At 63.6% G+C, this 57,081-nt stretch carries 49 protein-coding genes and 1 pseudogene (1 of these 50 only partly in view); 29 read left to right on the top strand and 21 right to left on the bottom strand.

Annotated elements, in window-relative coordinates; all coding sequences use genetic code 11:
* Both glgA and glgC read right to left on the bottom strand, forming a co-directional pair.
* Positions 1-1,153 carry the 5' portion of a glycogen synthase GlgA gene (glgA, locus tag SO139_RS25920; protein WP_449384642.1) on the bottom strand. 302 nt of this gene lie to the left of the window's left edge, so 1,153 of the gene's 1,455 nt are visible here — the first part of the coding sequence; the start codon lies at positions 1,151-1,153; its stop codon lies beyond the left edge, outside the window.
* A complete protein-coding gene (glgC, locus tag SO139_RS25915) occupies positions 1,144-2,412 on the bottom strand; it encodes a glucose-1-phosphate adenylyltransferase (protein WP_449384643.1) in 1,269 nt (422 codons plus the stop codon). The genes glgA and glgC overlap by 10 nt, the downstream gene beginning before the upstream one ends.
* Positions 2,413-2,657: 245 nt before the next feature.
* On the opposite strand from glgC, the gene SO139_RS25910 reads away from it, so the two are divergent.
* Both SO139_RS25910 and SO139_RS25905 read left to right on the top strand, forming a co-directional pair.
* Entirely contained in the window at positions 2,658-3,104 is a 447-nt protein-coding gene (locus tag SO139_RS25910; RefSeq protein WP_449384644.1) for a hypothetical protein, read from the top strand.
* A gap of 228 nt (positions 3,105-3,332) precedes the next feature.
* Entirely contained in the window at positions 3,333-3,788 is a 456-nt protein-coding gene (locus SO139_RS25905) for a hypothetical protein (protein WP_498540807.1), read from the top strand.
* 95 nt (positions 3,789-3,883) lie between these two features.
* Here the strand turns inward: SO139_RS25905 and SO139_RS25900 are convergent, their stop codons facing one another.
* A complete protein-coding gene (locus tag SO139_RS25900) occupies positions 3,884-4,045 on the bottom strand; it encodes a hypothetical protein (protein WP_449379004.1) in 162 nt (53 codons plus the stop codon).
* 193 nt (positions 4,046-4,238) lie between these two features.
* On the opposite strand from SO139_RS25900, the gene SO139_RS25895 reads away from it, so the two are divergent.
* On the top strand, positions 4,239-7,322 hold the full coding sequence (locus tag SO139_RS25895; RefSeq protein ID WP_449379003.1) for an ATP-binding protein: 3,084 nt from the start codon (positions 4,239-4,241) through the stop codon (positions 7,320-7,322).
* Here SO139_RS25895 and SO139_RS25890 read toward each other — a convergent pair.
* The 3 genes from SO139_RS25890 to SO139_RS25880 all read right to left on the bottom strand — a co-directional run bounded on the left by SO139_RS25890 (position 7,303) and on the right by SO139_RS25880 (position 10,186).
* Entirely contained in the window at positions 7,303-8,394 is a 1,092-nt protein-coding gene (locus SO139_RS25890; protein WP_449379002.1) for a catalase family protein, read from the bottom strand. The two genes, SO139_RS25895 and SO139_RS25890, sit on opposite strands and share 20 nt — an antisense overlap.
* 154 nt (positions 8,395-8,548) lie before the next feature.
* Positions 8,549-8,935 (bottom strand): hypothetical protein, encoded by a 387-nt coding sequence (locus SO139_RS25885; RefSeq protein WP_449379001.1) that lies wholly within the window; start codon positions 8,933-8,935, stop codon positions 8,549-8,551.
* A 264-nt stretch (positions 8,936-9,199) separates the two neighbouring features.
* On the bottom strand, positions 9,200-10,186 hold the full coding sequence (locus SO139_RS25880; protein WP_449379000.1) for an ABC transporter substrate-binding protein: 987 nt from the start codon (positions 10,184-10,186) through the stop codon (positions 9,200-9,202).
* 488 nt (positions 10,187-10,674) lie between these two features.
* Between SO139_RS25880 and SO139_RS25875 the strand changes: the two genes are divergently transcribed.
* The 9 genes from SO139_RS25875 to SO139_RS25835 all read left to right on the top strand — a co-directional run bounded on the left by SO139_RS25875 (position 10,675) and on the right by SO139_RS25835 (position 19,599).
* A complete protein-coding gene (locus SO139_RS25875; RefSeq protein WP_449378999.1) occupies positions 10,675-11,778 on the top strand; it encodes an ABC transporter substrate-binding protein in 1,104 nt (367 codons plus the stop codon).
* Positions 11,756-12,769 carry an ABC transporter permease gene (locus SO139_RS25870; RefSeq protein WP_449378998.1) on the top strand — a complete coding sequence of 338 codons (1,014 nt, stop codon included), beginning with the start codon at positions 11,756-11,758 and terminating at the stop codon, positions 12,767-12,769. Before SO139_RS25875 ends, SO139_RS25870 begins: the two co-directional genes overlap by 23 nt.
* Entirely contained in the window at positions 12,763-13,554 is a 792-nt protein-coding gene (locus tag SO139_RS25865) for an ABC transporter ATP-binding protein (RefSeq protein WP_449378997.1), read from the top strand. The genes SO139_RS25870 and SO139_RS25865 overlap by 7 nt, the downstream gene beginning before the upstream one ends.
* On the top strand, positions 13,548-14,732 hold the full coding sequence (locus tag SO139_RS25860; protein WP_449378996.1) for an acyl-CoA dehydrogenase family protein: 1,185 nt from the start codon (positions 13,548-13,550) through the stop codon (positions 14,730-14,732). Before SO139_RS25865 ends, SO139_RS25860 begins: the two co-directional genes overlap by 7 nt.
* Before the next feature lie 23 nt (positions 14,733-14,755).
* Positions 14,756-15,856 carry an LLM class flavin-dependent oxidoreductase gene (locus SO139_RS25855; RefSeq protein WP_449378995.1) on the top strand — a complete coding sequence of 367 codons (1,101 nt, stop codon included), beginning with the start codon at positions 14,756-14,758 and terminating at the stop codon, positions 15,854-15,856.
* The gene (locus tag SO139_RS25850; protein WP_449378994.1) at positions 15,853-16,791 is read left to right on the top strand and encodes an ABC transporter substrate-binding protein; all 939 of its coding nucleotides are present in this window, start codon (positions 15,853-15,855) and stop codon (positions 16,789-16,791) included. Before SO139_RS25855 ends, SO139_RS25850 begins: the two co-directional genes overlap by 4 nt.
* Positions 16,792-17,118: 327 nt before the next feature.
* A complete protein-coding gene (locus SO139_RS25845) occupies positions 17,119-17,964 on the top strand; it encodes a CmcJ/NvfI family oxidoreductase (protein ID WP_449378993.1) in 846 nt (281 codons plus the stop codon).
* A 104-nt stretch (positions 17,965-18,068) separates the two neighbouring features.
* Positions 18,069-18,368: a septal ring lytic transglycosylase RlpA family protein gene (locus SO139_RS25840; protein ID WP_449378992.1), complete on the top strand. Its 300-nt coding sequence runs from the start codon at positions 18,069-18,071 to the stop codon at positions 18,366-18,368.
* Positions 18,369-18,429: 61 nt separating this feature from the next.
* A complete protein-coding gene (locus SO139_RS25835) occupies positions 18,430-19,599 on the top strand; it encodes a Gfo/Idh/MocA family protein (RefSeq protein ID WP_449378991.1) in 1,170 nt (389 codons plus the stop codon).
* 175 nt (positions 19,600-19,774) lie between these two features.
* On the opposite strand, the gene SO139_RS25830 is transcribed toward SO139_RS25835, so the two are convergent.
* Positions 19,775-21,088, bottom strand: coding sequence for an ABC transporter substrate-binding protein (locus SO139_RS25830; protein WP_449378990.1), 1,314 nt, complete (start codon positions 21,086-21,088; stop codon positions 19,775-19,777).
* Positions 21,089-21,255: 167 nt separating this feature from the next.
* Between SO139_RS25830 and SO139_RS25825 the strand changes: the two genes are divergently transcribed.
* The 5 genes from SO139_RS25825 (at position 21,256) to SO139_RS25805 (ending at position 26,987) form a co-directional block, all read left to right on the top strand.
* Entirely contained in the window at positions 21,256-21,840 is a 585-nt protein-coding gene (locus SO139_RS25825) for a LysE family translocator (RefSeq protein ID WP_449378989.1), read from the top strand.
* Between the two features lie 342 nt (positions 21,841-22,182).
* A complete protein-coding gene (locus SO139_RS25820; protein WP_474799159.1) occupies positions 22,183-23,313 on the top strand; it encodes a sugar ABC transporter substrate-binding protein in 1,131 nt (376 codons plus the stop codon).
* 65 nt (positions 23,314-23,378) lie between these two features.
* Positions 23,379-24,926, top strand: coding sequence for a sugar ABC transporter ATP-binding protein (locus tag SO139_RS25815; RefSeq protein WP_449378987.1), 1,548 nt, complete (start codon positions 23,379-23,381; stop codon positions 24,924-24,926).
* Entirely contained in the window at positions 24,919-26,031 is a 1,113-nt protein-coding gene (locus SO139_RS25810; protein ID WP_449378986.1) for an ABC transporter permease, read from the top strand. Before SO139_RS25815 ends, SO139_RS25810 begins: the two co-directional genes overlap by 8 nt.
* Positions 26,028-26,987 (top strand): ABC transporter permease, encoded by a 960-nt coding sequence (locus SO139_RS25805; protein WP_449378985.1) that lies wholly within the window; start codon positions 26,028-26,030, stop codon positions 26,985-26,987. Before SO139_RS25810 ends, SO139_RS25805 begins: the two co-directional genes overlap by 4 nt.
* A 7-nt stretch (positions 26,988-26,994) precedes the next feature.
* Here the strand turns inward: SO139_RS25805 and SO139_RS25800 are convergent, their stop codons facing one another.
* Positions 26,995-28,386 (bottom strand): aminotransferase-like domain-containing protein, encoded by a 1,392-nt coding sequence (locus SO139_RS25800; protein WP_449378984.1) that lies wholly within the window; start codon positions 28,384-28,386, stop codon positions 26,995-26,997.
* 333 nt (positions 28,387-28,719) lie between these two features.
* On the opposite strand from SO139_RS25800, the gene SO139_RS25795 reads away from it, so the two are divergent.
* The 8 genes and pseudogenes from SO139_RS25795 to SO139_RS25760 all read left to right on the top strand — a co-directional run bounded on the left by SO139_RS25795 (position 28,720) and on the right by SO139_RS25760 (position 35,644).
* Complete coding sequence (locus SO139_RS25795) at positions 28,720-29,202, top strand: MSMEG_0572/Sll0783 family nitrogen starvation response protein (protein ID WP_449378983.1); 483 nt, start codon at positions 28,720-28,722, stop codon at positions 29,200-29,202.
* Between the two features lie 39 nt (positions 29,203-29,241).
* Complete coding sequence (locus SO139_RS25790; RefSeq protein ID WP_449378982.1) at positions 29,242-30,297, top strand: Nit6803 family nitrilase; 1,056 nt, start codon at positions 29,242-29,244, stop codon at positions 30,295-30,297.
* The gene (locus SO139_RS25785) at positions 30,224-31,342 is read left to right on the top strand and encodes an MSMEG_0568 family radical SAM protein (RefSeq protein ID WP_474799155.1); all 1,119 of its coding nucleotides are present in this window, start codon (positions 30,224-30,226) and stop codon (positions 31,340-31,342) included. Before SO139_RS25790 ends, SO139_RS25785 begins: the two co-directional genes overlap by 74 nt.
* On the top strand, positions 31,339-31,887 hold the full coding sequence (locus tag SO139_RS25780) for an MSMEG_0567/Sll0786 family nitrogen starvation N-acetyltransferase (protein ID WP_449378980.1): 549 nt from the start codon (positions 31,339-31,341) through the stop codon (positions 31,885-31,887). Before SO139_RS25785 ends, SO139_RS25780 begins: the two co-directional genes overlap by 4 nt.
* Positions 31,888-31,889: 2 nt before the next feature.
* Positions 31,890-32,885: a sll0787 family AIR synthase-like protein gene (locus SO139_RS25775; protein WP_449378979.1), complete on the top strand. Its 996-nt coding sequence runs from the start codon at positions 31,890-31,892 to the stop codon at positions 32,883-32,885.
* Positions 32,882-34,048 (top strand): MSMEG_0565 family glycosyltransferase, encoded by a 1,167-nt coding sequence (locus tag SO139_RS25770; RefSeq protein ID WP_449378978.1) that lies wholly within the window; start codon positions 32,882-32,884, stop codon positions 34,046-34,048. The genes SO139_RS25775 and SO139_RS25770 overlap by 4 nt, the downstream gene beginning before the upstream one ends.
* A pseudogene (locus SO139_RS25765) lies at positions 34,041-34,327 on the top strand (MSMEG_0570 family nitrogen starvation response protein). The gene SO139_RS25770 and the pseudogene SO139_RS25765 overlap by 8 nt, the downstream one beginning before the upstream one ends.
* Positions 34,328-34,339: 12 nt before the next feature.
* Positions 34,340-35,644 (top strand): MSMEG_0569 family flavin-dependent oxidoreductase, encoded by a 1,305-nt coding sequence (locus tag SO139_RS25760; protein WP_449378976.1) that lies wholly within the window; start codon positions 34,340-34,342, stop codon positions 35,642-35,644.
* 250 nt (positions 35,645-35,894) lie between these two features.
* On the opposite strand, the gene SO139_RS25755 is transcribed toward SO139_RS25760, so the two are convergent.
* The 6 genes from SO139_RS25755 to SO139_RS25730 form a co-directional block, all read right to left on the bottom strand.
* A complete protein-coding gene (locus tag SO139_RS25755) occupies positions 35,895-36,797 on the bottom strand; it encodes an SMP-30/gluconolactonase/LRE family protein (protein WP_449378975.1) in 903 nt (300 codons plus the stop codon).
* Positions 36,798-37,022: 225 nt separating this feature from the next.
* Entirely contained in the window at positions 37,023-38,264 is a 1,242-nt protein-coding gene (locus SO139_RS25750; RefSeq protein WP_449378974.1) for an ABC transporter substrate-binding protein, read from the bottom strand.
* Positions 38,265-38,301: 37 nt separating this feature from the next.
* Entirely contained in the window at positions 38,302-39,783 is a 1,482-nt protein-coding gene (locus SO139_RS25745) for an ATP-binding cassette domain-containing protein (RefSeq protein ID WP_449378973.1), read from the bottom strand.
* Positions 39,783-40,709 (bottom strand): branched-chain amino acid ABC transporter permease, encoded by a 927-nt coding sequence (locus SO139_RS25740; protein ID WP_449378972.1) that lies wholly within the window; start codon positions 40,707-40,709, stop codon positions 39,783-39,785. The genes SO139_RS25745 and SO139_RS25740 overlap by 1 nt, the downstream gene beginning before the upstream one ends.
* Position 40,710: 1 nt before the next feature.
* Positions 40,711-41,586 carry a branched-chain amino acid ABC transporter permease gene (locus SO139_RS25735; RefSeq protein ID WP_449378971.1) on the bottom strand — a complete coding sequence of 292 codons (876 nt, stop codon included), beginning with the start codon at positions 41,584-41,586 and terminating at the stop codon, positions 40,711-40,713.
* Between the two features lie 112 nt (positions 41,587-41,698).
* The gene (locus SO139_RS25730) at positions 41,699-42,883 is read right to left on the bottom strand and encodes an ABC transporter substrate-binding protein (RefSeq protein WP_449379010.1); all 1,185 of its coding nucleotides are present in this window, start codon (positions 42,881-42,883) and stop codon (positions 41,699-41,701) included.
* A gap of 360 nt (positions 42,884-43,243) precedes the next feature.
* Here SO139_RS25730 and SO139_RS25725 point away from each other — a divergent pair, with 360 nt between their 5' ends.
* Positions 43,244-44,245, top strand: a complete 1,002-nt coding sequence (locus SO139_RS25725) for a ribonuclease Z (RefSeq protein ID WP_449378970.1) — start codon at positions 43,244-43,246, stop codon at positions 44,243-44,245.
* An 11-nt stretch (positions 44,246-44,256) separates the two neighbouring features.
* Here the strand turns inward: SO139_RS25725 and SO139_RS25720 are convergent, their stop codons facing one another.
* The gene (locus tag SO139_RS25720; RefSeq protein ID WP_449378969.1) at positions 44,257-45,357 is read right to left on the bottom strand and encodes an NAD(P)/FAD-dependent oxidoreductase; all 1,101 of its coding nucleotides are present in this window, start codon (positions 45,355-45,357) and stop codon (positions 44,257-44,259) included.
* 104 nt (positions 45,358-45,461) lie between these two features.
* Positions 45,462-46,697, bottom strand: a complete 1,236-nt coding sequence (locus SO139_RS25715; RefSeq protein ID WP_449378968.1) for an SMP-30/gluconolactonase/LRE family protein — start codon at positions 46,695-46,697, stop codon at positions 45,462-45,464.
* Positions 46,698-47,124: 427 nt separating this feature from the next.
* Between SO139_RS25715 and SO139_RS25710 the strand changes: the two genes are divergently transcribed.
* The 3 genes from SO139_RS25710 (at position 47,125) to SO139_RS25700 (ending at position 51,260) form a co-directional block, all read left to right on the top strand.
* Positions 47,125-48,150, top strand: a complete 1,026-nt coding sequence (locus tag SO139_RS25710) for an ABC transporter substrate-binding protein (protein WP_474799144.1) — start codon at positions 47,125-47,127, stop codon at positions 48,148-48,150.
* A gap of 7 nt (positions 48,151-48,157) precedes the next feature.
* Entirely contained in the window at positions 48,158-49,963 is a 1,806-nt protein-coding gene (locus tag SO139_RS25705) for an adenylate/guanylate cyclase domain-containing protein (RefSeq protein WP_449378966.1), read from the top strand.
* A gap of 271 nt (positions 49,964-50,234) precedes the next feature.
* Positions 50,235-51,260: an aldo/keto reductase gene (locus tag SO139_RS25700; protein WP_449378965.1), complete on the top strand. Its 1,026-nt coding sequence runs from the start codon at positions 50,235-50,237 to the stop codon at positions 51,258-51,260.
* Positions 51,261-51,275: 15 nt separating this feature from the next.
* On the opposite strand, the gene SO139_RS25695 is transcribed toward SO139_RS25700, so the two are convergent.
* The 5 genes from SO139_RS25695 to SO139_RS25675 all read right to left on the bottom strand — a co-directional run bounded on the left by SO139_RS25695 (position 51,276) and on the right by SO139_RS25675 (position 57,015).
* Positions 51,276-52,136, bottom strand: a complete 861-nt coding sequence (locus SO139_RS25695; RefSeq protein WP_449379009.1) for a carbohydrate ABC transporter permease — start codon at positions 52,134-52,136, stop codon at positions 51,276-51,278.
* Positions 52,137-52,322: 186 nt separating this feature from the next.
* The gene (locus SO139_RS25690; protein ID WP_449379008.1) at positions 52,323-53,438 is read right to left on the bottom strand and encodes a carbohydrate ABC transporter permease; all 1,116 of its coding nucleotides are present in this window, start codon (positions 53,436-53,438) and stop codon (positions 52,323-52,325) included.
* A gap of 98 nt (positions 53,439-53,536) precedes the next feature.
* Positions 53,537-55,195 carry a type 2 periplasmic-binding domain-containing protein gene (locus SO139_RS25685; protein WP_474799141.1) on the bottom strand — a complete coding sequence of 553 codons (1,659 nt, stop codon included), beginning with the start codon at positions 55,193-55,195 and terminating at the stop codon, positions 53,537-53,539.
* 297 nt (positions 55,196-55,492) lie between these two features.
* Entirely contained in the window at positions 55,493-55,945 is a 453-nt protein-coding gene (locus tag SO139_RS25680; protein ID WP_449378963.1) for an RbsD/FucU family protein, read from the bottom strand.
* Between the two features lie 146 nt (positions 55,946-56,091).
* The gene (locus SO139_RS25675) at positions 56,092-57,015 is read right to left on the bottom strand and encodes a substrate-binding domain-containing protein (RefSeq protein WP_449379007.1); all 924 of its coding nucleotides are present in this window, start codon (positions 57,013-57,015) and stop codon (positions 56,092-56,094) included.
* Positions 57,016-57,081 lie beyond the last annotated feature (66 nt).

Genomic DNA, 57,081 nt, shown 5'->3' with positions numbered 1-57,081 from the left:
TGAGACCGCACGGCTCGAACCGCGACGGCACGAGGAGCGCGTCGGAGCCCGCCTGGATGAGGTGGGCAAGGATCTCATCATAGCCGATCACGACGCCGATGCGCCCGGGATGGGCGCGTGCCGCGGCCAGATAGCGGTCCTGGAGGTCCGCATCGCCGCTGCCGAGCAGCGCGAGCTGCATGCCTTCGCCAAGAATCGTCGGAATGATTTCGAGCAGGAGATCGAGACCCTTCTGCCAGGACAGCCGGCTGATCACGCCGAGCAGAAGCGCATTCGCCGACGGCGTGAGATTGAACTGCTTCTGCAGCGCTGCCTTGTTGGCGGTCCGAACTTGCAGCTCCTTGGCGCCAAAGCGATGGGCGATGTGCGGGTCGGTCTCGGGATTCCAGACGTCGATATCGATGCCGTTCAAGATCCCGCTGAGCACGCCGGAGCGTTCGCGCAAGAGGCCGCCGAGTCCCATGCCGCCCTCGTCACCCTGAATCTCCCGTGCGTAGGTCGGCGACACCGTTGTGATGCGGTCAGCGAACTGCAAGCCGGCCTTCAGGAAGCTGATCCCGCCAAAATATTCGACGCCGCTGAGGCTGAAGGAGTCCGGCGGCAGGCCGAACGAAGCAAGCATCTCGTAGGCGAACTTGCCTTGATAGGCCATGTTGTGAATGGTCATCACGGTCCCCGGGCGGGGACCGCCGGCATAGTGCAGATAGGCTGGTAGCAATCCCGCCTGCCAGTCGTGCGCATGCACGACGTCAGGTACGAACGAAGGGACGAGGCCGAGGCCGATATCGGCGGCGACGCGCGACAGCGCCGCAAAGCGCACGCCGTTGTCGGGCCAGTCGGTCCCCTCCGCGGTGACGTAAGGGTTGCCCGGCCGCTCGTAGAGATGTGGTGCGTCGAGCACGAAGAGGTCGAGCTCGTCATGTGTACCCGCGAGCAGGCGCGCAGGCCCACCGAAATAATCCGGCCAGCGCCGGATTTCCTCCGTCTTCGGCAAGGCCCGCAAGACGGCCGGATAACCCGGCAGCAGCGTCCGCATCTCGACGTCATGGGCTTTCAATGCGACCGGCAGCGCGCCGGCGACATCGGCAAGGCCGCCGGTCTTGATGATCGGATAGATTTCCGATGCGACCGCGAGAACGCGCGTCAACGCCATGCGTTCAGCCTGTCGATCATCGGCTGGGTAATGAGCGAGACGCCCTGTTCGGTGGTGCGGAACCGTTTTTCGTCGAGCTCCGGATCCTCACCGACGATGAGTCCTTCCGGAATCTCGACGCCACGGTCGATCACGACGTTGCGCAGCTGCGCACCGCGGCCGACATTCACGTAAGGCATGATCACGGCATTCTCGACATTGGCATAGGAGTTGATGCGCACGCCCGTGAACAGCAGCGACCGCCGCAGCGAGGCGCCGGAGATGATGCATCCGCCCGATACGAGCGAGCTCACCGCCTGTCCGCGCCGGCTCTCCTCGTCGTGCACGAACTTGGCGGGAGGCGTGATCTCCGCATAGGACCAGATCGGCCATGAGCGGTCGAACAGATCGAGCTCCGGCACCACGTCGGTGAGATCGATGTTGGCGGCCCAGTAGGCGTCGACGGTGCCGACGTCTCGCCAATAGGCGCGCGGGTCGTCGCCGGACCGGACGCACGAGCTCGAGAACTGGTGCGCCACCGCGCGGCCGTTCTTGACGATATAGGGAATGATGTCCTTGCCGAAATCATGGTTCGAGTTCGGGTCGGCGGCGTCACGCTTCAGCTCCTCGTACAGGAACTTGGCGTCGAAGACGTAGATGCCCATGCTGGCGAGCGACATGTCGGGCTTGCCGGGCATCGGCGGCGGGTCTTTCGGCTTCTCGAGGAAGGACTGGATGATGCCGTTTTCGTCGATATGCATGATGCCGAAGCCGCTGGATTCCGCGCGTGGCATTTCGAGGCAGCCGACGGTGACGTCGGCGCGACTGTCGACGTGCTGCCGCAGCATCACCTCGTAATCCATCTTGTAGATGTGATCGCCGGCGAGCACCACGATGAAGCGTGCGCCGTGCGACTCGATGATGTCGATGTTCTGGTAGACGGCATCGGCCGTGCCGACATACCACATCGTCTCCGAGACGCGCTGGCTCGCCGGCAGGATGTCGAAGCTCTCGTTGCGCTCGGGCCGGAAGAAGTTCCAGCCCATCTGAAGATGCCGGATCAGGCTGTGGGCCTTGTATTGGGTGGCGACCGCGATGCGGCGGATGCCGGAGTTCACGGCGTTCGACAGCGCGAAGTCGATGATGCGGGATTTGCCGCCGAAATAGACCGCCGGCTTGGCACGCCGGTCGGTCAGTTCGAGAAGACGGCTTCCTCGTCCGCCGGCGAGAACGAAGGCCAGGGCCTGGCGCGCGAGTGGCTCATTTCCAACACGGTTCATTCTGTCCTCCCGGGGGCCCCGTTTTTATCGCCCCGAAATTTCCCTCGCGGGAAGCCGGTGGCGCCTGCATCGAAGCAGAATTCTAGCGGCACGGATAACAATTCGGAAAGTGCCCTGTTGGTTGCCATAGGTCGTGGCCGCCCTGCGGCTCGGCTTTTTCGCTTGCCAAGTCTTCCCGATCGACCCGAAAGGGTGGTAGGTTGCGGGGTATTTCAGATCGCTTTCATATTTTTTGGATTTATACGATGCCCTGCGCCAACGAGATGTTTGGCCTGCTGCGACTGCTTTCAGTTGGGCTGGCTTACCTGACCGGCACCCCGGATCACCCCGTACAGCAACGCGATCTCGCCGAGGCCTGGCAGGTCCTCTCGCCCTGCGCGGAGACCGCCTCCTTCGACGGGGCGTGGGCCCTGTCATTGAAGGAGAACGGCACCGCCATCGCCAGGAGCGATCGCCATGCGCAGCTGCTGCAGGGCCGCTGGGAGATCGTCGATGCGGGGACGCACAGCTATCGCATCGACGTGCTCGCCTTCGGCAATGATTTCGTCGTGGTCCCGACGGCGGCTGGCTGCCTGCTCGGCTCGGGCACGCTCAGAAACGTCGATCTGCACCAGAGCTGGTTTACGCATGGCAGCCGCGAGGCGGGCGATCTCGTGGCATCGGCGACCGATCCGGGCGTGAGGACGAAGTAGCCGCTTCGAGCGCGCTTGCCGGCGTTGGTCCTGCGGCATTTCAGCGCTCGATGCAGAGCTGGGACGATCCGTGCCGGCTTTCTGGGATTTGAGGCGGTCGGGATCGACGACGCGCCGGGATGCCTTGTGCGGTGCACGCAAACGGATGCTTTGATTCAGCGCAAAGATGCCGGATCATGCGGCGTGCGACCCTTTTGCCAAACGAAATGTCAGACAGGGAGCAAGGTGATGAGTATCTGGAAAACGGCAATAGCCTGTTCGCTCGCCGGTGCTGTCATGGCCGGCCAGGTGCAGCAGGCCACGGCAGCGCCAATGCCAACCAATGTGGCGACGATGAAGGCCATGGTCTCCGACGACGTCACGCAAGTGTACTGGCGCGGCGGATGGGGCTGGCGCGGCGGCGGCGGATGGGGCTGGGGCTTGGGAGGGCTTGCTGCCGGCGCAATCATCGGCGGCGCCATCGCAAGCAGCGCGCCTTACGGCTACTATGGCGATCCGTATTACGGCAGCCCCTATGGCTACGGCGGTGGCTACGCGCCAGCCTATTACGGTGGCTACGCCTATTCGCCCTACTATTCCTATCCCCGCTACTACCGCCCGTATCGACCGTATTACGGCAACAGCTATGGCTACTACCGGCCCTACCGCGCCTGGCACCGCCCCTACTATCGCGGATATTGGTGATCGCGAGAGGGCAGCTCCGACGGGGCGGCCCGACCGAGGCTCGGCGCTCGGGCTGTCTCGCGCGAGCGGGTAACGGCGGCGCTATCCGTCGCTGATCATGGCAGACGCGCGATGATCGCAAGGCCGGCGTCGATGACGATCGGCTCCGACGACGAGAAATAGACGGCGGCAAGCACGCAGACGATCGCGTAGACGAATACGAACCAGCCTTCGCAATTGCGGGTTGAAAAAATACCTCTGCGGTATGGAAGTGGCATGGTCAACTCCCTGCCAAAATATGGGCATCGACTGCCCTGATCGAAAAAGACAGCGTGATGAAATGCTTTCTGGTGATGTCCACGACATCGCCAGGCGCGACGCTAAGGCGAAGAACCGCCTGGAGTCCTTAAGCTGTCCTTACATTTGACTGAGCTTTCTCTTAAGCTCGGACAACATCCGGAGGTCGCGGCCGTGCGGACAGACGAGCTCGCCTTTGGTCAGTTTCGGCTCGACCGCGCCAATGCGCTGCTGTGGCGCGGACCGGAGCGCGTCGTGCTGGCGCCGAAGCCCTTCGAGGTCCTGTGCTGCCTCATCGACCGTCCGGGCGAGCTCGTCACGAAGGAAGAGCTGCTCGACGCGGTCTGGTCGGATCTGCATGTCAGCGAGTCGAGTCTCGCGGTCGCCATGAATGCGCTGCGTGCGGCTCTTGGTGACGACAGGCAGTCGCCCAGCTACATCGAGACGGTCACGCGACGCGGCTACCGCTTCATCGCCCCCGTCACCACCACGGCATCGTCGGCCGCCGAGCCGGAGGAGCCGTCCGAGGACGTCATCGACCGCAGGCGGCAATGGCGTGTCGGACGCACGACGGCGCTCGAGACACTCGACACCGCGCTACAGAAGGTTCGCGCCGGGCAGCGTCAGGTCGTATTCATCACCGGCGAAGCCGGAATAGGCAAGACGACGCTCGTTCAGATGGCTCTCGATCGCATGGCGGGCGAGAGACCCGGTGTGCTGCATTGCGGTTGCAACGAATTGTTCGGCACCCATGAGGCTTTCCTGCCGCTGATTGAAGCCCTCAACGAGCGATGCCGCGGCGAGGGAGACGCCGCAATGCTCGCCGCCATTCGCGAGCACGCGCCGACGTGGCTCGCCCAGATGCCGGGTTTCTTGGGTGAAGGCGATCGCGTCGCCTTCCAGCAGGAGGTTTTTGGCGCGACGCGGGAACGCATGCTGCGCGAGTTCGCCGATCTTTTGGAGAGCATCGCCGCGAAGCGGCCCTGGATCATCATCCTGGAAGACCTGCACTGGAGCGACTTTGCCACCGTGGATGTTCTGTCGCGCCTGGCGCGGCGGGACCGGAAGGCTGCGATCCTCGTTCTCGCCACCTACCGGCCAATGGAAGTCGCCGTCGGCGGACATCCGGTCAAGACCGTCCACCAGGATCTCCAGATCCACGGACATGCAACCGAGCTCGCGCTCGATCGGCTGACGGGCAGCGACGTCGAGCGCTACCTCGCCCTGCGCTTCAACTCGGCCGAACTCGCCGGCGAGCTGGTTGAGCGCATCTTCGCGCGGACCGAGGGGCAGCCCTTGTTCGTGACATCGCTCCTCGATCATCTCGTTGCCCAGGGCGTGCTCGTCGAGAATAGCGACGGATGGCGACTGGAGCGTGAGGAGGCGGCCTCGCATGACAGCATGCCGCGCGATTTGCAGGGCATGATCGCGCGGCAGATCGACCATCTCACGGCCGAGGAGCGCAGCCTGCTCGAGGTCGCGAGCGCGGCAGGGGCCGAGTTCTCGGCGCTGCACATTGCGGGCGCGCTCGATCGAAGCGTGCTGGACGTGGAGCAGATGTGCGAAGAGCTGGCGCGTGCCGGCCGCATCATCCTCGTGGCCGGCTCGATTGAATGGCCGAGCGGAGAGGTCTCGGGCCGCTACGCGTTCCAGCACGCATTGTACCAGGAGATGCTGTACCAGCGGCTGGCGCCGGCCCGACGCGTGAATACCCACGTGCGGCTCGGTGTCAGTCTCGAGCGCGGCTATGGATCGCAAGTGGCGGAGGTCGCCTCGGTGCTCGCGCGTCACTTCGAGCTCGGGCGCGATTTTCCGAAGGCGACGCGCTATCTCGCCATGGCGGCCGAGGGTTCGGCGCGACGCTTCAGCACGCGCGAGGCTGCGAACTACCTCACGCGTGCCCTGGATCTCGTGCCGCATCTGCCGACGGACGTGCAGGTGCCGACGCGCCTGAAGCTGCTGCTGCAGCGCGCCTGGGCCTGGCGAGCCGGCGGCGACTTCCTGAACTCGCTGCAGGATCTCAGCGCGATCGTGGCCCATGCAGCTGAGAACGGCCTCGTTCGGGAGGAGGTGAACGCGCTAGTCGATCTCAGCAGGTTCTGCCTCTACATCGATCGGCGACGATGTCTGCCCTTCGCCGAGCAGGCACTGGCGAAGAGCCGGGCGATCGATGACGCTGCATTCGCTGCCCTGGTTAGGGGCAACGTCGCCAATCTGAAGTTGATGCTGAGCGGCTGGAGCCGCGAAGACGCCGAGTTCTCGGAGCAGGCGTCGGCACTGATCTCGGAAACGCAGGACCTCAGCATGCGGCTGCGGCGCTGCTCCATGGAAATGGTGCTCGAGTTCCTGAGGTCGAACTATCCGGCCTGCATTGATGCGACGAGCAGGGGCAAGCGGCTCGCGCGCATGCTCGGCGACGTCTACCTCTTCGTGCTCTATGAGTCCGTCGAAGCGTTCGCCTCGCTTTATATGGGCGAATGGGGGACGCTGCGGCAGAGCGTTCGCTCTGCGCTTGCCATCGCGGAGCGGAACGCGAATCCGCAGGCGCGCGCCTTGTGTCAGCTCACGATCGGGTGGCTCCACGCCGCGGCGCAGGACCATGAGACCGCGGCGCGGAATGCGGAGGAAGTCACCGGCCCGATGCTCGAGGCAAACCCGTTCACCTTCTTCCTGGGCAGGAATTTATTGGTGCGTGCCCATCTCGGGATGCGCAACCTCACCTTGGCGCGGCAGCATCTCGATGCCGTCGAGCGGCGGATGGCGGTCGACGGCGTGCCGATCGAGTCGCTGGTCATGCCGCAGTACCTGCTGAACTGCTGCGAGTACTGGATCGAGGCAGACGACCTCGACCAGGCAAGGGCGGCAGCCAGCCGGTTTCACGAGGTGACGAGCGCGGCGCCCGATCGGCCGTTCCTCGCGCTGTGTCAGGAGGTGATGGGGAGAATTGCCCTGCTGAGTGGCGATGCGGAGATCGCCAGACGGCACTTGTCCGAGGCCGTCTCGACCGTTCGCCATGCCGGGCTGCCCTACGCGGCTTGGCGAGTCTACGCCTCGCTCGCGGAGTTTTACGCAAGCCGTGGAGAGGCACGGAAGGCAGCGAACTGGAGAGGTCGCTCGACCAAGGTCGTGAATTCGCTTGCGTGCTCGCTCGCGCCAGACGAACCGCTGCGCTCGCTGTCATTCTTCGCCCGCGCCGAGATTGCCAGTACGGCGGACAGTTGCCGCCGCCAGGCTGACGTCAATCGGGAAACTCGCTGATATCTTGCGGTTCTCTGGGCGGCGGGATCGGTCCGTTCTGCTTATGCCGGCGCTCGCGAGACGCGCGATAGGCATCCCTGCGTAGCCGCATGATCGAGCCGAGCGGCTGATGATCGGCCAGGCAACGCCAGGGATCGAACGACAGGACGTCGTTGGCGTAGTCGCGGCGAGTAGCGCTGTTGGTGGCCTGCGAAGGGAGGGTGATCTTGCCCAGCGGTTGCGGTACCGCGACACCCTCTGGCCAGTCGATCGAAGAATCCTCGACCGGCGTGCGTGTCAGGTCGGTGCAGAGCTGCGCACGCAGCTCATATTCCGCGAAGTTCTCCCGAAAGAACTCCGTGACCGAGTCCCGCACGATTTCGTCGCCGTCATGGCAGGGCTGACCGGCGAGCTTGCGCACGGCATCCGAGACCGGCACCGCCCGGATCCTCGCGATATAGTCGCCGAAGCGGAGCGTGCCCTCGGTGTGAAAGGTTTCGCCGAGAATGTTGTTGCCGGGGTCGCCAAGCGCCTTCGCAAGCAGTGGAATCGAGACGCCAGTCGCGTTCGAAACCGTGATGGCGATGCGGGAGAAGAAACCCACGATCCTGAATCCGATGTCGGGAGTGTTCAGGTTGCGCTCGACGTTGCGCTGGGCTGCCAAATAAGCCTTGGCATCGGCCATGTAGCTCGGGTGATTGACGAGAAGGAAATCCTGGTTGGTCGAAGTGTCATCCACCAGCGCCTTGTCGCCGGACACGCCAAGCACCTTGATCGCCATGCCGCGGGGCGCGCGAACGCGATCGCTCTTGAGCCCGAAAGCGGTGGAGAGGCGTACGATGATCGGATAACGGGCGGGCTTTGCGAACAGGCCCTGGCGCAAATGCGCTGGCAGATTGTCGTACACGGTCAATTCGCCGCGCAGGAAGCCGACGCCTTTGGCATGCTGCTGGCGAATGCCGTGGTGAAATCGCTTGAAGGTGGCGTCGCTGGTCCGCTCGATCGAGGCGACGATGTCCCGGACGGCGTCGGCCTCTTCGGGACTCGGTTGCTCGACAGAGGGGTCGTAGCGAAGATATTGATCGGCTGCCATGGCGCTGATCTCCAGCCCGCGGGGTCTCCTGCCTCTTGCGAACGTGGCGACCGCCGGGCGAATTCCATTGTAAGCGCGTGCCTGCCGCGCGAGCAACCGGAACACGAATTCCGGTTGCTCTGACGCCCCCTTCCGTCGCGGCTTGCAGTCGCGGCTATTGCGCGACGCGCTGCGATGCGACGCGGTTCTCCTGGTGAACCTCGCTGCGGCGCTCAGGCGTCGTGCACACCTTGTCGCCGTAATACGCCTCGCGCCAGACATATCCCGACTGGCATGTGTCGCTGCCGGGTAGATGCCGGCTGGCGGCCCTTGCGTTCTCGCTTGCGACGACGCTCCTTGACTCCGGCGTGACGCAGACGAGGTCGCTCGGAACGGCGACCCGCCATACATAGCCCGAGGCGCATTCCATCGCCGCCATGGCAGGGCTGGTCGAGGAGATGCAGGTCGTCAGGAAAGCATAGAGGGCGGCGATCCGGTAGCGGTTCCAGACAGTGTTGTTGTCCGAATGCGAGGGAGAAGGTGTGGGTGATGAAATGGTCATGGATCAAATCCTCCTGAAATACGGCGCCACGCGGCCTCCGATTGATGCGGAGGAGGCATGGACGTCACCGGAGGTGATGCTAGGGCCGAGGCAGCCCGCGAGTCCTTAAGCGGGCCTTATCTTCTTCTCATCTTTTTCTTAAGCGTAGCCGCTCTCACAGTGAGAACCAGACCATCGCCGCCATGCAGGCGAGGTGCGCCAGCACGATCGCCGCGAGGTGAAGCGGTCCGGCCTTGAAGAACGGACCGCTCATCTCCGGGCTCCTCAGTTCGATCCTGCCGCGGCCGCCGTGAAGCTGCGGTCGACGGCCTGGCTGACGTCGAGCTTCTTCGGCAGGATGCCGTAACGGGTGGCGCGGTCGGAGGCCTCCTGCACCTCCTTGACCACGTTCTCGTCAATCACGATCGGGCTGGTGCGCTGCGCGGTGTAGGCGCTGAGCAGCACGTCCTCCGGCAATTTGGTCAGCTCGGCAGTGTTCTTCGCATACTCACTGATGTGATCGAGCGACCATAGTCGCGCCTTGCTGAGGCGCTGCAAGAAATCCTGCACGGCGGCGCGCTTGCTGGCGATGGCACTGTCGGAGGCGACGATGAAGGTGATGGTCGGTGTCAATCCTTCGCCGTCGGCGATCACGCGCGCCTTGTCCTTCAGTGTCGCGAACGAGATGTACGGCTCCCATACCGCCCACGCATCCACCGAGCCTGCGACGAGCGCGATCTTGGCGTCGACCGGGCCGAGCGGCGCAAAGGTCGCGTCGTCGAGCTTGATCTGCGCCTTCTCGAGCGTCGCATCGATCAGGAACTGGCCCCAGCCGCCGCGCGTGCCGGCGAGGCGCTTGCCTTTGAGGTCGGCGGCCGACCTGATCGGTGAATCCTGCCGCACGAGGATGGCCTGCGTCTTCGCGTCCGATTTGGTGCCGCCGATCGCCTTGATCGGCGCGCCCGCGGCATAGACCGAGAGAAAGGAGAGATCGCCGGTGTAGCCGACGTCGAGCGCGCCGGCGTTGAGCGCTTCGAGAATTGGTGCCGCCGCGGGAAATTCCGACCATTCGATTCTGTAGGGCAGATCCTTGGCGTAGCCGGAGATGTCGAGCAGCGAGCGATTGCCGCCCTTCTGATCGCCGACACGCAGCACGACCGTGTCGGCCGCGAACGATGCGGCAGCCGTCGAGAGGGTAATGGCGGCGGCGATCAGCGATGCTGCAAGCCTGCGCGTGAGGGAGTGATCGCGGGAGTCGGAGTTGATGCTCATAAGATGCTTCTTGTTCTTCCTGGCTCACATGGCGTGAGCGACGATGCAGTGGGATGATCAAGTCTATGAGCGGAGAGGCCGCAGTCAATGAAACGGCCAACCGAATTGCACGCACTCGCCAGAAGGACCTTTCATTGAACGGGTGCTCACGAGAAGGCGATGTGCGCGACGGCAGATATGCGTGAAGATTGTGCAGGCGATGGGTAGCCAGAGCGGTGCGTGATTACAAGCAGATCGCACCGAACTCGAAGAAAACGTTTCGTCGTCGATGCGTGCGTCGGTGGAGAGAATGACTGTGCTGCTCGCAACATTCGAAATTCCATTTCATTGACGATGCGGCCAACGCGCCGCATCATTTGCGCATCGCAGTGAAGAGGCGAGGGATCGCCTCGAGAAATTTTTTCTCCTAACGCAGCTCCGCACGGAACATGCGCAACGTGATGCGTTGCGTGGGGACGGAGCTTTGGGGCAATGAGGGGCCGAAGCAAATGGATAGCAACGAGAACAAGCGCGGCGGATCGGGTCTTGATCGGCGCCATTTGCTCCAGGCGGGTTTCGCTGCGGCCTTCGCGGCGCCACTCGGGGCCATCGGTGCGCAGGCCTTTGCGCCGCGCGCGATCACGCCGGCGATCGATTTCAACGAGTTCCCGCTGTGCCAGACGTCCTCCGATGCACCGGCGCTCACCGGGGCGCCGCGCAAGCTCAAACTGTCGTGGAATGCGGGCGCCGTTTGCCTCGCGCCGGTCCCCGTGGCGATCGAGCACGGCTTCTTCCAGAAACAGAATCTCGACGTCGAGCTCGTCAACTATTCCGGCTCGACCGATCAGCTCCTGGAGGCGATCGCGACCGGCAAGAGCGACGCCGGTCTAGGCATGGCGCTGCGCTGGCTGAAGCCGCTGGAGCAGGGCTTTGACGTCAAGATCGCGGCCGGCACCCATGGCGGCTGCATGCGCGTGCTGTCGCGCGCGAATTCCGGCGTTGACAAGCTTGCGGATCTCAAGGGCAAGATCGTTGCCGTGGGTGATCTCGGCGGCCCCGACAAGAATTTCTTCTCGATCCAGCTCGCAAAGCTCGGTATCGATCCGACCAAGGACGTCGACTGGCGCGCCTATCCCGGTAACCTGCTGGATGTTGCGGTCCAGAAGGGTGAGGTGCAGGCTTTCCTGTCATCCGATCCGCTCGGCTATCTCTGGCTCAAGGACGGTCAGTACAAGGAAGTCGCCTCCAATCTCGACGGCGAATATCGCGACAAGAGCTGCTGCATCTTGGGCTTGCGTGGCAGCCTGGTGCGCGACGAGCCGCAGGTCGCTCGTGCAATCACGCAGGCGCTGTTGGATGCAGCGATGTTCTCGTCGCAGAATCCGGAAAGGGCCGCAAAGTCGTTCCAGCCGTATGCGCCGAAGGCTGCGACGCTCGCCGACATCGAAGGCATGGTGCGCTACCACACCCATCATCACCATCCCGTCGGCGAGGCGCTCAAGCGTGAGCTCAAGGCCTATGCGGACGACCTGAAGAGCGTGCAGGTCTTCAAGCAGAGCACCGACACCGCCAAATTCGCGGAGCGCATCTATGTCGACGTATTCGCTGTCTGACGGCGTTGCCTCCGGCGCGCCGCGCGGGGTCGCGCTTTCCGGCTGGTTGAAGGAAACCGGCCCCGGCGTCGCGGCGAGCCTCGCCTGGATCGCCTTCGGCCTGTCCTGCCTGTGGTGGGAGGATGTCGGCGACTGGTCGCGCACGCATTCGCTCGGCATCGCCGCCTTCATCATTGCCGCCTTCGCCCTGTTCGGAACGGTCGGCGTCGACTATCTCGGCCCGGCTGGAAGTGCCTTGCGCAAGCGTGCGCCGTGGCTGCTGGCATTGGGCCTGTTCCTGTCGGTGTGGGAGGTTGCCACTGCAAAATTCGCCTGGTTGCCGTTGCCGTTCTTCCCGCCGCCGCAGGCGATCATCGAGGTCTATACCGACGATCTGCCGAAGCTGCTCGACAGTGTCATCGCCTCGGTCAAGCTGCTGACCGGCGGCTATCTGATCGGCGCGACGATCGGCTTCCTGACCGGAGTCTCGATCGGCTGGTCCCGCTCGGTCGGTTATTGGGTGCATCCTGTGCTGCGGTTCATTGGTCCGGTACCGGCGACCGCGTGGTTGCCAATCGCCTTCTTCACCTTTCCGTCGAGCTGGAGCGCCTCGACCTTCTTGATCGCGCTTGCGACCGGCTTTCCCGTGACGGTCCTGACCTGGTCGGGCGTCGCAAGCGTCAGCAGCGCCTATTACGACGTCGCACGTACGTTAGGTGCCAAGCCGTCGTTCCTGGTGCTGAAGGTCGCAATCCCGGCGGCGCTGCCACACGTCTTCGTCGGCCTGTTCATGGGGCTCGGCGCATCGTTCGCCGTGGTGGTCACGGCCGAGATGATCGGCGTCAAGGCGGGGCTCGGCTGGTACCTGCAATGGGCGCAGGGCTGGGCCGCCTACGCCAACATGTATGCGGCGCTGATCGTGATGTCGCTGCTCTGCTCCGGCGCGATTACGCTATTGTTCGCGATCCGCGATCGCTTTCTGGTGTGGCAGAAGGGGACCGTGAAATGGTAGCGACGGCCGAAGTCATCACTTATCCCGCCGCCGGTGCCGCGCTCGACATAGAGCAGGTGAGCCACGCCTTTGACATCGACGGCACCGAGCTTCCGGTGCTCACGGATGTCAGCATCGCAGTCGAGCCAGGCGAGTTCGTCGCGCTGCTGGGTCCGTCCGGCTGCGGCAAGTCCACGTTGCTGCGGCTGGTCGCGGGCCTCGAGAAACCGCGGGCAGGCGCCTTGCGCGAGGATGAGACCCGCATTACGCACCCGCATCCCTCGCGCGTGGTCGTGTTCCAGGATCCGACACTGTTTCCCTGGCGCACGGTCTGGGACAACGTTGCGCTCGGCCTCGAAGCGCAGGGCATTCTGAAGAGCCAGCGTTCGCGCGTCGATGCCGCACTCGATCTCGTCGGGCTGTCGGAGTTTCGCAACGCCTATCCGCATCAGCTCTCCGGCGGCATGGCGCAGCGCGTAGCGCTCGCGCGTGCGCTCGTCAACGATCCAAAAATCCTGATCCTCGACGAGCCGCTCGGCAAGCTCGACTCGCTCACCCGCATCACCATGCAGGCCGAGCTCGTCTCCCTGTGGCAGCGCAAGGGCTTTACGACGCTCCTTGTGACGCACGATGCGGAAGAGGCGCTGTTCCTCGCCAACCGCGTCATCGTGTTCAGCGAGCGTCCGGCGCGCGTCAAGGCCGACATCCGCGTCGACCGGCCCTATCCGCGCCACCGCGGCGATCCCTATCTCGCGGAGCTGCGCCGCCAGATCCTCGGCCTGCTGGGGCTCGACGCCACATGGTGACACCGCAGGGCAACTCGGCCGCAAAAGGCCGCGCGGCGCAAGGCGAGCCGGACTGCATCGAGCGTGCGCAGGGCCTCGCCGCGGTCTTCGCCGGTCGTGCCGCCGAGCACGACCGCGCGGCCAGCTTTCCCTTCGAGAATTTCAAGGAGTTGTCAGAAGCCGGCCTGTTGTCACTGACGGTGCCTGCCGCGCTCGGCGGTGCCGGTGCAGGCGTGCGCTTTGCGACGCGGATCGTCGGCATCATCGCCCAGGCAGATCCGTCCACCGCGCTGGTGCTCTCGATGCACAGCATCAACCATCTGGTGATGGCGCGCAGCCCGACCTGGCCAGGCCGCCTGTCGCGCAAGCTCGCCCGCGAGACGGTGGAGGGCGTAGCGCTGGTCAACGCGCTGCGCGTCGAGCCGGAGCTCGGCTCGCCCGCGCGCGGCGGCCTGCCTGCCACGATCGCGCGACGGACCGAGACCGGCTGGCGCCTGTCCGGACACAAGATCTATTCGACCGGCGCGCCGATCCTGAAATGGTACCTGGTCTGGGCGAGGACCGACGAGGCGGAGCCGCGCGTCGGGCAATTCCTGGTGCCGGCAGGCCTGCCGGGCACGCGCATCGTCGAGACCTGGGACCATCACGGGCTACGCGCCAGCGGCAGCCACGACGTCATCTTCGACGACGTCGTATTCCCGCTCGATTACGAGGTTGATGTCCGCAGACCTGCGGACTGGCGTGGGCTCGATGCCACGCAGGCCACCACCCATACCGTCTTCATTGCCGCGATCTATGACGGCGTCGCGCGCGCCGCGCGCGACTGGCTGATCGACTTTCTGAAGACGCGTGTGCCCTCCAGCCTCGGTGCGCCGCTTGCGACGCTGGCGCGCGCCCAGGAGGTCCTCGGCGCCATCGAAGCCCGGCTCGCCGTCAATGCCCGGCTGATCAATTCGTTCGCCGGCGACTTCGATGACGGTGTCGAGCTGTCGGCATCGGAGTCCAACGCGATCAAGCTCACCGTGACCAACAATGCGGTCGCGGTGGTCGAGGATGCGCTCTCACTCACCGGCAATCACGGGCTTAGCCGCACCAACCCGCTGGAGCGGCACTATCGCGACGTGCTGTGCGGCCGCGTGCACACGCCGCAGGACGATTCGACGCGCATTGGCCTTGGCCGTGCCGCGCTGGGACTTTGAAAATCACACAGGAGACGAGATCAATGTCGATCGAGTTCATCGGCTTCATCAGCAACAACAATTCGTCCGAGACCGTCGTCCGCGAGGGGCCGGTCCTGAACCCCACCCATATCGAGGCGGTTGCCAAGGCGCACGAAAATGCCGGTTTCGATCGCGCGTTGCTCGCGTTCAATTCGACGAGCCCGGACGCCCTTCAGGTGGCCCAGCACGTGCTGAACGTCACCAATCGCCTCAATGTACTGATCGCGCAGCGTCCCGGCTTCACCGCGCCGACGCTGCTGGCGCGCCAGTTCGCGGTGCTCGATCAGCTCTCGCGCGGCCGCGTCGCGCTGCACGTCATCACCGGCGGCAATGCCACCGAGCTGCGGCAGGACGGCAACACGCTCGACGACAAGGACGAGCGTTACGCCCGCACCAGCGAATTCCTGGACATCGTGAGGCTGGAATGGACCAGTGACAAGCCCTTCACCTACAAGGGCAGGCACTACCAGGTCGAAAACGGATTTGCGCAGGTGAAGCCGTACAATCCGGGCGGAATTCGCATCTATTTCGGCGGCGCTTCCGATGCCGCCGTCGACGTCGCGGGCAAGCACGCCGACACCTTCGCGCTGTGGGGCGAATCCTATGCGCAGGTGCGTGACGTCACCTCACGCGTCCACAACGCGGCGGTAAGGCACGGCCGGCCGACGCCGCGCTTCAGCCTCTCCGTCCGGCCGATCATCGCCCTGACCGAAAAGCAGGCTTGGGAAAAGGCGGAAGCGATTCTGGCGCGTGCGAGCGAGCTTCAGGACAAGACCGGTTACCGCAAGCCGGCCGACGGTCATGCTACCGCCGGTGCACGGCGCCTGCTCGCGCTCGCCGACCAGGGCAGCCGCATCGACAAGCGTCTGTGGACCGAGATCGCAAAGCTGACGGGCGCCAACAGCAACACCACAGCGCTGGTCGGTACGCCCGAGCAGGTCGCCGAAGCCTTCGGCGACTACTACGACCTCGGCATTTCGCACTTCCTGATCCGCGGCTTCGATCCGCTGATCGATGCCATCGAATACGGCCGCGAACTGATCCCGCTTACGCGTGAGCTCATCGCCAAGCGTCAGGTCGCCCGCGGCGAGGCGGCGGAATGATCAGGCTGATGCTCGCCGGCGCGCTGCTGTTCGGTTCGTTCGACCTCGCAGCAGCGCAAACAACCTTGCGCGTCGGTGACCAGAAGGGCAATGCGCGGGCCGTGATGGAAGCGGCAGGCCAGCTCAACGATGTCCCGTACAAGATCGAGTGGAAGGAGTTTCCGGCGGCGGCGCCGCTGCTCGAGGCGCTGAGCGCCGGCGCGATCGAGACCGGGCTTGTCGGCGATGCGCCCTTCACCTTCGCGGCAGCCTCCGGCGCGCCGGTGAAGGCGATCGCGGCGAACCGGCAGACCGGCGAGAGCCTTGCAATCCTCGTGCCCGAGAACTCGCCGATCAAGAGCTTTGACGATCTGCGTGGCAAGAAGATCGCAACCGGCCGTGGCTCGATCGGCCATCAGCTCATCCTGGCGGCGTTGGAGAAGCGCGGCTGGAGCGCAACCGACGTGCAGATCACGTTCCTCGCGCCGTCGGATGCGAAGATCGCCTACACGCAAGGCTCAGTCGATGCATGGTCGACCTGGGAGCCCTATATCAGCCAGGAGGAGGTGCTGTTCAAGTCGCGTCATGTCATCACTTCCGAAGGCCTGACGCCAGGCCTCAGCTTCCAGGTCGCGCGGCCCGAGGCAATCCGCGACAAGCGGGCCGAGCTGACGGATTTCATCCGTCGACTCACCGCCGCGCGCGCCTGGTCGATCAACAACGTGAACAGCTATGCCGAGACCTGGGGCAAACTGATGAACATCCCGACCGCGGTGCCGCTCAACTGGCTCTCGCGCGCAAAAATCCGCGTCACGCCGATCGACGACAGCATGGTCACGGATGAGCAGGGCACGATCGATCTCTATTTCCGCTGGGGCCTGATCAAGCAGAAGCTCGACGCGGCGGAGATCGTCGATCGCAGCTTCTCGGACGCGATCGCGAAAGCGGGATTGTAGGCTGTTTCTCGTGTCCCGGACGCGGTGCAGCGCGCAGCGCTGCGCCGCAGAGCCGGGACCCACGCCGCACGGAGCGCTCTCGGCAACATGGGCCCCGGCTGAGCAGCGCGCCACTGCGTGATGCGCTGCATCCGGGGTACGAGACGTCACAAATACTCAAGCATTCGTGAGGTGAGAACGAGGTTTCCGTCTCGGCTGCCATTGTCGAAATATTCCTTCTGCGTTCTGCATTCCCGGTAACAGCTGCATTGCTATTTGCTCCGTGCCCCTTGCCGCACGATAGCTCCCATCAAAAATCAACCAGACGACCACATCGGGAGACCGGCCATGGGCCTGCAAGAAACAAAAATCGAATCGCTTCCCTTCGTCACAGCCGAGCTCAACTATCTCGCGCCCACATCCGGCAAACCCCGCACCTACGCGTTTGATCCGCCTCCTGGCGAGCCTAAAACCACCTCACTGCCTGAGCCGCATCAGGTTCCGATCTTCGACGGGCGTCTGATCGCGGACAACTTCTCGCTCGACCGCGAAGGCTTTGCGCTGGTGCGGCATCCGACGCGCGTGAAGGATTTTTACAACGACGAAGAGGTGAGGACGATCTACTATCCCGCCGTCGAAGCTTTTCTCCGCGCGACGCTGAAGGCCGATCGCGTCGTCATCTTCGATCACACCGTGCGCAAGCGTATCGATGGCGCCGCCGATATCCGCGGTGCAGGTCCGCGCCAGCCCGCAACGCGCGTCCATGTCGACCAGACCATCACCTCGGGCGCCAACCGTGTGCGCGAGCATCTGCCGGAAGAGGCCGAGGAGCTTCTCAAGGGCCGCGTGCAGGTCATCAATCTCTGGCGGCCGATCCGTGGTCCCTTGCGCGATTCTCCGCTCGCAATGGCCGACGGCACGACCGTTGCGCCCGACGATCTCGTCGCCTCCGACCTGATCTATCCCAACCGCCGCGGTGAAACCTATTCGGTGAAGTACAATCCGAACCATCGCTGGTTCTATTTCCCGGAGATGACGCCAGACGAAGCGCTGCTCTTGAAGTGCTATGATTCCGAGACCAACGGCCGAACCCGCTTCGGGCCGCACACCGCCTTCGTCGATCCGACCACGCCGGCCGATGCGCCCCCGCGCGAAAGCATCGAGCTGCGCACGCTGGTTTTTCACAAAATGTAACAATGTGTGATGACACTGTCGGTCTTGCACCGGCAGTAGTCCTGGAACTTCAGGGAACAGATTCACGTTTGCAGCGCCGGGCAGGGCCAACCCGGAGGGGTGCCGTGCGAGCGCTGACGATTTTATTGTTCTGTCTTGCTACCTTTTCTCTAGCGCATGCCGAAAACGGACTTGCCTCATATTACGGATACGGAAAAGCCGCCAGGAACGGCGAGTTGACCTGTGCCCACCGGACGCGGCCGTTCGGCAGCATGCTCACGGTGTCCTATGGCGCGCGCTCTATCCAATGCCGCGTCAACGATCGCGGTCCGTTCATCCGTGGCCGCATCGTCGATCTCTCCGTCCCTGCCGCTCGCGCGCTCGGTATGATGAGCGCAGGTGTGGTGCGGGTCTCAGTGCAATAGGCATACGTCTGCCCACAAGCTCGCTATAATGCCGCCCAAACACATGCCGAGGGGGGGCGCAATGGCGAAGATCAGGGTGGGGCTCGTAGGCTGCGGCTTCGTGTCGGAGCTGCACATGTATGCGTTGCGGCGCGTCTATGGCGTGGATGTCGAGGTTGTGGCTGTTGCCGCGCGCGGTGACCACGTCGTCGAATTCGCCCGCCGTCACCAGATTCCGCGCAGCTATCGCCGCTTCTCCGACCTGATTGCAGATGCCGATATCGACGTCGTCGACATCTGCACGCCGCCCAATCTGCACGCGACGATGATCGTTGCGGCCATGCAAGCCGGCAAGCATGTGATCTGCGAAAAACCCTTTGCCGGCTATTTCGGCCGCGAGGGCGACAGGCCGCCGATCGGGAAGCACGTGCCGAAGGCATTGATGTACGAGCGCGTGCTGGAGGAGATGGAGGCCACGCGCGACGCGATACAGCAAACCGGCAAGCTCTTCATGTATGCCGAGGACTGGGTCTACGCGCCGGCGGTGACCAAGATCGCGGAGATCATCAGGGCGACGAAGGACAAGATCCTGTTCATGAAAGGCGAGGAGAGCCATTCCGGCTCGCATGCCGCGCACGCCGCGCAATGGGCCATGACCGGCGGCGGCTCGCTGATCCGCATGGGCTGCCATCCGCTTTCCGCTGTGCTGTACCTGAAGCAGGTCGAGGCAAAGGCGCGTGGCGAGACGATACGTGTCGCGAGCGTCACCTGCGACGTCGGTAACGTCACCGCCGGTCTCAGGTCGGAGGAGCGCACCTACCTCAAGGCCAATCCGGTCGATGTCGAGGACTGGGGCACGCTCACCATCACCTTCTCCGACGGCACCAAGGCGACGGTGTTTTCCGGCGACATGATCATGGGCGGCGTGCGCAACCTGATCGAGACCTACACCAGCGGCGGCTCGCTGTTCGCCAACATCACGCCGAACACGCATCTGATGAGCTACCAGACCAGCGAGGAGAAGCTCGCCTCCGTCTACATCACCGAAAAGGTCGACCGCAAGACCGGCTGGCAATATGTCTGCCTCGAAGAGGAATGGACGCGCGGCTATTTGCAGGAGATCCAGGACTTCATGGAGTGCGTGGCGACCGGTCGCCAGCCGCTGTCGGATCTCGCGCTCGCCTATGAGACGATCAAGGTGAACTACGCCGGCTACTGGGCGGCGGAGGAGGGCAGGCGGGTGGTGTTGTGATGCTCTGGCGGCGCCGCAATGTCACCTCACCCGGCTTGCGGGGAGCGGTTTGGATCGCATCGAAAGATGCGATCCGGGTGAGGGGGACTCTCCGCGAATCCAACTGTCACCGTCCCCGTGGAGACTCCCCAATCCTCTCCGCAAGCGAGCGAGCGAGTGCAGCGTTGCGGTCAATTCACGATGCCGCGTAGGTCGAACCCTTCGGCAGCGGGAAGACCGGGTCCTGCGTTCTGATGCTCGTCGGCCACACCACCGAGATGTGCTCGCCGGCATTTTGCATCACGACCGGTGTCGAACGCTCGTTCTGGCCGGAGAGCGGCGTGCCCGGCGGAAAGAATTTCACGCCATAGCCCTGGATGGTGCCGCCCGCGGGGATGTCGACGTCGAGCGCGGCCTTGCGGATCGCATCGGGCTCGAAGCTGCCGTATTTTTCCTTCGCCACCGGCAGCACGTTGTTGAGCAGCACCCAGGTCTGGTTGAAACCCATCGAGCAGTGCGGCGGCACGTCGGTCGCGCCGGTCTTCGCCTGATAGCGCGAAACCATGGTCTTGATGAGATCGCCCATGCCGGGGGCGAGCTTCGACGGATCGAGCAACTGCGCGGGCACCGGGTCGATGTTGCAAAAATTGTCGATGTCCGCACCAAACGTCGTGCGCAACTTGTCGAGCTGGCTGTAGCCGGCTCCGGCGCCGAACAGCATCTTGAAGCGCAGCCCGCTCTCGCGCGCCTGGCGCAGGAACAGCGTGATGTCGGGATTGTATCCGGCATGCGAGATCACGTCGGCCTTGGCGCGCTTGATCTTCGTCACGAGCACCGAGAGGTCCGGCGCCGAGGCCGAATAGCCCTCGCGCAGCACCACCGACATCCCGGCTTCCTTGGCATAGGTCTCGTCGGCGGCGGCCACGCCCACTCCATAGGGGCCGTCCTCGTGGATCAGCGCGACCTTGACGTCCTTCGGATCCATGCCGAGCTTGCCTTTTGCATGCTCGGCGAGGAAACCCGCGAAGGCCTGGCCATACTGGTCGGAGTGAATCTGCGCGCGGAAAACGTATTGCAGGTTCTTGTCCTTGAACACGGCGGTCGAGACCGCGGTCGTGATCCAGAGGATCTTCTTCTGCTGCTCGACCTTTGCGGCGAGCGGCACCGCGTGTGCACTTGCATAGACTCCGATGAGGATGTCGACCTTCTCCTGGTCGATCAGGCGTGTGGCCTCGTTGATCGCGACGTCGGGCTTGCTCTGGGAGTCCGCGGCCACAGGGACGATCTTGGTCTTGCCGCCGATCCCGCCCTTCTCGTTGACGAGGTCGATCGCGATCTGTGCCCCGATCGAGGACGCAACCGAGCCGCCCGCCGCAAACGGGCCAGTCAGATCGTAGATCACACCGATGCGCAAAGTTTCAGCTTGTGCTTGGGCGCGTCTCCAATCGAGGCTGAGTGCGGCGGCGGCAGCCGCCGAGGTCTTCAGCAGCGTCCTGCGTGAAGTCGGCATCCTATCCTCCCTTCGAACCGTCGTTTGAGCGGCTTTATGCTTGTTTTTGCCGAGTATTTGGAGGGGATGGTGGAAAGTCAACATGCGCCGCACTAGGCAATTCGGACCTGCCGGCGGTCATGATCGAGATCAAGGTGCCCATTCGCCAGCCCAATTAACAAGGCGCCATGGATGTCGTCCCCTTCGTTGCTGCCACAGTCTCGCTGCTGGCAATTCCTGGCCCGACCAACACGCTGCTCGCCACCTCCGGTGCGTCGGTTGGCTGGTCGCGCTCGCTTCATCTGTTGGTGGCCGAACTCGCGGGTTACCTGCTGGCGATCCTGGCACTGCGCGCGCTGCTGGGCCCGCTGATGATCGCGGTGCCGATGCTCGGCACCATGTTGCGCATCGTGGTCGCGCTCTATCTGATTCATCTTGCCGTGCTGCTGTGGCGTCACGGCACCGATGACAGCGGCGGCCGTGCGCCGGTGACGTTTCAGCGCGTGCTGATCACGACCCTGCTCAATCCCAAGGCGATCATCTTTGCGTCCACCCTGCTGCCGCTCGAGCTCGGCGCTTTTGATCTCATGCCATGGCTCGTCTTGCTGGCGGCCCAGATCGTCACGATCGGCGCGGCCTGGATTGCGCTCGGCGTCTCGCTCGGCCGCGGGTGTGACGGAATCGGGCGTCCTGCTCTCGTCTACAAGCTCAGCGCGATTGTGCAGGTCGTACTCGCCGGGATGATCGGCACGCAATCGCTCGGGTTCGCTTAAGGCCGTCAAGCAGCCCCGCCTGACCAGATCGAGGCGGGTGGACATGGCCGATCAGCAGGCCGACGGCGCCACGTGCATTTTCCCCTGAGTATCATTCTTTTTTGCGCCGCTATCGGTGCGTCCTCACGCGCGCTGCACGAGGCCGCATTGCCTCCCGTTTTTGTGATGGATTTTTGCTGGCTTGTTCGGCGCGAGCCGAGGGCGACGATGGGCCTTCGGCTTGTGCGCATCGCAGATTGCATGCCATCCTAGCCGGGCAAATTGCATGGGAAGCCCAATTCCCAGCATGGCCCGTCGGCCACTTTAAGGGTTGGAAACGCAAAACGCTCAAGGAGAAGGGACATGGAATGGACGCATCGTCTTGCAGGGCTGGCTTGCGCCGGTCTCCTGCTATCCCCGGTCAGTGCTTTGGCAGGTCCCAAGGTCGTGTCCGGTCCGGGCGCCGATCCAGGATGTTTCAAGCCTTGGTCCAGCCAGACCAAGTTCTTCCAGTGGGATAAGAAGCCGGGGCCCTACAAGATCGCCCTCGTCAACGGCTTCGTCGGCAACACCTGGCGCATCCAGATGGTGAAGACGGCGAAGGCTTTTGCCGAACAGCCCGGCATCAAGGAGAACATCAAGGAATTCAAGGTGGTCTCGACCGGCACCGATGTTGCAGCGCAACTCGGCGCGATGGAGGACTTCATCAATCAGGGCTTTGACGGCATCGTCACCATCGCGGTGGCGCCCGACGGCTTCGACCGCATCATCCGTCTCGCCGACAAGAACAACGTGGTGGTCGTCCCCTTCGACAACATTCTCGACACCGACAAGGTGATGATGGTCAACGAGGACCAGAAGGAAATGGGCCGTATGTCGGCGAAATGGATCATGGATGAAAGCGGCAAGAAGTCCGGCGACATCCTGGAGGTCCGTGGCCTGCCCGGCAATTCGGTCGACCGTGACCGCCATATTGGCTTCCGCGAGGTGATGGAAGCGCCCGGCAACAGCTTCAAGATCACCGAAGTGGTCGGCAATTGGGATACCGGCACCTCGCAGAAGGTGACGGCGGACGCGCTTGCAGTGCACGGCCATTTCGACGGCGTGTTCACGCAAGGCGGCTCCGACGGTACTGTGCAGGCGATGATGTCGGCCAAGCATCCCTTCGTGCCGATGTCGGGCGAGGGCGAGAACGAGTTTCGCAAGCAGATCGCCGACCACGCCAAGGATGGCCTCAAGGGCATGTCCTATGGTCAGTCGCCGGCGCTGGTCGCCATCGCCATGAAGGCGGCGATCTCGGCACTTCAGGGCAATCCCATGCCGCAACTGATCTCGATCCCGATTCCGGTCGCGACCTACAAGGATCTCAAGCCCGGCACCAACTACTGGCCCGAGCTCAACGCGAACTTCTTCGCGCCGAACCAGTTCACGCCCTGCGGCGTGAATTTCACCGCGCCGGAGATCATGTCGCAAAGCGAAAAGAACACCCAGTGACCGAGTTGGAGATGCCTTGCTTGCGGCCCGGCCTCGGCCGGGCCGCGGCTGTGTGAGCACGCGCCATGTCGGATGCGGTCCCGTCGCAAGCGGCCTTTCTCGAACTGTCCGGCATTTCCAAACGCTACGCCGGCGTGCGGGCGCTGGAGGGCGTCGACTTCGCCTGTGAACGCGGTAAGATCCACGCCGTGCTGGGTGAGAACGGCGCCGGCAAATCGACGCTGATCAAGATCATCGCCGGTGTGGTGCAGCCTGACAGCGGCCGCATGCGCCTCGCCGGACATGACGTGAGCTTCGCGACGCCGTCGGCTGCCAATGCCGCCGGTGTGGTCTGCATCTTCCAGGAACTGTCGCTGATGCCCGACCTCTCGGTCGCGGACAACATCTCGATCGCCTCGCCGCCGCGCCGGTTCGGCCTGATCGACGCGCGGGCGCAGCGCCGCCGCGCCGAGGAGCTGCTGGCCGAGATCGGGTGCGAGGACGTCAACCCCTTGATGCGCGTCCGTGACCTGCCGCTGTCGCGCCGTCAGATCGTCGAGATCGCCAAGGCACTCGGCAAGAAGCCGCAGCTTTTGATCCTGGACGAGGCGACCTCGGCTCTCACCAGCGCCGACGTCGAGAAGGTCTATGCGATGCTGGCGCGGCTCAAGTCCGAGGGCGTTGCCATTCTCTACATCTCGCATCGCATGCACGAGGTCGAGGCGCTCGCCGACCGTGCCTCGGTGTTTCGCAACGGACGCCATATCGAAACCTTCGACAAGGGCAGGCGCTCGACCGCTGAGATCGTTCAGCTCATGATCGGTCGCGACATCGCGACTCAATATCCTGCCAAGCCGGCCCGTACCTCGGTGAAGCCGATGCTGGCGCTCGACAACCTGTCCTGGGAAGGTCGTCTCGATCGCATCTCGCTGCGCGTCGGCGCCGGCGAGATCGTCGGTCTCGGCGGCCTCGACGGCCAGGGCCAGAAATCCCTGCTGCTCGCATTGTTCGGCGTGCTGCGCGGCATTTCCGGGCGCATCACGGTCGAAGACCGCGAGGTGCGGCCGGGCTCACCCGCGGCTGCGAAGTCGGTCGGCATCGCGCTGGTGCCCGAGGATCGCAAGACCGAAGGCCTGATGCTGCCGATGTCGATATCAGACAATCTGGTGGTCGCCTCGCTCGACGCAATCTCGACCGGGCCTCTGGTCGACCGTGCCAAGGAGAACGAAGCTGTCAAGCGCGCCATCGCGCGGCTCCAGATCAAGATCGGCGCGCCCGGCGATGCGGTCTCGACGCTTTCTGGCGGAAACCAGCAGAAGGTGGTGCTCGCCAAGTGGCTGATGACCGAGCCGCGCATCATCCTGCTCAACGATCCCACCCGCGGCATCGACGTCGGCACCAAGCAGGAGCTCTACCGGTTGATGCGCGAGCTCGCCGACCAGGGCGCCGCCATCCTGTTCTACTCGACCGACTATGACGAGCTGATCGGCTGTTGCGACAGGGTGGCGATCATGTATGACGGCCGTATCGTGCGCGAGCTCGAGGGCAGCGAGCTCACCGAGACGAATATCATAGCGAGCGCGTTGAACATCGACGCCGCAGCGCCGGCTGGCACTGGGGCCGTCCATGCTTGACGATGTTGCCATCCGCGCCCGTCAGAACGTCGGCATCGTCACCGCTGTCCTGTTGTTCTGCGTCCTCTATGTCCTCTACAACCTTGCGCACCCCAAGGGCTTCTCCTCGGCCGTGCTGGTGCAGAACGGCGACGAGATCTTTGCGCTCGCCATGCTGGCCATGGCCCAGACCGTCCCCGTGCTGGCGTCGGGGCTCGATCTCTCGGTCGGCGCCGTCATGACCATGGTGGGATGCTTCGCGAGCTATCTGCTCACGGGCACGGCGGGAGGCACGCCGCTGCATCTGGATATCTTCGGCCTGCATCTCTTCCTCGGCACATTTCCCGGAGGCATCAGCGGCATCCTGCTCGGGATCGTCGTGTGCCTCGCCATCGGCGCGCTGGCCGGTTTCGTCAACGGCTGCGTCGTCGTTTATGGACGCATCCAGCCGATCATCGCCACGCTCGCGACCGGTGCGGTCTATATCGGCATCGCGCTGTTCCTGCGGCCGACGCCGGGCGGCAAGATCGACGAGGATCTCAACTGGGCGCTGACCAATTCGCTCGGCGATTTCGCCGCGACCGTGCATATCTTCGACGATGGTGCCGCAAGCTGGTTTGCGCCGGTGGCGTGGATTCCGGTGCCGTTCGTGCTGCTCGTCCTGATCGCGCTCCTCGTCTGGGTGCCGTTCCGCCGCTCCGTTCTCGGCCGCGCCGTTTATGCGGTCGGCTCGGCCGAAGGCGCAGCCTACATGTCAGGACTGCCGATCGACCGCGCCAAGATCGCGGCCTTCACGCTCGCCGGCTTCTTCGCCGGCTGCGGCGGTCTTTTCCTGGCGATCCAGACCTCCTCGGGCAATGCCGACATCCCGCAGGCCGGCGCCTATACGCTCAACTCCATCGCCTCCGTCGTGATCGGCGGCACCTCGCTACTCGGCGGCACCGGCAGCGCGATCGGCTCGATCTTCGGGGCGATGATCCTGCGCGTGATCTCCTTCTTGTTTCGCATCTTCGACATCGCGCCCCTGCTGCAACCGCTGTTCGAGGGCCTGATCCTGCTGGCGGCGGTGAGCATCGGCGCGCTCGGCGTCTTGCGCGTCAGGAACACGCTGGAGCTCTTTCGATGACGTCGGCCTCTCTCAGCCTCTCGCGCGACGACCGCCCGATCCTGATTGCGGCGCTGTTCATCCTCGTCATCCTCGTGGCGGGGACCGTCTATACGTTTGCCCGTTTCGGCAGCGCGCCGCTGCTGTCGCCGACCTATCTGTTGCAGCAGCTCCAGATCGGTGCCTTCCTCGGCATCGTGGCGGCCGGCATGATGATCGTGATCCTGATCGCCCAGATCGACCTGTCGGTGCCATGGACGCTGGCAGCCGCCGCCATGATGGCGACGTCGATCGGCGGACCGCTCGCCATTCCCGTCGGGCTCGGGATCGGGCTTCTGGTCGGGCTCGTCAACGGCATCGGCGTTGCTTACTTGCGCGTGCCCTCGATGATCTTCACGCTCGGTGTCAATGCGGTGATGCGCGGCCTGATGGTTGCCCATACCGGCGGCTACGCGCCGCAGACGGCCGCCACCGATTTGATGCGGTCGCTCGCCGCCGACCGCACGCTCGGGATTCCCAACGCCCTGTTCGTTTGGGCCGCGGTTTCCGTGCTGGTCGCAATCATGCTCCAGCGCACCGCGCTCGGCCGCTACATCTATGCCATCGGCAACAAGGAAGCGGCCGCATACCTGGCCGGCGTCGACACGCGCCGCGTCACCGTGATCTGCTTCGTCATCTGCGGCGGTGCGGCTGCGCTCGCCGGTGTGCTGCTCGCTGGCTATTCCACGAAAGCCTATCAGGGCATGGGCGATGCCTATCTATTGCCGGCGATCGCGGCGGTGGTGATCGGCGGCACCAACATTTTGGGCGGCCGCGGCCGCTATCTCGGCACGCTGATCGGCGTCGTGCTGATCGTGCTGCTCAACAGCGTGCTTTCGATCATGGACATGCCCGAGGCCGGCCGGCAGGTGATCTATGGCCTCGTCATCATCTTCATGCTGCTGGTCTATGGGCGCGGCGAACGGGTTACGAGCTAGTCTCGGATCAGAGAAACGACGACGCCAGAGCCGGCGTTTCGACGAGCGCATGAGCGGTGTACTCGAGTGCGACCCTGATCTGGGCCCGGGTCGCGGGACCGCCGATGCATATTCTCACGGCCTCGGGAGGCGGATCGCTCACGATGAAGGCATCGCTTGCGACGACACCGATGCCGGTCTGCCGCATATGCTCCACGAAAGCCGACCGATTCCATGGTTCGGGCAGCGCAACCCACAGGTTGAAGCTTAGGGGATCGCCACGATAGGACCCCTTGGGCAGGATTTCGGCGGCGAGCTTCTGTCGCGCCGAGGTCTCGGCGCGGATGAAGCGCAACATCGTGTCCGCGGTGCCGTCCTCGATCCACCGCGTGGCGATCGCCACGGTCAGCGGCGATGCCATCACGGTCGCCGATCTCAGCGCAGAGGCAAACGGCCAGGCCGAGCGCGTATCGGGCACGACGACGTAGGCGGCTCGCAAGCCCGCTCCGATGCATTTCGCCAGTCCCGCGACGTGCCAGGTCAGATCGGGCGCGATCGCGGCAAAAGGCGCGTGGCCGTGGCCGTGCTCGGGAATGAAGCCATAGGCATCATCCTCGATGATCGGCAGCTTGAATCGCCGCGCGATCGCCACGATCTCGCGCCGCCGCGGATCAGGAATCGTCAGGGTCGTAGGATTCTGCAGCGTCGGATTGAGGTAGATGGCCTTGGGCTTCAGTTTCTTGCACGCGTTAGTCAGCACCTCCGGATCGATGCCGTCAGCGTCCATCGGCAGGCCGACGAGGGTGATGCCGAGCTGCGCGGCGATGGACCTGATGCCGGGATAGGTGATGGCCTCGCACAGCACCACCTCGCCCGCTTTCGCAAGGATCGAGAGGATGCCGAGCAGCGCCGGATGCGCCCCCGGCGAGACGAAGATGCGGCTCTGTGCCGGCACTAGCGCACGGCGGCCGAGCCAGCTCGATGCGGCATCCTTGTCGGCCTGCGTGCCGCCAAAACCCTGATAGCGTAGGAGCGGTACGATGTCGCGCAGCACATATTCGGCGCCGGCCTGCATGCGCTCGATCAATTCGGGATCATCGGGCTCGGGGGGCAGGTTCATCGACAGGTCGACCGGACGGGGCGGGAAGCTCGTCGCCGCCGAGCGCCGCGGTCGCGGCTTGTCGCGAACGAAGGTTCCCTGTCCGACCTTCGATTCGATCAGCCCGCGCTTCTGGGCTTCGACATAGCCGCGCGCAACGGTGGTGAAATCAACATCGAGGCGCTTCGCCAATTTTCGTTGCGGCGGCAAACGGTCACCGATCACAAGCCGTCCGGCGGCAATATCATCGGCGATTGCGTCTGCGATTGCGAGATAGCGAGGCTTGTCGCTGTTCGATAGATCGGGTCGCCAATCGGCCATTGCGTTCAGTCCCAGGAGATTACGTCAGTAGAATTGACTGTATATTGTTGCAAGTTTCAACGCAATTGCGTCGCACCTCCGCATCGCCTGAGGTCTCCGCTCCGCGGAATGGATTGCACAACGATCAAGCGCGCTGCACAGCATTTTTCAGGCAGTTTTTTCACGCGCAGTGGAGGCATATCCAAATCCAGTCAGGTCTCCAGTCAACCATGACTGCATAATTGGATGCAAATTGTATGTTGTGATGATTTGTAATGCAGAACGTCGCTTGGCACATTGATTGCAAAAACCTGATCTCGATCCGGGAGGCCCGGACGTGAACAGGAGGTGTCTATGCCAGCAGTGAACATGCCCGCGCGACAGAAGGGCGACTTTCTTGTCGATTACGAAGAGAAGGTTTTCGAGGACATCAAAGCAAAGCCGGGTGAGAAGGCGCTGGTCACCTTCCACACCGTCGCGTTCGAGGGCTCCATCGGTCTCGTCAACATTCTCCAGGCGCTGCGCCTGAAGCGGAAGGGCTTCGAGACCTCGGTTCTGCTTTATGGTCCCGGCGTCACGCTCGGCATTCAGCGTGGCTTCCCGAAGATCGGTGACGAAGCGTTTCCCGGCGCGCAGAACTTCAACAATCAGCTTGCAAAGTTCATGGATGAAGGCGGCAAGGTCTATGCCTGCCGGTTCGCGCTGCAAGCGCTTTACGGCCATGGCGAGCCGTCGCTCATTCCCGGCATCCGTCCGATCAATCCGCTCGATGTGCTCGATCTCATCCTGCTTCATCGCAGGGACGACGCGTTCATGATCCACACCTGGACCGTCTGACCTCGGTTGGCCCACACGACGGACGAGGGAGGAAGCACAGTGACAGCGAAACGTACGGTCCGAGCTGGCGCGATTCAGATCGCGCCGGATCTGGACACGCCGACCGGAACGGTTGACCGGATTCTGGCCGCCATCGCAGAGGCCGCCGGCAAAGGAGTCGAGTTCGCCGTTTTTCCGGAGACGTTCGTTCCCTGGTACCCGTATTTCTCCTTCGTTCGTCCGCCGGTCCTGAGCGGCGCCGAGCATATCCAGCTCTACGACAACGCCGTCGTCGTGCCCGGTCCCGTCACGGATGCGGTGGGACAGGCGGCCAGGCGTCACGGCATGGTGGTGGTGCTCGGCGTCAACGAGCGCGATCACGGTTCGCTCTACAACACCCAGCTCGTGTTCGATGCGAACGGCGCCCTGCTGCTCAAGCGCCGCAAGATCACCCCGACGTTCCACGAGCGCATGATCTGGGGGCAGGGCGATGGCGCGGGGTTGAAGGTGATCGAGACTGCGGTTGGCCGTGTCGGCGCGCTGGCCTGCTGGGAGCACTATAATCCGCTGGCCCGCTACGCGCTGATGGCCCAGCATGAAGAAATCCACGCCGCGCAGTTTCCGGGATCGCTGGTCGGTCAGGTCTTTGCCGACCAGATCGAGGTGACAATCCGGCATCACGCGCTGGAAAGCGGATGCTTCGTCGTCAACGCCACCGGATGGCTGACCGAGGAGCAGATTGCGAAAATCTCGCCCGAGGAAGGCCTGCGCAAAGGCCTCCGCGGCGGCTGCATGACCGCGATCGTATCGCCGGAAGGCAATCATCTGGTGCCGCCGCTAACCAGCGGCGAGGGGATCCTCGTCGCCGATCTCGATCTCGCGCTGATCACCAAGCGCAAACGGATGATGGACTCGGTCGGGCACTACGCCCGGCCGGAGCTTTTGTCGCTGGTGCTGAACGACCGCCCCGCGCGCCCCATGCACGGCCTTCACCCGAACCGCCTCATGCCCATTCCGGGAGACCAATCAGATGAGACCGCAGATGCCGCAACCCAAGGCGATCCCGACCGAGCAGCTGATCAACGAATTGCAGTCCTTCGGAGTCCGGCTCGCTGATCCCAAGACCGGGGCCACCGGCCGCCGCGGCGGTGCCGGGCCGTCGGACCATACGCCGTTCACGATCGACGGCGCGACCGTGATGATTCCGGTCCACAATGCGCCGGCCTTCGAGAGTCCCTATCTCGTCGAGCGGCCGGACGAGGCCGGGCGCAGCCGCATCTCGCGCGACGGCGTGGCGCTCGCAGACGTCTCGTTTCCGCTGCGGCCAAAATTCTACGACCGCGTGACCGAGGACGGCATTCCCTTCTGGAAGATCGCGACGCTGCACGGGCGCGACGTGCTCGCCACGACCGTGCTGCAAACCTGCATTCGTTACCAGAGTCGCACCAAGACCTGCCAGTTCTGCGCCATCGGCCAGTCGCTCGCGGCGGGACGCACGGTCGAGCGCAAGACACCGGCGCAGCTTGCAGAAGTCGCAAAGGTGGCTGTCGAGCTCGACGGTGTTCGCCACATGGTCATGACGACGGGTACGCCACATACGTCCGACCGCGGCGCCGGCATCCTTGCGGAAAGTGCGCAGGCCATAAAAGCCGCCGTTGACCTGCCGATCCAGGCGCAATGCGAGCCGCCGGATGATATCGCCTGGTTCCAGCGCATGAAGGATGCAGGCGTCGACGCGCTCGGCATGCATCTGGAAGTCATCGGGCCTGACGTGCGCCAGAGGATCATGCCGGGCAAGGCGCAGGTGTCGATCGAGGCCTATATGGACGCTTTCGCTGCTGCCGTCCCGGTCTTCGGGCGCGGCCAGGTCTCGACCTACATCCTCGCCGGGCTTGGCGATGAGCCTTCTGAAATTCTCGCGCTATCGCGCCGGCTCATCGATATCGGCGTCTATCCCTTCGTCGTCCCGTTCGTGCCGATCGCCGGCACGCCGCTGGAGAGCCATCCGACGCCGTCTCCGGCGTTCATGCACGAGATCCTGCGCCCGCTCGCCGAAATGCTGCGCGTGGGCGGTTTGCGCGCAATCGACATCAAGGCAGGCTGCGGCAAATGCGGAGCCTGCTCGGCACTATCAACCTATGAGCGCGGAGCAAGCGCATGATATTCGAGCCGTTCAAACCGTTCATCGCACCCGAATTCCAGGTCAAGTTCGTAACCGAAACCTGGGAGCTCGCTGCCGCTACCGCTTTGCGGCGCAAGGTCTTCTGCGAAGAGCAGCACGTCTTTTCAGGCGATGATCGCGACCCGGTCGACGACGTCGCCATTCCGCTCGTCGCCGTGTCACTGCTTGGTGTGGTCGAGGATGATGTCGTCGGCACCGTGCGCATTCACGCCGACGAACACGAAGCGGATGTCTGGTGGGGCTCCCGGCTTGCCGTCGAAAAGAACTATCGCCGGCTCAGTGCCGTCGGGGCTGGCCTGATCCGGCTCGCCGTCTCCTCTGCGCACGCGCGTGGCTGCCGGCGCTTCCTTGCGAATGTGCAGAGCCAGAACGCGCTTTTGTTCCAGCACATGCACTGGCATTCGCTGGGCGAATTCGAGCTCCATGGCCGGCCGCACCATCGGATGGAAGCCGACCTCGATCACTATCCGCCGTTCCGGACGCCCGAGACCGGCTTCCTGTCGCTTGCAAGACTGGCGGCCTGATCATGCTGACGGATGCCGCACTCAAAAGTCTTGCCGAAAGGCTCCGCCGAAGTCGCGGCATCGCGGCGAAGGCCGACATTGCGGCCGTCGCGGCCGCGCTCGATCTGTCGGGCAGCGACGCCATCGCGGTGGGTGATGACTGTGCGGCCATCCCGGATGGCGACGGCTACACTCTGTTCGCCATCGAAGGCTTCATGAACGAATTCGTTGCCGCCGATCCCTGGTTCGCCGGCTGGTGCGGCGCCATGGTCAACATTTCCGACGTCGCCGCGATGGGCGGACGGCCGACCGCGATCGTCAACGCGATCTGGTCCAATGGTGCGGACAAGGCAGCGCCCATTCTCGAAGGATTGAAGGCCGCCGCAAAAACCTTTGGCGTACCCGTCATCGGCGGGCACACCAATGTGCGCAGCAGCCAAAGTCAGTTTGCCGTCGCAATTCTCGGCCGTGCCAAAAGGGTTCTCACCAGCTTCGACGCTCGGGCCGGTGACAAGCTCATCGCGGCGATCGATCTGCGCGGCCGTTATCGCGAGCCATTCGCGAATTGGGAAGCTGCGACCGACGCGCCCGCGGAGCGGCTCCGCGGCGATCTGGAAATCCTTCCGTCCATCGCCGAGTCCGGGCTCGCGCTCGCCGCCAAGGACATCAGCCAGGGCGGTATCGTCGGGACCGCGGCGATGCTCGCCGAGTGCTCGCAGGTCGCCATCACGCTGGATGTTGATGCGATTCCGATTCCCGCCGGTGCACCGCTCGAACGCTGGCTGCTGACGTTCCCCAGCTTCGGCTATCTCCTGTCGGTGAAGCCCGAATACGTCGATGAGACGATCTCGCGCTTTCAGCGACGCGGCATCGCGGCAGCGGACATCGGGGAGGTTGCTGCTGGAGCGACCGTCGACATTCACACGGCTTCCGGCCGCGCAACGGTCTGGGATTTTTCGGAGCAGCCGCTGATCGGCTGTGCGCCTCGCCAGAGCAGCCCGCAACGGAGCGTGGCATGAGTGGCGGTTCGTCCCAGCTTCGCATCGCGATCCTCACGCACTCGATCAATCCACGGGGTGGCGTGGTCCACGCGCTCGCGCTTGCGGACGCTCTGGCGCAGCTCGGCCATAGGCCGGTCGTGCACGCACCCGACCCCACAGGCAGAGGCTTCTTCCGCCGCACCGTCGCCTCGACGTGCTCAGTGCCTGCATCGCCCGTCTCGGGCGACGTCGTTGCGATGGTCGAAACGCGCATTGCGGACTATGTCAGGCATTTCGAGGATTTGGCGCATCGGCAGTATGACGTCTTCCACGCCCAGGACGGCATCTCCGGCAATGCGCTCGCGACGCTGAAGCAGCGCGGCCTGATCCGGCGCTATGTGCGTACGGTCCATCACATCGATGCGTTCGGGGACGAACGGCTCTGCGAGCTCGACCGTCGCTCGATCGTCCGCGCCGACGGCCTGTTCGTCGTCAGCCGATTTTGGCAGGAGCAACTGAAGACAGAGATGTCCCGTACGGCGACGCTGGTCGGCAACGGTGTCGACACGGTGTGCTATTCGGCCGCGTCGGCATCCGCCGACGAGGTGCTGCGCGCCCGGCTCGGCCTTCGCGGAGCCCCGATCCTGCTCTCGATCGGCGGCGTCGAGCAGCGCAAGAATACGCTCGGCATTCTCGATGCCTTCCGGCAGGTGCACGCCGTGCACCGGTCCGCGCAGGTCGTCATCGCGGGCGGCGCTTCGCTTCTCGACCATGGCCTCTACCGGCAACAGTTCAAGTCACGGCTGCGGGATGCCGGATTGCCGGCGGACGCCGTGATCGAGACCGGCCCCTTGATGGATGCCGAAATGCCGTCGCTCTATCGCCTTGCCGATGCGTTGGTGTTTCCGTCCTTGCGCGAAGGCTTTGGCCTGGCGGTGCTGGAAGCGATGGCCAGCGGCGTGCCGGCGGTGGTGTCGCACATTGAGCCATTCACGGAATATCTTGGCCCCGACGACGTCGCCTGGTGCGATCCGCATCACGCGGGCTCGATCGCGGACGCTGTCCTCAGTGCGCTCACGGACCCCCTTCGCTCGCGTCTGATCGCGAACGGCACCAGACTCGTCCGGCGTCATGACTGGAGCCGTACCGCCAAGGCTCACGTGCCGACCTATCAGGACATGTGCGAGGTGCACTATGCCTGAGATGCACTTCAACGTGCGTTGGCCCGATGCGCGAATTGAGGCCTGCTATTCGCCCTCGCTCGTCATCAAGGATCATTTCGTCCCGGGCGCGACCTATACGCTCGCCGAATTCCGCGAGCGCAGCCGCACCGCGCTGACCATCGCGCTGAGCGCGTCCGCGAGAGGTACGGCTTTCTCTGCTCGCGCGCGCTCGGGCAGCTGGCCCACATCGAAGCAATGGCAACCCGGTTCGAGGCCACGCCCGGAGCGTCCGTCACCATCGTCTCGTTCGAAGAATAGCAGGAGCTGATCATGTCTGACCTTCATACTCACTATCCGGTCGTCGTGATCGGCGGCGGCCAGGCCGGCCTTGCGATGAGCGCGCAGCTCAAGAAGCACGGCATCGGGCATGTCGTGTTGGAGAAGAACACCATCGCCCATTCCTGGAAGACGCAGCGCTGGGACGCGTTCTGCCTCGTGACGCCGAACTGGCAGTGCCAGCTTCCCGGCTTTCCTTACACCGGCAAGGATCCGCACGGTTTCATGCTGCGCGACGAGATCGTCTCCTATATCGAGGATTTTGCGAAACACATCGGTGCGCCGATCCGCGAAGGTGTCGCCGTCACGCGGCTGAGGCAGGCAGGTCGCGGATTCAGGCTCGAGACGAACGCCGGCGAGATCGCCGCTGACCACGTCGTGCTGGCCGTCAGCGGCTATCACATCCCGAAAGTGCCGCCGTTTGCGCAGCGCCTCGATCCAGCTATCACGCAGATCCATTCATCGGCCTACCGCAAACCGGTTCAGTTGCCACCGGGCGAGATCCTCGTGGTGGGAAGCGGGCAATCGGGCTGTCAGATCGCCGAAGACCTGCATCTGGGCGGCCGCAAGGTGCATCTGGCCGTCGGCAGCGCGCCGCGATGCCCGCGCTTCTATCGCGGCCGCGATGCGGTCGACTGGCTTGACGATCTCGGCCAGTATAACCTGCCGGTCGATCAGCATTCGCTCAAAGACGGGGTTCGCAAGAACGCCAACCACTATTTGACCGGACGGGACGGGGGCCGCGACATCGACCTGCGCAAATTCGCCCTCGAGGGTATGAAGCTCTACGGTCGTCTCGGGGACGGCCACGGGACATCCTTGCAGCTTGGCGATGATCTTCAGGCCAATCTCGACAATGCCGATCGGGTGTACAATGGCATCTGCCGACTGATCGACGAACACATCGCCAAGAATAAAATCGCGGCGCCTGTGACGCCTCACTATGAACCCGTGTGGTCTCCCATTGCGGCGCCGACGGAGCTCGATCTCGCAGAGAGCGGCATCACCAGCATCATCTGGACGACCGGCTTCCGGTCCGATTGGTCGTGGGTCGACCTGCCGATGTTCGATGGCACCGGTTATCCAACCCACAAGCGAGGCATCACGTCGGTCGACGGCGCCTATGTCATCGGATTGCCATGGCTCCACACCTGGGGCTCGGGCCGGTTTGTCGGCGTCGGACGAGATGCAGAGTTTGTTGCGGACCACATCAAAGAGCGCGCGAGCGCTCCGCACGCCGACGCGCATCAAGCCGGCAGACACGATGCCTCGCACTATGCAGCGCGAGTAGCCGTGTAACACCGCTCGCGCGAATGGCGGCCACAAGCCGTCGCGGACAGCCTGAACAGCGAGGAGAACAGCCTTCTCCCTGCAACCCCAAGCTACGTCTGATCCCACGGCCCGATGATGGCATCATGCCCCTGATTTGCCCGACGTGTCAAATGATTTCGCAAAATCGTAAATCATCACGCCGTTCGCCACCGGCTACTTTGCATGGGGTTGTTTTCGATATTTTTTTGTGTGGTTGCGCCGAGCTTCGCGGCACTCCCTAAACTGCCGCGCGCGTGTTGAGATAGATCGAGTAGAGCGAAGTCTGGCCGCAGATGTAGAGCCGGTTGCGGCGCGGGCCGCCGAAGCACACGTTGGCGACGATTTCACCGACCGGAACCGTGCCGATATGCGTGCCATCAGGCGCGTAACAGAACACGCTGCGGCCTGCCGACGTCCAGATATTGCCGTGGATGTCGCAGCGGAAGCCGTCGTAGAGACCCTCCTGACAGGTGGCGAACAGTGTGGCGTCTCCGGACGTCTGCTGTCCCTCCACCTTGTAGGACCAGATCGTCGCGGGCAGCCCGGGGACATGCGTGGCGCCGGTGTCGGCGACGTAGAGCCGCGTCTCGTCGGGCGAGAAGGCCAGTCCGTTGGGTTGCACCCGGTCGGACACGACGCGCGTGATGGCGCCGGTGCTGCCGTCGATCCGGTAGACGTTGCTGGCGCCGATCTCGGACGGGCTCTGCTGCCCCTCGTAGTCGCTGTCGATGCCGTAGGTCGGATCGGAGAACCAGATCGAGTCGTCGGACTTGACCACGACGTCGTTGGGCGAGTTGAGCCGGCGGCCATCGAACTGGTCGGCCAGCACGGTGACCGAGCCGTCGTGCTCGGTGCGGGTGACGCGCCTCATGAAATGCTCGCAGCTGACCAGCCGTCCCTGGCGATCGGTCGTATTGCCGTTGGAGTTGAAGCTGGGCGAGCGGAACACCGACACCGATGCATCGGTCTCGTCAAACCGCATCATCCGGTTGTTGGGAATGTCGGACCAGACGAGGTAGCGACCGGCCGGGAAATAGGCTGGGCCTTCGGCCCAGCGGCAGCCAGTGAAAAGCTTTTCGATATTGACATGACCGATGACGAGCCGCTCGAACCGCGGGTCGTGGGTGACATAGGGGAGCATGGGTCCTCCGCGATGATAACTTGGGACGCGCCTAGTCGTCGGGCGCGTCCCCTAGCCATAGCGCACTGCGCGCCGCAGGTTCTGAGACGCCTGCGTGCTGTTGACGGTCACTCTGATCGACCCTGCGAAATTTGCAAGTGGCGCTTCATCGGAGCAACGTGCTGAGAAAAGAATGCAAATGCCCGGGACGAGCCCGGGCATGACGTGTTTGAGTGGGTACAGCCGTTACTGCGACAGTTTCACGAAGTTGGGAAACTTGAGCTTCCCTTCCGCGATCTTCTGCGGCCAGACCGTGATCTGCTTGCCGTCCTGCCACTGGAAGACCAGGCCGGTCACCGCACCGGGGCCCGACTTGATGCCGTGGGTGAACTCGTCGCTCTTGCCATAGAACTGGATGCGACCGATCGTGCCCTCGAAGTCGGTCTTCTCCAGCTCGGCAACCATCTTGTCCGGATCGGTCGAGCCGGCGCGCTTGATTGCATCCGTGATGATGTAGACCTCGTCATAGGCGGTATAGCCGGTATAGGCCGGCGGCGTGCCGAACTTGGCCTTGAAGGCCGCCGCGAACGGTTTCGTCCTCGGCGTCACCGCGACGTCGGGCGTTGCGACCGCCAGCGATGGCACGCCGTCGGCCGCGCCGTTGGTGTCATTCCAGAAGGTCGGGCTCAAGGCCTGCGCGCTGATGCCGAACATCGGGATCGGCACCTGCTGGTTCTTCCACTGCACCGTCGGCTGCACGCCGACATGCGAGATGCCGGTCACGATCACGTCCGGCTTCTTGCTCTCCATGTTGTTGAAGATCGGCGTGAAGTCGGTGGTGTCAGGCGAGAAGCGTACATGCTCGACGACCTTCAGGCCGGCCTTGGGCAGACAGGCTTCGTAACCGACGTCGAGCGGCTTGGTCCAGGCAGCATCCTCGCTCATGATCGCGACCGTCTTGAACTTGAGCTGGTCGACGAGCAGATCCTTTGCGGCATCACAGACGAGCTGCGCCTGCGCGGCAGAGGTCAGGTAGCCGTGGAATGTATATTTGTTCTTGTCGTAGTCATTATGGATCGCCTTGGTGATCTCGTTCGACGCAGCGCCCGGCGTGATCAACGGCATCTTCAGCCGTGCCGCCCACGGCTCGAGCGCCAGCACGACCTCGCTGATATAGCTTGCGATCACCGCGGAAACCTTGTCCTCGCTCACCGCACGCTGGAACGCGCGGACGGAATCGGCCGAAGAGCTCTTGTTGTCGTAGGTGACGATCTCGATCTTGCGGCCGAGCACACCGCCCTTGGCATTTATCTCGTCAGCGGCGATCTGCGCGCCGCCCGGCGTCGCCGCACCCGCGATCGACTGTACCTCGGCGATGACGCCGATCTTGATGGGATCATTGGACTGCGCATAAGCGGGCGCTGCGAGGCACAGCGCCAGCGCAGAAGCGAGAAGGAGGGCATTGCTCGGACACGTCGGTAGTCGCATGGTCGTCTCCCTTTGCTTGTTACCGTTATGGCAATCGTCACAGATATCCGGCGCCGGCTTCCGCCGCGAACCGTCCAGGATCTCCTTCCCAGACAATCCGCGCATGCTCGAGCACATAGACGCGGTCGGCGTGGGGAAGGGCGAAGGTCACGTTCTGCTCGCCGAGCAGCACGGTGATCGACGTGGTCTGCCGCAGCTTCTCCAGTGCCTTGGACAATTGCTCGAGGATGACGGGCGCGAGCCCCAGGGTCGGCTCGTCCAGGATCAGGATTTGCGGCTGCATCATCAGCGCGCGGCCGATCGCGAGCATCTGCTGCTCGCCGCCGGAGAGCGTCTGCGCCAACTGGCCCTGGCGTTCTTTCAGAATCGGGAACAGCTCGAAAAGCCACGCAAGCTGCGCCGCGCGAGCCTCGTCGGTGAGATGCTGGCCGCCGAGATCGAGGTTTTCCCGCACCGTCATCTCGCCGAATAGCTCGCGCGATTCCGGGCACTGCACGAGCCCGCTGCGCGCGATTTTTGCCGCGCTCGTGCCACGCAGCTTTTCCCCGCTGCGCAGGATCTCGCCGTCATAGGGCAGGAAGCCGGAGATTGTGTTGAACAGCGTGGTCTTGCCGGCGCCGTTCAGGCCGACGATGGAGACGAACTCGCCCTCGTGGACGTGGATCGAGACGTTCTCCAGCGCCTGCGCCTTGCCATAATGAACGCTGACGTTTTCCACCTGCAGCAGCGGCACCTTGTCCTTGAAGGTGGTCTCGGGCCGCGCATGGGTCTCGATGGCGCCGCCGAGATAGACCCGCCGCACGGTCTCGTTCTTCATCACCTCGTCGGCCTTGCCGGTGACGATCTCCTCGCCGAGATACATCGCGAGCACGCGGTCGACGAGCGCGGCGACGCCCTTGACGTTGTGATCCACCAGCATCACCGCGCGGCCTTCAGCGCGAAAGCTGCGGATCAGGTTGGAGAAGACGTCGACCTCGGCCCGCGTCAGCCCGGCGAAGGGCTCGTCGACCAGCACCACCTTCGGGTCGCGGGCGATCGCCTTGGCAAGCTCGAGCCGGCGCAGATCGGCAAAAGGCAGCGTCGGCGGCCGGCGATTCATCACGGCGCCAAGTCCGACGCGGTCGGCGATCCATTTGGCCCGCTCAACCAGCGCCTTGTCCGGAAACAGCATGAACAGGCTGTCCGGCAACAACGCGACCATGATGTTCTCCAGCACGGTCTGCCGGTTCAGCGGCCGCGAGTGCTGGAACACCATGCCAAAGCCCTTGCGCGCGATCTTGTGCGCGGGAAGGCCGGCGACGTTCGCGCCTTCGAAGATCACTTCGCCCGCGCTCGGGCGCTCGATGCCCATCACGCTCTTCATCGCGGTGGACTTGCCCGAACCGTTTGGCCCGATCAGGCCAAAAATCTCGCCGCCACGCAGGTCGAAGCTGAGATTCTTCACGGCCGTCAGACCGCCGAACCGCTTGGTCAGGCCACGAACGGCGAGAACGGATGTGGTGGTGACGGTCTGATCCATTATGAACGCGCCTCGCGTGACAGGGCCGCTCCGAGGAAACCGCCGGGGAAGAAAAGCACCACAAGCAGCGCGACTGCCGAGACGATGAAGGTCGCGAGCTCGCCAGTCGGCCTCAAGAACTCGCCCGCGACGATCAGGAAGATCGCGCCTAATGCCGCGCCGAGCACGGTGCGCCGGCCGCCGAGCACGGCCGAGACGATGACATTGACGCCGACCGCGACGTCGACCACGGTGCCGACCGAGGCCGTGCCGAAATAGAACACCAGCAGCGCGCCTGACAGTCCCGAGAAAAACGCGCTGACGACGAACGCGGCCAGCTTGTGCTTGACGATGTTGAAGCCGAGGGCGCCGGCCTGCACCGGGTCCTGGCCACTTGCCTGCAGCACGAGCCCGATCGGCGATTGCGACAGCCCGTAGAGGATCGCCGCCGAGATCGTCATGAAGCCGAGCGCGATCCAGTAATTGGCGCCCGCGTCGATGGTGATGACATCGGGAATGGTCAGCCCGATCTCGCCGCCGGTGAGATCGGCGAATACCACGATGAAGTTCTGGAGCATGAGCACCGCAACCAGCGTCGTCAGGCCGAAATACGGACCCCGCACCCTGAGGGCCGGCAGCGCCAGTACGAGGCCGGCGATGACGGAGGCGAGCGCGCCGAGCACGATGCAGAGATAGACCGACCAGCCGAACTGGTTGTTGAGAATGCCGGCGGTGTAGGCGCCGACGCCGATTAGGAACGTCGGTCCGAAGTTGACCTCGCCAGCGAAGCCGAACAACAGGTCCCAGGCCATCGCGAAGACGCCGAAATAGAACGCGACGGTGAGTAGCCCGAGCACATAGCCGGAGACGTAGAGCGGCAGCGTTGCTGCGATCAGGACGAGCGCGAGCGAAACGAAGAACAGGCGTGAGGTGAAAAATCCGGACATCTCAGCGCCTCCCCAGAAGGCCCTGGGGCCGGATGTACATGACGACCACCAAAAGCAGAAGGGCCGGAATGGTGCGATAGGCGGGCGAGACCAGATAGGCCGTGATGGTTTCGAGATAGCCGACCACGAATGCCGCGATCAGCGACCCGGAGACGCTGCCGAGGCCGCCGAGCACGACGATCGAGAACGCGCTCGCCGTCAGCGGCCCGACGCTGTAGGAACTGACTCCCAAGAACATCCCGAGCAGCACGCCGGCGATCCCGGCGAGGATGCCGTAGATCGCCCACACGACGATGTAGATGTTGGTGAGCTCGAGGCCGAGCAGGGTGACGCCGCGCGGATTCATCGATGCGGCCAGCACCGCCTTGCCGGTGCGGGTGCGGTTCACCAGCAGCCACAGGAGCGCGATGACGAGGCAGCACACCACCGCGGTGAAGATCTCGTTGCGCGGCGTGCGCACACCGAGAATGTCGACGACGCCCTCGACGATCGGCAGCACGGTCTTGGCGTTGTTGGTGAAGAAATAGGCGATCAGCTCCTGGATCATGATGCCCCAGAGCAGCGTGCCGGTGAGTACGAAGATCTCCTTTTCCTCATTGGGGATGCGGCGGGAATCCTGGATTGGCTTCACCACTGCGAAGTAGGTGGCGAAGGCGGTGACGAGAGCGACGGCCACGCCGATCAGGGCGCCGAAATAGGTGTCGACATGCAGGATGCTGGCGGCGGCCCAGGCCGCCACTGCTGCGGCCACCATGATGGCCCCGTGGGAGAGGTTGAGCACGCCGGAGACGCCGAAGATCAGCGTGAATCCGGTGGCTCCGAGAGCGTAGAGGGCGCTGATGGCGAAGCCATCGATCAGAATCTGGAATGCTCGCATCTATGACTGGCAATCTGATCTACGAGAGGCAGTCTCACTGCCTCTTTGGAGAGAAGGTGCTGCGTACGCCGCATGTGAAAGCTCCCGGGAGGTGGCCCGGGAGCAGTTCCGACTAGTTGGTCGTGAGCTTGATGAAACTCGGGAACTTGACGTCGGTCTTGGCGACGTCCTTCGGCCAGACCGCAATCTGCTTGCCGTCCTGCCATTGCAGCATCAGGCCGGTGATCAGGCCCTTGCCATATTTGATGGAGTGGGTGAACGGATCGTCCTTGCCATAGAACTGGACGCGGCCGATGGTGCCTTCCCAATCGGTCTTCTCCAGCGCGTCGACCAGCTTGTCGGCATCGGTCGAGCCCGCCCGTTTCACGGCGTCGGCGATGTAGTAGACCTCGTCATAGGCGGTGTAGCCGGCATAGGACGGATAGTTGCCGTACTTCTTCCGGAAACCGTCCGCGAACGGCACCGACTTCGGTGTCACCGCCACGCCGGGGCCGGAGACGCCCTGGTAGAGCACGCCCTCGGCGGCCTGGTTGGTGTCCTTGCCGAATGTCTCGTTGGTCGCCTGCGAGGAGATGCCGAACATTGGAATCGGCACCTGCTGGTTCTTCCACTGCACCGTCGGCTGTACGCCGACATGCGAGATGCCGGTGATGATCACGTCGGGCTTGGCGCTCTCGATCTTGTTGAAGATCGGCGTGAAGTCCGTGGTATCGGGCGAGAAGCGGATGTGGTCGAGCACCTTCAGCCCGATCTTGGGCAGGCACTCTTCGTAGCCGACGTCGAGCGGCTTGGTCCAGGCGGCGTCCTCGCTCATGATGACCGCCGACTTCATGTGCATCTTGTCGACCAACAGGTCCTTGGCGGCGTCGCAGACCGAGAGCGCCAGGGCAGCCGAGGTCAGATAGCCGTGGAAGGTGTACTTGTTCTTCTCGTAGTCGGCGTGAACGCTCTTGCTGATCTCGTTGGAGGCGGCACCCGGCGTGACGAACGGCGTCTTCAGGCGCGAAGCCCAGGGCTCCAGCGCCAGCACCACTTCGCTGATATAGCTTGCGATGACGGCGTTGACCTTGTCCTCGTTGACCGCGCGCTGGAATGCGCGCACCGAGTCCGCGGATGAGGAGTGGTTGTCGTAGGAGATGATCTCGATCTTGCGGCCGTCGACGCCACCCTTGGCATTGATCTCGTCGGCGGCAAGCTGCGCAGCCTGCGGGATCGACGCGCCGGCGATCGCCTGCGCTTCCGCGATCACACCGATCTTGATGGGATCTGCTGCAAGTGCCGCGCCTGATCCGGTCATCAGCACGCCGAATGCTGCCGCACCGAGGAATATCCGCAATGCACCAGGGAGTATGTTATTCATTCTGTTTCTCTCCTCTTAAACAAGCCTCTTTTGAGCTATTGGGCGCGACTATAACGGCGACGACAATCTCGGCAAGTGAAACTGCATTCAGGATTGTGAGAGCCGGACTAAAGTCTAGCGCTGCGCAAATAGAGTGCACCACGATCGTTGCAGTCATGCAGAATCCGCTGGCGGGCATGCGTTCGCGTCCGCCATGCGCCGGTGTGCCCGCGACGCGACAACGAGCGATCGACGCGAAGGCGGTCGCCTGGCTGACATCGTCGGGATAACGTCGCGCTGCGCAGGAAGGTCCTATTGATGGCTCAACTCGTTCAATGCCGCCTCGTCAACGAGCCATTCGCCGATCCCGGAGTGCTGGTCGATTTCAGGTTCGGGCGGCGCGCCATGTTGTTCGACCTTGGCGATCTATCTTCCCTGGCCAATCGGGAATTGCTGCGCATCAGCAACGTCTTCGTCAGCCATCGTCACATGGATCACTTTGCCGGCTTCGATCAGTTGCTGCGGGTCAGGCATCATCAGCCGGGCCGTTTGCGCGTGATCGGGCCGCCTGGTCTCGTCGCGGGCATCGCCGGCAAGCTGGCGTCGTATAGCTGGAATCTGCTGAACGAGGAGTCGCCGGATTTCGAGGTCGCCGCGGCCGAATTCTGCGACGGCCGGCTCGGCGACTGGGTAGGCTTCTCTGCGAGGCGGCAGTTTCGTAGCGCGCCGATTGAAGCGCCATCCGTTGCGCCGGGTCTGGTGTTTGCGGACGGCGATCTACGGATCGAGGCGACAACCCTCGATCACGGGATTCCCTGCCTTGGGTTTGCGTTGCAGGAAACCCTGCGCGTCAATGTCTGGACAGCCGGCCTCGCCGAACTCGGCCTTCAGGTCGGTCCGTGGCTCAATGCGGCCAAGAGCGCGGTGCGGATGGGCGCGCAGCCGGACACGTTGATCGTGGTCGATAGCGGCCAGACGATCCGGCTCGGCGAGCTGACCCGGCACGCGCTCAAGCTCGCGCCCGGGCAGCGCGTCGCCTACGTGACCGACGCCGCCTTCACTCCGGCCAACGCGGAGAAGATCGTCGCGCTCGCGCGCGGCGCCGATCACCTGTTCATCGAGGCAGCCTTCGCCGGCGACGACGCGCAACTCGCATCTGTGCGCCGTCACCTGACGGCGGCGCAGGCCGGCTACCTCGCACGCGAGGCGGGCGTGAAGCGGATGACCACGTTTCATTATTCTCCGCGCTATCTGGAGACGCCGGACCGGCTGCGAGATGAGGCGGAGGCCGCTTTCTCCGGCCAATCTGTGCCGGCCTGAGCATCTAGCGATCAACGTGCTTGCAGCAGCGAGGGATCGAGCGGTCGAAGCCGGGCGGGATCGAACGCCATCAGATCGACGCTGCGCGTTGCGCCCTCAGTCATCAATTCTGCCATCGCTTCGCCGGTTGCGGGCGCATTGAGGATGCCCCAGACATTATGTCCGGTCGCAACGTAGAGTCCCTCGCTGTTCGGCACGCCACCGATCAGCGGCAGGCCGTCCTGCGTGACCGGACGGAAGCAGGCCTGCCGGGTAATGATCCTCTCACTGCGAAACAGCGGTGACAACCGTTCAGCGATCGCTTGCAGGCGATCGATCGCATCCTGATCCGGCGTTACGGCCGCGGGGTCAACCGGTAGCGGCGCGACGTCAGAGAACGCTGTGATCAGGGTGCTGCCGTCCGCGCGCGGAAAAACCTCGATCGATATTGTGCTGCCGTTTTGCTCATACTCCAGGAATAATGCATCGGCCGGAACGTCCGTGCCGGTGTCGTACACGATGCTTGGACTTCGCTGCCCGTACACGGCGGGCAGTCGCATCCATTGGGTCGCCAGCAGCGACCATGGTCCCATGGCGATGACAACGGCATCCGCCTCGACGACGCCGCCATCGATCTCGACGCCCTTCACGGTCGTTCCGCCCGCATCGCGCGCGACGCCGTTGACACGTCCCCGGCGCAGCTCGGCGCCTTGCGCGAGCGCCGCGTTCATCATCGCCGAGGTGAATTTGCGCGGATGAACGATGGCCGTCGTATCCGTCGTGCCGAGCCGGTGCGCGATGACGACGCCGTTGGACAGCCAGCCGAGCGCGGATGGTGCGTCACGCTGCGCGTCATCGCTGGCAACGAAGCCGCCATAGGCGGTCATGCGGCGGTAGGCCCAATCGCCTGTGATCTCGTGCGGTAGTTGCGCGTGGAGCGCAAAGCTGCGCCGCACCAGCGCATCGAGCGGCGTTCCGGCGCACCAGTCGAGCGCGAGGAATCCCCCGGCCTTGCCGGATGCCGCGGCGGCTACTTCGGTCCGCTCGACGACGACGACTTCGGCGCCGCGGCGGCTGAGGAAATAGGCGGCGCAGGCGCCGATCACGCCGCCGCCGCAGATGACAACGCGCATGGTGTCTTTCCCTGGCAATCCCGTCACGCACCAAGGCGACTATCAAAACAATTCGGCGCCGGCGGGGCACGCCGGCGCCTCGTCGTGATCCGGCTCGCGCTGTCTCAGCCCGGCCCGGCGCCTTGCGTCGCTGTGTACACGGCGTAGAGCGACTGGCTCGCGGCCATGAACAGGCGGTTGCGCTTGGGGCCGCCAAAGCACACGTTGCCGCACACCTCCGGCAGGCGGATGCGGCCGAGCAGTTTGCCTTCCGGCGACCACACCGTCACGCCGCTATAGCCGACGGCGCGGCCGGCGTTGCTGGAGGCCCAGACATTGCCATTGACGTCACAGCGCACGCCGTCCGGCCCGCACTTCACGCCGTCGATCGTGAAGTCGCTGAACAGCTTTTGATTGGAGAGCTTGTTGTCGCTGCCGACGTCGAAGACGTGCACGTCGCCCTTGCCACCGGCGCCCGTATCGCCTGGACCCTTGCCGGTCGAGACGACGTAGAGCTTCTTGAAGTCGGGCGAGAAGCAGAGACCGTTGGGATCGGGCACCTGGTCCTCGCTGACCACGAGGTCGATGCGGCCACTGGGGTCGATGCGATAGCAATTGGTCGGCAGCTCGCGCTTGCCCGGCGCGAAGCCGGCCGGCTGGCCGATCCGCGGATTGAGCTTGCCGGCGGCGTTGCTCGGACCGCCCGGACCATCCGGCTCGCCCTCATAGAGCTGGCCGCCATAGGGGGGGTCGGTGAACCAGTAGCTGCCGTCGGGATGCGCGACGATGTCGTTCGGCGAGTTCAGCTTCTTGCCCTGATAGGAGTCGGCGAGCACCGTGGCGGTACCGTCATGCTCGTAGCGGGTGACGCGACGGGTCAGATGCTCGCAGGAGAGCTGGCGGCCCTGGAAGTCGAAGGAGTTGCCGTTGCTGTAGTTGGACGGCGTGCGGAATACGCTGACATGACCATCATCCTCGCTCCAGCGCATCTGCCGGTTGTTGGGAATGTCGCTCCACAGGAGGTAGCGGCCTTGCGAGTTCCACGCCGGCCCTTCGGCCCAGAGCAGTCCGGTATGAAGCCGCTTGATCGCCGTGTTCGGTTGCGCGAGGTCGTTGAAGGACGGATCGACCGCGATGATGTCGGGGTCCCAGAAATAGGTGGTCGGCGCGCCACGCGAGCTGAAGTCACGGGGCGGATTTGTGATCGTCGTCGGCGGTGCCGCCGGCGCGTTCTGCGCCAGTGCGGCGCCGGCACCCGTCATCGTTGCGCCTGCAGCGATCGCAAGGCCTTGGACGAGTGATCGTCGTGAAAGCGTGGTGTCTGGATCGCGCTGCTCGGAATCGCACAGTTGGCGTGTCATCGCTTCCTCCGGGTGGGGGTTCCGCCGGCCGGTTGATTCCGGCCGAGCGGCCGCAGGTTAGTCCGACCGGCCTCGAGTTACGAGTGCGGCCGTTCTCCTTCATGATCAACGGGCGTGAAATGCAGCATGACATTGATGCGAACGATTTTCGTCGGTGAATTCGCACCGTCGGCGAGACATTTGTGCACCGGTAGGCACGCGAGAGAGCGAGTAAGCCTTATTGACGTGTTGGTTCCGGGAAATACCGACCTCAAGAAAAAATCAAGCGCTTCTAAAGCCAAAAATACATGAACGGCCAGTCTCTTGGGACGGTTCTATCGACTAACGACAGAGATCGCTCCTTTGGCAGTTCAGCATCCAGGGCGCGAGAGAACTGGGATCAATACCCCTGTCGGTCCCCTAGCCACGGCGGACCTTGGAAGTCCAAGTGCAAATTAAGACCACTGGATGGCCTGTTCCGTACAGCTTGGTCGTAGCGGTGGTCGCCATGAAACGAAGGGACTTTATTCGGCTTGTCGCCGGCGCAGTAGCTTGTCCTGCGATTGCGCGCGCGCAAGAGGCACGGAAGGTCTATCGCATCCTCTGGATCTCCACGGGCTCCGAACCGGATCCGTTCCTGGACGGTTTTCGCGAGGGGCTGGGCGCCCTGGGTTATGTCGAAGGCAAGAACGTCACCCTCGAGAAGCACTATGGAACTCCTTCGGCTCTGCGCCAGATCATTTCGCAACTGAGACGCGGTGAGGTCGACCTTGCGGTTTCCAGTGGCCCGGCAACGCGTGCCATGGCTACCGTCAAGGACATCCCCATCCTGTTTGCTCTCAGCGGCGACCCGGTGGCTTTGGGGGTGGTCAAAAGCCTGGCGCAACCTGGCACCAATTTCACCGGCAGCACGTTCCTCTCGCTTGAGCTAGCGGGAAAGCGCGTTGAGCTGCTCAAGGATATCTATCCCAGAATTCGCAGGCTCGCCGTTCTCTCGAACACGGACCATCCGGGGGAACCCTCGGAGTGGCGCGCGACCCAACAGACATGCGCAGGGCTGGACATCCTGCCGGTCTATATTCCCTTCTCCGGCGCGCGCGAGCTTAACAATGCGCTCGAGGTTGCGGCTGGCTCGGAAGCCGACGCCATCCTCGTGTTTCCCGATGTTGTGACAATGGTTGATCGGACGACACTCGCGGAGTTCGCGCTGGCGCAGCGGCTCCCTTCGATGTTCGGCTGGTCCGAGTATTGCGAGGCCGGCGGACTTTTGAGTTACGGCGCCAACCAGCGCGCGACCTATCGGTGGCTTGCAAATTACGCCGACCGGATCCTGCGCGGCGAAGATCCTGCCGTTCTTCCCGTCATCCGGCCCGAAAAGTTCGAACTGGTGATCAATCTGAAGACGGCTCGGCACCTTGGCGTAGAGCTGGATACATCTTCAATCCTGTTTCGCGCCAACAAGGTGATTGCCTGAGATCGCTATGTCAAAATTCGTTGCACAATCTTCGTTGACTGTCCGTGGCGACGCGAAGCGGCCGCACCGCTCTCTGTTTTGCAAGTACTTCGCGACCCTGTTCGTGGCAGCCGTCGTGCCTCTCATCCTTGGGGCGGTGATCGAAGCATCGTTCGGCTATCGCGACCAGCGCCGCCATATCAGCGAGGTTCTGCAGGCCGAGGCTCGTGGTGCGGCGGGCAGGATAGAGGCCTTCACGGATGAAATAAGCGATCAATTGGGCTGGGTCGTGCAATTTCCGTGGGCACAGGGAGACGATGACCGGCACAGGATCGACGCGTTGCGTCTGTTGCAGCAGGTGCCGGCAATCGTCTCCGTCTCGCTGCTCGACGAGAGCGGGACCGAGCGCGTTTTTGTGTCCAGGCTGCGTTTAAACAAGACCGGCCGAGGGATCGACCTATCCGCGGATCCCGCAGTGATCGGCGCGCGCGCCAACAAGCTCTGGTACGGTCCCATCCAGTATCAGCACGAGTCCGAGCCATATATGAGGATCGCGGTCGCCGGAAACCTTCCGGCCGCTGGGGTTGCCATCGCCGAGGTCAACCTGAAGCTGATCTGGGACGTTATTGCCGCGATAAGGATCGGTCAGACCGGCTATGCCATGATCGTCGACGATTCCGGGCAGCTGATCGCCCATCCAGACATCAGCCTGGTCCTGCGCGGCCGTGCCGGTTCCGTTGATTTCGGCCGGATCAAGCAGCTCGTTGGCACCACGAGTAGTGGTGCCGTCATCTCGGGAGACAAAGGTAATCCCGTCGTCGCACTCTCGGTGCATGCACCCGATATCGGCTGGACGGTGATTGCGATGCAGCCGGTCCTGGAGGCATTCGCACCGATCCGCGCGGCATTGTGGCGCTCGTCGCTTCTGATTGCGTTCGGTGTGCTGATCGCGCTCGCGCTGGCCTACTGGCGGGCCCACCGGATGTCCGGTCCGATCAAGCAATTGGAGGAGGGCGTCGAGCGGATCGGTACCGGACATTTCGACCACCGCATTGGGATTTCCAGTCGTGACGAATTGGAGCAATTGGCGGTCCGTTTCAACGAGATGGCGTCGGAGCTGGCGATCTCGCAGCAGAAATCCGTCCGCATAGACCGGCTGAAGCAATTTCTTGCGCCCCAAGTTGCCGAACTCGTCGAACATTCCGCCGAACTGCTCGAAGGACAGCGGCGTGAAGTCGTCGTGGTTTTCGGTGACTTGCGTGGCTTCACGGCATTCGCCGCGCGCGCCGAACCGGACGTCATCATGGCCGTCCTGCGCGAATACTATGCGGCAGTGGGAGCTGTCACGACTCGCCACGAGGCCACGTTGATCCGCTTCGCCGGAGACGGTGTGATGCTTCTCGTCAACGCGCCGGTTGCCTGCGACAAGCCCGCAAACCACGCTGTTCAGCTCGCGATCGATCTGCAGGTCGCGGTGCAGTCGATTGCCGGAAAATGGTGCGCCGCCGGTCACGCGATTGGCTTCGGCGTCGGTATCGCAATGGGAACGGCGACGGTCGGAACCGTCGGCTATGAGGGACGGCTCGACTACACGGCCCTCGGCAATGTCGTCAACCTGGCGTCTCGGCTATGCGGGCTGGCAAAAGATACGCAAATCCTGACCGACACAGCCGTCGCAGAAAAAGTCAGGGATGCCATCACCCTTGTCTCGATCGGCAAGCAAACTATCAAGGGCTACGATCAGCCCATGGAGATGTTTGCCGTTGCCCAGGGCAATATGCCCTTGGCGCGTCCGGATTCCAGGCCGCGCCCACTTGAAATCGAAGCCTTGTGAGACCGGCGTCTTCGACACAGCGAGGCCGCGCAGGCGGTCGGAGTGAGCGATGTGTTGTTGCATCGTCGCTCTCGCCGCTCCGTCCCACTTTCCCACGCCCGTCGTCGATCCGCTGACGACAGAGCGTTCGCAGGAAACGCCGACGAATTCGGAGTTGAATTCTCGCGTGACGTGCGCTCGTGCGCGTTGACACACGGCGACAAAGTCATACGCTGCACGCGACCGAACATGAGACCGGCGCAAAGCCGCGCAGAAAAGAGCAACATCCACCATGGGTTCACAATCAGTACTACCGCGCCGCACCCTTGGCCGGGCTGGGCTTGACGTGTCAGTCCTCGGCTTCGGGACCGCGCCGCTGGGCGACCTTTTCCTCAGGCTTGACGACCAGACGGCGATCGCCGCCGCGGAGCGGGCGTTCGAGCTTGGCGTCAATCTGCTCGACACTTCCCCGCTCTATGGCTACGGGCTGTCGGAGCACCGCTGCGGCACCGCGCTGCGGCGCGTGGCCCGCGAGGACGTCATCCTCTGCACCAAGGTCGGTCGCTGGATGGACCCGTTTCGCCAGCCGGAAAATCGGGCGGGCTTTGTTGGCGGGCAGCCGCACCGCCCCGTGGTCGACTATTCCTATGACGGCACGATGCGGTCGGTTGAGCAGTCGCTGCTGCGGCTCGGCACCGACCGGATCGACCTGCTGCTGATCCACGACGTCGACGTCTGGACGCACGGTGCTGCCGCGATCGAGGACCGGTTTCGCGAGGCGATGTCCGGCGCTTATGTTGCGCTGGACAAGCTCCGCGCGGAGGGTGTGGTCGCGGGCATAGGGATCGGCGTGAACGAAGCCGACATGTGTGTGCGCTTTGCCAAAGCCGGCACGTTCGACGTGATGCTGCTGGCCGGGCGTTATTCGCTGCTCGAGCAGCCGGCGCTGAAGGAATTCTTGCCGCTGGCGCTTGACCAGGGAATTGCCGTGCTGCTCGGCGGCGTCTTCAATTCGGGCATTCTCGCCACCGGTGCGGTCAAGGGCGCCAAGTACAACTATCAGGATGCGCCGCCGGAGATCATGGCGAAGGTCGCCGAGATCCAGCGCGTTTGCGAGACCCATGGCGTCGCGCTGCCGACGGCCGCCGTGCAATTCGCGCTCGGCCATCCGGCGGTAGCGAGCGTGGTGCTGGGGGCGCATAGTCCAGAGGAAGTCGAGCGCAACGTGGCAGCGCTTACGACCAAGGTGCCGAGCGCGCTCTGGGCCGATCTGAAGTCTGCGCGCCTGCTCGACGCGGATGCGCCGGTGCCCGCGTGAGCGCGTTGATAGCCGCTATTTTCCAGCGCCCGTCGTCAGGCCGCTGACGATGTAGCGTTCGAGGAAGATGCCGACCACGACGAGCGGCGCGATCGCCGCCGTCGACAGTGCCGCCATCGACCACCAGTTGATGCCCTGCGAGCCGGTCTGGCTCGCCACCATCACCGGCAGCGTCTTCGCGTCGGTGCTGGTGAGTAGAGCGGCAAAGAAATATTCGTTCCAGCACAGCACCAGCGAGAGGATGAACGCGGCGACCATGCCGGGCACCGCGAGCGGCAAGATGATGCGCAGGAACGCGCCCCAGGTCGACAAGCCGTCCACGAAGGCGGCCTCATCGAGCTCGATCGGAATCGCGTTGAACTGGTCACGCATGATCCAGATGACGATCGGCAGCACAGTCAGCGTGTAGAGCAGGATCAGGCCAAACGTCGTGTCGAGCAGCGCCAGGGCCTTGTAGAGCACGAGGAACGGCAGCGCGAGCACCACCGGCGGCAGGATCAGCTGCGACATGAAGAAGAACAGGATGTCGTCATTGCGCATCCAGGCGAACTTGTAGCGAAAGCGGCTCAAACCGTAAGCGGCGAGCGATCCGAGCACGAGCGCCAGCAGCGATGCGCCGACCGAAGTGAGGATGCTGTTGACGAAACGGTTCATGAATTCGGAGCGCGCGGTCGAGGTCCCGAACAGCGTATCGGGCGACAGACCGAGCGAGCGCCAGCCTTTCCAGTCCGGCTGGAAATCGACCCAGGGAATCAGGTGCGCCTGCGTCACATCGACCGCCGATTTGAACGAGGTCGTGACGGTCCAGTAGATCGGAAAAAGGCAGATGAAGGTCCAGAGCAGCAATGCGGCGTAGATCAGCGTGCGGCCGAGCATGCGCTTGGCACGTGGCCCAGCGGGATGTCTTGGAACGGGTTTCGATGTCGCGATCGACATGGACAAGCGTGTAACTCCGTTTCGAACCTAAAGCATGATCCGGAAAAGTGTGCAGCGGTTTTCCGAAAAGATCATGCCAAAACAACAACCTGAAGCGCGATGATGATTCTTCTTAATCTCATCGCTTTAGACCACCTTCTGCGTCCAGCGCCTCGAAAGGCGCAACATCAGCGTCAGCAGCACGATGATCAGCAGCAGATAGACCATGGCGAGCGCCGTGCCGTATCCGACGTTCGAGCGGTCGCGGTAGACGCGGTAGATGAAGCTCGACACCGTGTCGGTCGCGCCGCCGGGGCCGCCGGCTGTCACGTTGATCACGATGTCGGCGAGCTTCAGCTTGAAGATGATACGGATGATCAGGACCGTGATGCTGACCGGCAGCATGATCGGGAAGGTGACGTGCCAGAACGACTGCCAGCCATTTGCGCCGTCGACCTTGGCCGCTTCCTGCACCTCCTTCGGCATCGCTTGCAGGCCTGCGAGCAGGATGATCATGATGAAGGGGATCGAGACCCAGGCGTCCATCGCCTGGATGCTGAAGCGCGCCATCCAGGGCGAAGCGAAGAATGCCGGGTTGTCCCAGCCGAGATAGCGCGCCAGCGTCGCCGCCGGGCCGAAGCGATATTCCAGCAGCGATTTGCCGATCATCCAGCTCACTGCGACGGGGCTGAGCATCATCGGCAACAGGAAGACCACGCGGAAGAATTTTCTCGCGCGGATCTCGGCACTGAGCAAGAGCGCCAGGCCGAACGCGATCGCGTACTCGCCGAGCACCGCGACGGTATAAAAGACCATGTTGCCGAGCGCATTCCAGTAGTAGGTGTCGTTCAGCATTCCCTTCAGATTGTCGAAGCCGGAAAAGCGCGGGCCCTCGATCGAGCTGAGATTCCAGTCGAGTGAGGCGATGTAGATCCCGAAGATCGTCGGGAAGATCACGACGGCGACGGTGAAGAACACCGCCGGCAGCAGGAACAGCGCGCGCTGGCCACGCTCGCCACGGGTCAAAATTTGTCCGACGCCAAAAGCGACGGCCCAGACGAGATAAGCGATGAGGATCGGCCGCCAATCGGAAAATCCGGCCGTAATTGTGCCGGTCGTGTGCAAGACCTGAATGAGGACGACGAGCAGGAAGCCGAGCGAGGCCAGCAGAACCAGCGCGCGGCCGGCGGCTTTCCTGCTGCCGGGAGCGCGCTTCGTCGCCGGCTGGTGGTGCGCATCGCTAACGGGTACGGAATTCTGCATCGAGATCAGTCGCATTCAGTGCCGGTTCCGGCGCCGGGCAAGTTTTCGGCTGGCGCCGTGGGGCGCCAGCCGAGGGTAGATGATCTTGCGTGGGCGCGCTACACGCCGAGCGAGGCCTTATAGAGCCCGATCTGCCGTTCGCGCCCGATCTGGTCGGTCAGCTTCTCCCAGGCCGCCGCGATGTTGTTCGCCCCGGTCTGCGCGTCGACCTTGCCAGCGAAGATCTTCGTCAGCTCGTCTTCCGCAATGCTGTAGTACTGGAAGATGCCGGGAATGCGCGGCTCCACGGCGCGGTTCGGGTGGTTGTAGGAGCCGAGCTGCGAGTTCAGGTAGGACGTGATGTACTTGCGATCGTAGCCCGCGGCCACCCACTCATCGTATTGGAAGTGGCTGGTCCGGTGGGCCTGGAAGCCCGACGGGTACAGCACCATCCAGAACGAGAGGTCCTTGCCGCCGAGATGCGCGGCTGCGCTCCAGGCGGCCTTGTGCTTCTTCTCGTCACCATTGACACGCGCCATCACATAGATGCCCCAGCCGAGATAGGCGCAGTTCGGGGCATGGTTCGGACCGCTCGCAAGCTTGTCCCACTGGCCGGTCTTGGCGTTGTAGACATCGTCCGAGCCGGGCAGGATGTCGAAGCCGACGACGTCGCCGATCACCGAGGTGTCGCTCGCCTTCGCCACCTGGCCGATGTCGCCCCACCAGGGGATCATCGAGCCGATGCCGGCCAGGAATTGCTGGAAGCCGGTGGTGTTCGGGTCGGCATTCAGCTGATCGGCCGGCTCGGATGGCAGCGCGTCGATCACGTCCTGGATGGCGCGCACCCAGGCCGGATTGTTGATGCGCGGCTTCATCGTGTCGATGTCGAACAGCCAGGCCTTGTCGTCGGGATGCTTGGCATAGGCCGAGGCGCGGCTGCCGAGGAAATAGAAGCCGAACCCGCCCCAGGGTTTTGGTGCATCGAGATAGCCGTAGACGTTCTGGTTCTTGAACTTCTTTCCCTTGAGGAATTTCGTCACCGCCTGGACTTGCTGCCAGGTTTTTGGCACGCCCCATTCGCCGGTGTTGCCGGCTTCCTTCCAGGCCTTGGCGAGCGCTGCGTCCGAGAACACATCGGTGCGATAGTTGAAGTTGTGGCAGTCGCCGTCGATCGTGACGCGATAGGTCTTGCCGTTCCATGTGCCGACCGGCGGCTTCAGATAGTCGACATAATCATCGATATCGATCTGCTTCTTGACCCAGTCCGGCATCTCTGACGCCAGGCCCTTGCCGCAGACATCGCCTTCGAACGGCGCGCCCATCTCCAGGATGTCGAAATCGACTGTGCCGGTCGCGATCGCCTGCTGGAGTCGCGGGTTGTAGTCGGCCTGAGCGAGATCGATCCAGGAGATTTTTGCGCCCGTATAGGCCTCCCACGGCTTGAGAAAGCCGCGGAACAGGAGGTTATGCAGGTTCTGATTATTCAGTCCCATGAAGGAGAGCTCGACGCCCTTGAACTCGCCTTCCTTGATGCTCGCCTTGGTCGGGCCGAGGCAGAGCTCGCCGACCTTCTGCCAGTCGGCGTCGGTTGGCGAGCCCTTGCCCACGCCTGGAATTTGCCCAATCTGCGCGCGAAGATTGTTTTGTGCTAGCGCAATCTCCGAGAACGTGCCGAGCGCTCCGCTCGTGCCCAATGCTGCGGCGCTTGCCGCACCCTTCAGCACCGTACGCCGGTTCGGACGGAGTGCGGAAAGCCAATCATAGTCTTGCTGTTTCATCGCGATACCCTCCCTTGTTGACTTTCTTGATGTGAAGTCTGAGTAGCCGAAGCACACCGAGGACGTGAGGCTCGTGGACTTCAGTGTCGTCGTGATGGGTGACTGATGCCGCGTTCGAGTATGCAGCGGCGCCCATCAATGTCAACGAAAGCACGCGGAGTTGAAGCCGCCTGCCACCAATCAGAAATGACGAAGAGAATTCTCGCGATGCCGCGCTGCAAGATGGATGCTCGCGCGCGACATCATCTCGATGTCATATTCATGCCGAACGTGCCGCGCAGCCCTTTCCTCGTTAGCTCAAGCATCGGGCGGGATGACGCCCTTCTTGAAGATGAAGCAGCCATAGAAGCGCCGCTCCCCGGTCTGGATCACGCAATAGGATTTTTTTGCGAGCTCGTAGAAGGCGAAGCGCTCGATCGAGCCCATAGGGGAGGATTTCCCCTCCGCCGCGTCGATTTCGGCCTGCACCTCGCGCTGCACGGGCGGAATCTCGTTGGGCTGGCCGACGATCTCCATGCGCGATGCCGGTTTGTCGACAAAGCTGTCGAGCGGCAGCACCGACAGGATCGCGCGCGCGGCGCGTGCAGTGGTGACATTGTCGATGCGAATGAGCTTGCCCAGCACGGTCTGGCGCGCCACCGCATCGGCCGGAAAATTGGTGTCGCAGAGCACGAGGTCGTCGCCGTGTCCCATGGACCGCAGCGCGTAAAGAACATCGGCATTTAGAAACGGGTCGATCGATTTCAGCATGCAACGCCTCCCGGGACATAGGTCAGTTTCTTAGGCTGACGACTATCCAACGTCACGGCGCTGCCGTCCATATCGACGTAAAGTCCACAGTCCGGTTCAAGTCGGCTTGAACCGGACTCCGTTGGTGCGCTCAAAGCCCCAGCCGGTCAGAGCAGCCCGTTCTTCTTCAGGATCTCCGGGGCATTCTCCTTGGTGATCAGCATCGTCGGCAACGTGATGACCGGCTCCAGCTTTTCGCCCTTGAGCAGCTTGACCGCCTGCCGCAGGCCTTCGGCACCGGGCGTCGCATAGAGGAACGTCGCGGTCAGCTGACCCTTGGAGACCCAGGTGACGCCTTCGTCCGGCAGCCCGTCGATGCCGATGATGAACTTGATGTCCTTGTCGCGGCCGGCGTCCTTGGCGGCGAGATAGGCACCATAGGCCATCGGATCATTGTGACCGTAGACCAGGTCGATCTTCTCGTTGTTGCGCAACGCGGTCGTCATGATGTTGTAGGCCTTGTCCTGCTTCCAGTCGCCGGACTGGTTGTTGAGCAGATACTTGATGCCCGACTCCTTGTCGGTGTGGGCATGGAAGCCGTCGTGCCGGTCATGCGCGGGCTGGGTGCCCATGCCGCCCCAGATCTCGACGACGTTGCCGGTTGCCTTGCCTGGCCCGCCGAGCAGCTTCACCGCGTGCTCGCCGGCGGCTTTGCCGATCGCGACATTGTCGCCGCCGATGAACTGGGTGATGCGCTTGGTGTCGACGTTGCGGTCGAGCACGATGACCGGAATCTTGGCGTCGATCGCCTTCTCGACGACGCCGGTCAGTCCCGCGGACTCCTTGGGCGAGATCAAGAGTACGTTGACCTGCTGCACGATGAGGTTTTCGCAGTCGGCGACCTGCTTCTCGGTCTTGTCCTGGCCGTCGGTGATGACGAGGTCGACGTCCGGCTGGTTCTTCGCTTCGGCCTGGATGTCCTTGTTGAACTGCACGCGCCATGGTTCGAGCGTTGTGCATTGGCTGAAGCCGACCTTCCACTTGCCCGCGGCTTTGGCAGGACTCCAGCCGGCCGGCAGATAGACGGTCATGGCCGCACCGGCCATGGTGGTCGACAGTTTCAAGAATTCACGACGCTTCATCGAGATCCTCCCTTG

This window comes from Bradyrhizobium sp. UFLA05-89 (assembly GCF_059803475.1).
The sequence above is the reverse complement of the archived record's forward strand: the minus strand, read 5'-3'. Positions and strand labels throughout refer to the sequence as shown.

What these genes read in the sequence shown, in the direction of transcription:
- SO139_RS25860 (WP_449378996.1), top strand. Translation starts at nt 13,548, where the DNA reads ATGGTGACACCGCAGGGCAACTCGGCCGCAAAAGGCCGCGCGGCGCAA.
- SO139_RS25890 (WP_449379002.1), bottom strand. Translation starts at nt 8,394, where the DNA reads ATGGCAGCCGATCAATATCTTCGCTACGACCCCTCTGTCGAGCAACCG.
- SO139_RS25750 (WP_449378974.1), bottom strand. Translation starts at nt 38,264, where the DNA reads ATGCGACTACCGACGTGTCCGAGCAATGCCCTCCTTCTCGCTTCTGCG.
- SO139_RS25905 (WP_498540807.1), top strand. Translation starts at nt 3,333, where the DNA reads ATGAGTATCTGGAAAACGGCAATAGCCTGTTCGCTCGCCGGTGCTGTC.
- SO139_RS25775 (WP_449378979.1), top strand. Translation starts at nt 31,890, where the DNA reads ATGCTGACGGATGCCGCACTCAAAAGTCTTGCCGAAAGGCTCCGCCGA.
- SO139_RS25735 (WP_449378971.1), bottom strand. Translation starts at nt 41,586, where the DNA reads ATGCGAGCATTCCAGATTCTGATCGATGGCTTCGCCATCAGCGCCCTC.
- SO139_RS25900 (WP_449379004.1), bottom strand. Translation starts at nt 4,045, where the DNA reads ATGCCACTTCCATACCGCAGAGGTATTTTTTCAACCCGCAATTGCGAA.
- SO139_RS25770 (WP_449378978.1), top strand. Translation starts at nt 32,882, where the DNA reads ATGAGTGGCGGTTCGTCCCAGCTTCGCATCGCGATCCTCACGCACTCG.
- SO139_RS25795 (WP_449378983.1), top strand. Translation starts at nt 28,720, where the DNA reads ATGCCAGCAGTGAACATGCCCGCGCGACAGAAGGGCGACTTTCTTGTC.
- SO139_RS25820 (WP_474799159.1), top strand. Translation starts at nt 22,183, where the DNA reads ATGGAATGGACGCATCGTCTTGCAGGGCTGGCTTGCGCCGGTCTCCTG.
- SO139_RS25685 (WP_474799141.1), bottom strand. Translation starts at nt 55,195, where the DNA reads ATGAAACAGCAAGACTATGATTGGCTTTCCGCACTCCGTCCGAACCGG.
- SO139_RS25740 (WP_449378972.1), bottom strand. Translation starts at nt 40,709, where the DNA reads ATGTCCGGATTTTTCACCTCACGCCTGTTCTTCGTTTCGCTCGCGCTC.
- SO139_RS25690 (WP_449379008.1), bottom strand. Translation starts at nt 53,438, where the DNA reads ATGCAGAATTCCGTACCCGTTAGCGATGCGCACCACCAGCCGGCGACG.
- SO139_RS25755 (WP_449378975.1), bottom strand. Translation starts at nt 36,797, where the DNA reads ATGCTCCCCTATGTCACCCACGACCCGCGGTTCGAGCGGCTCGTCATC.
- SO139_RS25865 (WP_449378997.1), top strand. Translation starts at nt 12,763, where the DNA reads ATGGTAGCGACGGCCGAAGTCATCACTTATCCCGCCGCCGGTGCCGCG.
- SO139_RS25850 (WP_449378994.1), top strand. Translation starts at nt 15,853, where the DNA reads ATGATCAGGCTGATGCTCGCCGGCGCGCTGCTGTTCGGTTCGTTCGAC.
- SO139_RS25730 (WP_449379010.1), bottom strand. Translation starts at nt 42,883, where the DNA reads ATGACCGGATCAGGCGCGGCACTTGCAGCAGATCCCATCAAGATCGGT.
- SO139_RS25800 (WP_449378984.1), bottom strand. Translation starts at nt 28,386, where the DNA reads ATGGCCGATTGGCGACCCGATCTATCGAACAGCGACAAGCCTCGCTAT.
- SO139_RS25725 (WP_449378970.1), top strand. Translation starts at nt 43,244, where the DNA reads ATGGCTCAACTCGTTCAATGCCGCCTCGTCAACGAGCCATTCGCCGAT.
- SO139_RS25785 (WP_474799155.1), top strand. Translation starts at nt 30,224, where the DNA reads ATGCCGCAACCCAAGGCGATCCCGACCGAGCAGCTGATCAACGAATTG.
- SO139_RS25855 (WP_449378995.1), top strand. Translation starts at nt 14,756, where the DNA reads ATGTCGATCGAGTTCATCGGCTTCATCAGCAACAACAATTCGTCCGAG.
- SO139_RS25720 (WP_449378969.1), bottom strand. Translation starts at nt 45,357, where the DNA reads ATGCGCGTTGTCATCTGCGGCGGCGGCGTGATCGGCGCCTGCGCCGCC.
- SO139_RS25845 (WP_449378993.1), top strand. Translation starts at nt 17,119, where the DNA reads ATGGGCCTGCAAGAAACAAAAATCGAATCGCTTCCCTTCGTCACAGCC.
- SO139_RS25705 (WP_449378966.1), top strand. Translation starts at nt 48,158, where the DNA reads ATGTCAAAATTCGTTGCACAATCTTCGTTGACTGTCCGTGGCGACGCG.
- SO139_RS25910 (WP_449384644.1), top strand. Translation starts at nt 2,658, where the DNA reads ATGCCCTGCGCCAACGAGATGTTTGGCCTGCTGCGACTGCTTTCAGTT.
- SO139_RS25695 (WP_449379009.1), bottom strand. Translation starts at nt 52,136, where the DNA reads ATGCTCGGCCGCACGCTGATCTACGCCGCATTGCTGCTCTGGACCTTC.
- SO139_RS25880 (WP_449379000.1), bottom strand. Translation starts at nt 10,186, where the DNA reads ATGAGCATCAACTCCGACTCCCGCGATCACTCCCTCACGCGCAGGCTT.
- SO139_RS25760 (WP_449378976.1), top strand. Translation starts at nt 34,340, where the DNA reads ATGTCTGACCTTCATACTCACTATCCGGTCGTCGTGATCGGCGGCGGC.
- SO139_RS25835 (WP_449378991.1), top strand. Translation starts at nt 18,430, where the DNA reads ATGGCGAAGATCAGGGTGGGGCTCGTAGGCTGCGGCTTCGTGTCGGAG.
- glgC (WP_449384643.1), bottom strand. Translation starts at nt 2,412, where the DNA reads ATGAACCGTGTTGGAAATGAGCCACTCGCGCGCCAGGCCCTGGCCTTC.
- SO139_RS25780 (WP_449378980.1), top strand. Translation starts at nt 31,339, where the DNA reads ATGATATTCGAGCCGTTCAAACCGTTCATCGCACCCGAATTCCAGGTC.
- SO139_RS25745 (WP_449378973.1), bottom strand. Translation starts at nt 39,783, where the DNA reads ATGGATCAGACCGTCACCACCACATCCGTTCTCGCCGTTCGTGGCCTG.
- SO139_RS25675 (WP_449379007.1), bottom strand. Translation starts at nt 57,015, where the DNA reads ATGACCGTCTATCTGCCGGCCGGCTGGAGTCCTGCCAAAGCCGCGGGC.
- SO139_RS25830 (WP_449378990.1), bottom strand. Translation starts at nt 21,088, where the DNA reads ATGCCGACTTCACGCAGGACGCTGCTGAAGACCTCGGCGGCTGCCGCC.
- SO139_RS25875 (WP_449378999.1), top strand. Translation starts at nt 10,675, where the DNA reads ATGGATAGCAACGAGAACAAGCGCGGCGGATCGGGTCTTGATCGGCGC.
- SO139_RS25680 (WP_449378963.1), bottom strand. Translation starts at nt 55,945, where the DNA reads ATGCTGAAATCGATCGACCCGTTTCTAAATGCCGATGTTCTTTACGCG.
- SO139_RS25700 (WP_449378965.1), top strand. Translation starts at nt 50,235, where the DNA reads ATGGGTTCACAATCAGTACTACCGCGCCGCACCCTTGGCCGGGCTGGG.
- SO139_RS25805 (WP_449378985.1), top strand. Translation starts at nt 26,028, where the DNA reads ATGACGTCGGCCTCTCTCAGCCTCTCGCGCGACGACCGCCCGATCCTG.
- SO139_RS25870 (WP_449378998.1), top strand. Translation starts at nt 11,756, where the DNA reads ATGTCGACGTATTCGCTGTCTGACGGCGTTGCCTCCGGCGCGCCGCGC.
- SO139_RS25810 (WP_449378986.1), top strand. Translation starts at nt 24,919, where the DNA reads ATGCTTGACGATGTTGCCATCCGCGCCCGTCAGAACGTCGGCATCGTC.
- SO139_RS25715 (WP_449378968.1), bottom strand. Translation starts at nt 46,697, where the DNA reads ATGACACGCCAACTGTGCGATTCCGAGCAGCGCGATCCAGACACCACG.
- SO139_RS25825 (WP_449378989.1), top strand. Translation starts at nt 21,256, where the DNA reads ATGGATGTCGTCCCCTTCGTTGCTGCCACAGTCTCGCTGCTGGCAATT.
- SO139_RS25815 (WP_449378987.1), top strand. Translation starts at nt 23,379, where the DNA reads ATGTCGGATGCGGTCCCGTCGCAAGCGGCCTTTCTCGAACTGTCCGGC.
- SO139_RS25885 (WP_449379001.1), bottom strand. Translation starts at nt 8,935, where the DNA reads ATGACCATTTCATCACCCACACCTTCTCCCTCGCATTCGGACAACAAC.